This window comes from Sphingomonas sp. CFBP 13714, assembly GCF_014842205.1.
In the GTDB taxonomy this organism is placed as follows: Bacteria; Pseudomonadota; Alphaproteobacteria; order Sphingomonadales; family Sphingomonadaceae; genus Sphingomonas; species Sphingomonas aerolata.
The window spans coordinates 618593-676263 of the sequence record NZ_JACYVG010000002.1 but is presented as its reverse complement, the minus strand read 5'-3'; the positions used below and the strand labels follow the sequence as shown (position 1 = coordinate 676263).

Sequence of the window (57671 nt, the reverse complement as noted above, 5' to 3'; positions counted from 1 at the left end):
CACCCGGTGCTCGAAAACACCGGCGGGGCCCGCGAGATGATGTGCGAAATGCCGCCCGTCCGGCGGCCAGGATTACGGGACCCTGATTGAATGGCCTTCTACTCGCGTTTCTTCAAGTTCATGTCGCACGACATGGCGATCGACCTCGGCACCGCGAACACGGTTGTCTATGTCCGTGGCCGCGGCATCGTCCTGAACGAGCCGTCGGTGGTCGCGGTCGAGACGATCAACGGCATCAAGCGCGTCAAGGCGGTCGGTGACGACGCGAAGCTGATGATGGGCAAGACCCCGGGCAATATCGAGGCGATCCGCCCGCTGCGCGACGGCGTGATCGCGGACATCGACGTCGCCGAGCAGATGATCAAATATTTCATCCAGAAGGTGCACGGCCCGCGCCGCTTCGCCCGCTGGCCCGAAATCGTGATCTGCGTGCCGTCGGGGTCGACCAAGGTCGAGCGCCGCGCGATCCGCGACGCCGCGTCGAACGCGGGCGCGAGCACGGTCTGGCTGATCGAGGAGCCGATGGCGGCCGCGATCGGCGCCGACATGCCCGTGACCGAGCCGATCGGCAGCATGGTCGTCGACATCGGCGGCGGCACGACCGAGGTCGCGGTGCTGTCCTTGCGCGGGCTGGCCTATACGACGTCGGTCCGCGTCGGCGGCGACAAGATGGACGAGGCGATCGTCAGCTATGTCCGCCGCAACCACAATCTGCTGATCGGCGAAGCGACCGCCGAGCGGATCAAGCAGGAGGTCGGCATCGCCAAGCCGCCGGTCGACGGCATCGGCACGATCATCCACATCAAGGGTCGCGACCTGGTCAACGGCGTGCCCAAGGAAATCCAGATCAACCAGGGCCAGATCGCCGAGGCGCTGAGCGAGCCCGTCGCGACGATCGTCGAGGGCGTTCGCGTCGCGCTGGAGAACACCGCGCCCGAGCTGGCCGCGGACATCGTCGACCAGGGCATCGTCCTGACCGGCGGCGGCGCGCTGCTGCAGGGGCTGGACGAGGTGCTGCGCGACGAGACCGGGCTGCCGGTGACGGTCGCCGAGGACCCGCTGACCTGCGTCGCGCTGGGCACCGGTCGCGCGCTCGAGGACCCGCTGTTCCGCGGCGTGCTGATGAGCGGCTGAGAAGCGTGTAGGTGGGAAACGGGTCAGTGGAAATCGCATCGACCGAGTCGCGGGGATAGGGCCCCGGACCCGGCGATGCCCGAGAACGAGGGGACAGGCGCATGGCGCCAGCCCGCGACCGCCGGACGGGGTTTTCCCGACGGCGTCAATATGGGGTGTTCGTAGGCTATGTGCTCGCCATCGCCGGTGCGGTGGTGGGCGCAGCGTTGCTCGTCGTCTCGACCTTCAACCCGCCCGCCTTTGCCGGCGCACGGATGGGTGTGGCGGGACTCACCGCGCCGGTGTCGTCGGGTCTCGCCTGGGTCGTGGGCGGGGTCGCCGCGGTGCCCGAGGCAATCGGGACCTATTTCTTCGTCCGCCAGGAAAATGTCGCGCTGCGCCGCGAGCGCGACCAGACGCGCGCTTTGCTGATGCGCGCACGGACGATCGCCTATGACAATCGCCGGCTGCGATCGCTGCTGAAGGTCCGCGACCGGATCGCCGAACCGGTCGTCACCGCGCGACTGGTCAGTTCGAGCGCGTCGAGCGGGCGCCGTTTCGCCTTGCTCAACGCGGGCCGCTGGAGCGGGGTGCGGCCGGGCATGGCGGTCCGCGGCCCCGACGGGCTGGTCGGGCGCGTCGTCGAGACCGGCCCGAATGCGGCGCGGGTGATGCTGCTGACCGACGGCGACAGCATCGTGCCGATCCGCCGGACGCGCGACGGGCTGCCCGCGATCGCGGTCGGGCGCGGCGATGGCATGCTCGACGTCCGGTCGGTCAACGCGACCAACGTCAAGTTCAACGCGGGCGACCTGTTCGTCACGTCGGGCGTGGGCGGGCTGTATTCGCCCGGCATCCCGGTCGCGCGGGTGATGACCGCGGGGGCGGATTCGGTGATGGCGCGGACCTTCGCCAATCCCGACACCTTCGATTTCGCGGTGGTCGAGCCCGGCTTCATGCCGGTGCCGCCGCCGCGCCCCCTTGCGCCCTCCGACAATAGCGCCAAGTGACTGCCAAACCACCCTATCCCGTCTTCTCCCAAATGATCGACCAGCCGTGACCACCCGCAACAGCGTCGACTATAAGCCGTTCGAACCGAAGGTCGCAGGCGGCCGGGCGCGGGCGATCCCGTGGCTGACCGTCATGGCGGGATCGCTGATGACGATCGTGCCGCTGATCGCGACGATCCCGATCCTGCCGCCGTTCGGGTTCGTCATGCTGCTCGCATGGCGGCTGCTCGCCCGTTACGCGCTGCGCCCCTGGGCGGCGGCACCGCTCGGGCTGTTCGACGACCTGCTCAGCGGACAGCCGCTGGGTAGCGCGGTGCTGCTCTGGTCGCTGGCGTTCGTGGCGATCGACATGATCGAGCAGCGGCTGGTCTACCGCGATTTCTGGCAGGACTGGCTGATCGCGAGCGGCGGAATCGCGTGCTGCGTGATCGGCGGGCGATTTCTGGGCGTACGGGTCGGCACGCATGTCGACACCGTGCTATTGGCGCAGATCGTGATCACCATGATGCTCTTCCCGCTGGCGGCACGGATCGTCGCGACGATCGAACGACGCAGGGTTCAGGAATGAGGCGGGTTTCCGAATGAGACGGCCGCCGCGTGTCGTGACCGAGATGTCGCAAGCCTATAGTTTCTCGCGCCGTGCCTGGATGCTGGGCGCGGTGCAAGGTGGCGTCGGGCTGATGCTGGCCGGGCGGATGGCCTGGCTGTCGATCGCGCAGAACGAACGCTACACGATGCTGTCCGAGAGCAACCGCGTGAACATGACGCTGTTGCCGCCGCGGCGCGGGTGGATCGTCGACCGCCACGGCGTGCCGATCGCGAACAACCGCACCGATTTCCGCGTCGACATCATCCCCGACCGGCTGCGCGACAAGGAGCGCGTGCTGCCGCTGCTCGGCCGCATCCTCCAGCTGCCGCCCGAGGAGATCGAACGGATCGCGATCGACCTCGATCATGCCGCGGGGTTCCAGCCGGTCCAGGTCGCGGAGAATCTCGACTGGGAGCGGTTCGCCGCGGTCAGCGTGCGGCTGCCCGAGCTGCCCGGCGTCGCGCCGACGCGCGGCTTTGCGCGCAACTATCCCGCGGGGGCCGCGGTCGCGCATCTGACCGGCTATGTCGGCGTGCCGAATGCCGAACAGTATAAGAAGACGCGCGACCCGTTGCTCGTCACCCCCGGCTTCAAGCTCGGCAAGGACGGGCTCGAGAAGATGCTCGAACCCGCGCTGCGCGGCGAGGCGGGCGCGAAGCGGGTCGAGGTCACCGCGCGCGGCAAGCTGGTCGCCGAGCTAGCAACCAAACCCGACGTGCCGGGCAAGACCGCGCGGCTGACGATCGACGCGGGGCTGCAGGAATATGCCGCGCGCCGGCTGGGCACCAATTCGGGGTCGGTGGTCGTCATCGACTGTCGCACCGGCGAGATGCTCGCGATGGTGTCGATGCCCGCCTACGACCCCAACAGCTTTTCGGACGGGATCAGCCATCTCGAATGGCAGATGCTGAGCGACGACGATCACGTGCCGCTGATGAACAAGGTCACGCAGGGGCTGTATCCGCCGGGCTCGACGGTCAAGCCGATGAACGGGCTCGCGCTGCTGCATGCCGGCGTCCCGGCCGACGCGCGGGTCAATTGTTCGGGCGCGATGCGGCTGGGGACGAGCGTGTTCCATTGCCACAAGCGCGGCGGGCACGGGCCGCTCGACCTCAAGAACGCGATCATGCAGAGCTGCGACATCTATTTCTACGAGATGGCGCGACGGGTCGGCTATGCCGCGATCGCGCCGATCGCGCGGACGCTGGGCATGGGGCAGAAGTTCGACCTGCCCTTTTCGACGCAGCGGTTCGGGACGATGCCCGACCCCGACTGGAAGCTACACAAGTACAAGCGACCCTGGACGGTCGCGGATTCGCTCAACGCGTCGATCGGCCAGGGCTATGTGCTCGCCAACCCATTGCAGCTGGCGGTGATGGCGGCGCGGATCGCGTCGGGCCGCGACCTGCAGCCGAGCATTCTCGCCAGCCAGGTCCACCGCGACGCGCCCGCGCTGGCGATCGATTCGGAAAATCTGGCGCGGGTGCGCGAGGCAATGTTCGGTGTGATCAACCAGGGCGGCACCGGCGGCGCGGCCAAGCTGCTGATCCCGGGCGTCGCGATCGCGGGCAAGACCGGCACCGCGCAGGTCCGCCGCATCACCATGGCGGAGCGGCGCTCGGGCGTGCTCAAGAACGGCCAGCTGCCGTTCAAGCTGCGCGACCATGCGCTCTTCATCGGCTTCGCGCCCGCGGACAACCCGCGCTACGCGCTCGCCGTGGTGCTCGAGCATAATGGCCACACGGTGCGCAACCTCGACACGCCGATGATCGGGCGCGACATCATGACCTACATGCTCGACCGCGAGCGCGCGCTGAAGTCGCTTGCCGAGGTCGAACCGACCTGGGGCGGCGACATTAAGACGCGGATGGCGGCGACCGCGGCGAGCTATCGCGCGGCGCAAAGCGCCCCGCCCGCCGCAATCGCGACCAAGACCGACGCGACCGTGCCGAGCGACGCCCCGGCGGTCGAGAACGCCACCGACGTCGCCAACCGGACCCAGGCGGATCTTGCGGGCGGCGGCGGCGGGGTCGCGGAAGACGGAACCACGGAGCGCGGCCAATGACATCGCGGATCATCCCCGAACAGCTTGCCACCCTGCCCTGGCGGACCTTGCTGCTGGTCACGGCGATCGGGACCTTCGGGCTGGTCGTGCTCTATTCGGCGGCGGGCGGCTCGCTGCGCCCCTGGACGCTGCCGCAGGGCATCCGCTTCTTCATCCTCCTGGCAGGGTCGGTCGTGCTCTCGCGCATCCCCGAGCGCGTCTGGAAGGCGGCGGCGTGGCCGACCTATGGTGCGCTCGTCCTCGCGCTGGTGCTCGTCGAGCTGCTCGGCGCGGTGCGCGGGGGCAGCCAGCGCTGGCTCGACCTCGGCTTCATCCGGCTGCAGCCGTCCGAATTGATGAAGCCGGCGATCGTGCTCGCCTGTGCGCGCTTCTACGACATGCTGCCGCCCAACGAGACGCGGCGGTTCGCGGCCGTCTGGCCCGCCGCGGTGCTGATCGGCATCCCCGCGGCGATCGTGATGAAACAGCCCGATCTGGGCACCGCGCTGATGATCTGCGCGGGCGGCGCGACGGTGATGTTCCTGGCGGGCATTCCGCTGAGGCTGTTCGTCGGCGGCGCGGTGGCCGCGTCGGTCGCGATCCCGCTCGCGATCAACTTCGCGCTGCACGACTATCAGCGCAACCGCATCCTGATCTTCCTCGATCCCGAAAGCGATCCGCTGGGCACCGGCTATCACATCAGCCAGTCGAAGATCGCGATCGGATCGGGCGGGCTGTGGGGCAAGGGGTTCCTCAACGGCACGCAGAGCCATCTCGACTATCTCCCCGAGGGGCATACCGATTTCGTCTTCGCGACGATGGCGGAGGAATGGGGGCTGGTCGGCGGCTGCCTGCTGATCCTCGCCTTCCTGCTGGTGATCCGCTGGGGGATCGAGGTCGGCCAGCGCGCGCAGTCGCGGTTCGCGCGGCTGGCCGCTGCGGGGCTCGCCACGACGATCTTCTTCTATGTCGCGATCAACCTGATGATGGTGATGGGCCTCGCCCCCGTGGTGGGCATCCCGCTGCCGCTGTTCAGCTATGGCGGGTCGTCGCAGATGACCGTGCTGCTGTGCCTGGGGATATTGATGTCGATCGACCGGGAAAATCGCAAGACGACCCGCTGGTAAGCAGAAAAAGACAGCAATTTGGACGAAAGGGGGTTGCGGCCCCCGATGAGTCTGCTAACAGCGCGCCTCCAGCAGCGGGGCGCCACACCAGGGCGCCACTCAAAACCGCCCCGGAATGGACGCATAGCTCAGTTGGTAGAGCAGCTGACTCTTAATCAGCGGGTCCTTGGTTCGAGCCCAAGTGCGTCCACCATTCTCCACCGCAGAAAACGAACGTTTTCCACTGCGGCGGAGTCATGTCTGTTCGACATGGTCTGATCTGTCTTCCGACAGTTTCTCTCCCAACTGAATGATGTGCGCCTGCCGTGCGACCGCGATCTTTCGCGCCTTGTTCGCGATTGGCTCGCTGCAGGATCGCATGACGTTGAGCATCGCGTGACCGGAGATCGGCCGCACGGCCGGGTTGGCCGTCTCGGACTGTATAAGGGGGCCTGCTCGCCTAGCTGCGCCCCTGCCCGCGCGATCGCGCGGCACCCGGTGCCTGTGGCATTCTCGAAGCCGAATACGTCCCAGACGCGCCGGCAGCGGTCGGCAGGACTCGCTCATTGGGTCGCAGTCCCTGCCCGTCCCAGCTGGGGCGGCATCATGACGAGCAGGGAACCCTTGCGGGGAGGCGAGGCCTCATCTGCCGGGTGAGGCTTTGTGGTTAAGAAATGGTTAACGCCGTGGATCGTGGCGTCGTTTGTACGAATAACGAGGCTGGTCGAAGGCCACGGCACCTCGGCACGGATCGACTTCGGTGACGTCCCGACCATGACGGGACAAATGATGTGGAGCGATAGGCTCCTGCGCAACGCTCATCGGGCACGCCTTGCGGGTGGTCGCAAGCATGCGTGCATGTTCGGCAACCGCGATGGCCGAACCGCTTGTACGGCTCACCGTCGCTGACCTTGCCGATCTCTCAGATATGCGCCCGACGTCTGTCGCCAGTGAAAGCCGAGCTCGACTTTGACTTAGATATAGGCCGGCGTCGTACCATGGCCCTGGTATTTCTCGCCTTTCACGCTGCTGCGATTGAACATGCCGAGATCTCGGTTGCCCGCCTTCACACTGCTCGGCATCCGCTGGCAGTAACCACGATCCTGGTTTGCTGATCCAGCACCATGTGGTGTCGAGGCCTTGTCGCGCATCGTGATCTCCTATTAACCCTATTGTTTAACTCTTTTCACAATCGCGTTAATTGCGACGTAACTGAGTTCGTGAGAGTCCAAGAATTGAGCGGCGCATTGGTTCCGACCCAAAATTCCGGTAAATTTTGCGAGCAACCAAAGTACCATAGTGCCCTTGGTGCCGTGATACCCAGGGCCGAGGACGTGGTGAGCCGGGCAAGGCCGAAAGGTCGCAACGACCGCCTGTTCGGGCAGGCCGAGCATGCCGCGATCGACCCGGGGACAAATTTTCGCGTGATCGTGCTGGTCGACGCGGCCGCGTTCCAGGCACGAAAGTCGCGGTGGATTCCGTCGGCCGAGGCGCTAGGCTGCGCCTGATCACAGGGAGACGTGCCGTGATACGGACCTTGGCCGCTATTGGTCTTGCGATGGCGGTTCCAGCGACAGCGCAGCACACGCGCTCACTGGGGACCGGCACGTCGCCACCCGCGTCAATCAATCAACTGGCCTGGCTGGCTGGCAGCTGGGTCGGCACGGGAATGGGCTCCGACGTGACGGAAACCTACTCCGCGCCGCTGGGAGGCCGGATCACGGGCCATTTCGCGATGGCCGACGGCAAGGGCGGCGTATCGTTTACCGAACTCGTGGATTACGTCCCGCTCCGGGGATCGCTGGCCTATCGGGTTCGTCACTTCAGCCCGGACATGACGGGCTGGGAAGATGGGACGGGCAAGCCCGTGATCTTCCCGCTGGTGGCGGTAGAGAAAGATCGATGGTTTTTCGACGGCATGACGATCGAACGCACGAGCCCGAGCGCGCTAACTATGTGGGTAAGGATCACCGAAAAGGGCACGACGAACGAGGTTCCCTTCAGACTGGTCCGGACGCGCTCGTTGGTTCGATAGGTTAGCGGGATTGGTGGTGAGGTGTCCGCGACGTCGATTTCGACAGATGTCTGTGTTGGGGCTGGAAGCGGAATGGCCGGAGTTGGTGGAAAGCGGACCTTCCGCTTTGGGGGCAGCACCCCAGGATACCGGCCACTGAGCCAGCATCCCACATGCATCAATCTTTTGCATCGGCGGAACCCTCGGTTTTCCGCCGCCCTTTGGGCGATGCAAAACTTGTGAGTTTTGCATCGCAACCGGCAAGCTGACATTTAGGTTTTCGCAATTGGTGCCTGTCAAAAAGGCGCGATGTTTGAATCCAAAGTGCTTCCGCTGAGTGATGTCTGTCCTCCCATGGCTGTGCTGGTGTCAGGCCAGGGCTGGTCGCTTATCCAATCCGACGGCATTCTTGGTTATAATACGCAGGCATTTATCGAAAAAGACGGTGTCGTAATCAGTTATATCAACAGCAGGGGGGAGCAGGATTATGGCGTTAGGCTTAGTCGCGCCGTCCATCCAGTTTTGAGCGGCGAACTAAATTACCGCCCGGGTCTAATTGAGGTTCTCGCTGCTATCGGAATCCAGCCTAGTCCTAGCGACGTTGTATTTGAGGCTGCTAAAAATCTGTCATCTATTAAAGACTATTTATCCGATCCGTCAATTTGGAAAGCGAACGTAAAATTAGAAACAGAAAAGCTATTAGATCGGCACAAAACTTGGAGCGATGGTCCAGAGTTCACGCGTGATCTAGCAGAGTCACTAGCAAGCCGTCATCCGTGGCTTACAGCGGGCAAGGCACCGGACTTAACCGATCTACTAAATACCGAGCAATTTCTCTCTTATAAACCACGACGTTCCCATCTCGGAATAGTGATTGGAGCTATTGGCGTCGGTATGGTTGTAGCTCACTACTGGATGTAACAGCGAGGAGCCGGCGGGCGGGTGTCGGCTGCTACGCGCTGGCAGGCGAGCTGATCCCACCTCATTCGTGATCCAAAACTTTTGATTTTTGCATCATGTCATCGCCGGGTTTGGCATCATCGGCATGAACAGATGGCCGCTTTTTAGACTGCGAGTTGCCTACCGGATCGTCCGACTTTGGGCGGAAGCGGACGAGCAGGCAGGCATGATCCATCTCTGGATTCGGCTGACCATATTACGGCCTGCTGGTGCATCGGTAAGCTCCGTCGCGGCATAGGCTGCTTGCCGATCGCGAGTTGCTGTGAACTGTGATCGGCCGCGGCGGAGGGTGTCTCCGCCATGAGAGGGCAACGGCTCGCGATCAGTCGCGACGTCGGCGTGTCAATTTTCTCAGCTGGGCTTGATTGAGTTCCCTTGTCCGCTTGCGATCGGCGATCAACGCCCGCCGAAGCGCTGCACCGTGCAGAGGCTGTGCAATCCACCTTGACGACCGCGCGCGCGCACGCCGCACCTTGCGTTTCGCGGGTGAAAGCCTCCGTGCCTTTTTGGGCATTGACGCTCGAGCCTGACTCGACGCGGCATTGGCCTTCTGCGCCACCGGAATGATGCCACCTTCAACTGGAACTGCGGTCGAGATGGCGGCTGGCTGCGGCCTGACAGGCGGTGCGATGGGGGCATTTGGGGTTTGGGCAACGGGAGCCTTGACCAGAGCCGGGCGGGGATCTGCCTGGCGGGTGTAATAGGCTGCGCCAACCGTGCTCATGATCCCAAGAACGACCGCGGCGATCGCCGAATATCGTGCCGTACGGATGCTTCTTTGGTTACGGGCCGTGAGGACCGACAAACGTTTGTCGATGTCCTGACGCTGGTTCGCGAGCGCCCAGAGCGCCGCGTTGCTCCCGATCCTTGCGCCGTAGTGCGAACCCGGAATCGTGCTCGCGGCGACCAGATATTCCCGATCGGCCGGCTCGATGGCCGGCGGTTGCCGGGGAGGATCGTCGGGGAGTGCTTCCGCAGACCGGGTTGCCGTTGAGGGAGATTCGCTGCTTGCCATGGAAAAGCTACGTATCAGATTGAATTAGGTTTTATGCAGCCAATCGGTCCCGACATAGCACACCGACGCCAATACTCCCCGGATGGAACGCCGGGCCGTGCTTCAGGCCGCGATCGATCCTCGAGGCGCGGGGCCATTCGGTCGCGACGCCTGAGGCTTGGGCGCGGTGGCCGCCATATACCCGACCAGCATCCACAAGGGGGCGGCGACCTTCATCGAGAAGATCGCGGTGCCGCCGATCATCATGTTGGCGAAGAGATAGACCGCGGTCGCCCAGGCGCAGCGCTTCGAGGCGGTGTCCGTCGCGCGCTGGCCAAGCGAGAAGAACAGCCAGATCGCGATCAGCCCGAAGATCGAGCTGGAGGCGGTGACATAGCCGAAGCCGGTGTCCATCAGATGCCGCGCCTTCATCGCATTCGCACCGAATATGGTCGGAATGTCGAGCTTGCGCAGCGCCTCGGTGGTGATGCCCAGCCGGCCGATCAGATCGTCGGTATGCTCAACATTGTCACCGACGACGAGAAACGCCAGCAGGACCAGCACCGGTGCGATCAGGAGGGTGAACCACCGCGACAGATGGGGAAATATGAAATATCCCATCATCGTCACCACCGCCAGCGCCGACGACGTCCGCGTGTTGTTCGAGAGCAGGATCAGCAGGATCGTCGCCACCATCGTCGTCCGGATGGCGACGCTCAGCCGCCCCCATGTGGCGACGAGGAACACGCAGAGGATACCGGCGAAGTTCGCGTTCGAAACCTGCTCCAGGAACACCGACGAGGTCCGCGCGCCCGAAAAGACGCCAAAGGAAAAGCGCGATTCGAACCCCGCCGCGTTGTTGAACAGGCCGGTCTCTTTGAACTCGCTCACCTCCATGCCGCGCGTCGCCGCAACGCTCTAGAAGATGGATGACCTCGCGACGCGTCAAAGCATGCATTCCCAGGTTCGGAATTCGTATCTAAACCATAGGTACCGTGACTGATAGATATGTCGCCCGCTTTAACACCGAAGATACAATCCTATGCCGTAAGCTTATCGTCAAAAGGTCTTGTCAATTTTTATTCGGCATGCGTGCAGAACATACCGAAGGGATGCATGTTGCATATTCCAGTAATATCCGCCTTGACTACACCACGGACAATTGCATCATATTGCACTGCGTGCTGAGGAAGGTGCTGCTGGATCGGGCACAGATTGTTATGATCATCCCAGAGCCACACTGATCACCCTGGCAAGATTTTTGCGATACGGCGGGTCACCATTCTTGCTTCCCAAGTCAAATCCTTTGACTGAGCTGTTTGGTGCACAATTTTCGGTATCATCGCCATTTCCCGTTGGTAGGCAGCACCCGCCCGAACCAACTAAGACATTGCCGCCGCCGGCTTGATCGCAACCGTCGCTGACGGCTTACTCAGACAACCAATGAACGACCATAACAGTGCTGCAGTTTTTATCGAGAATGTCGCGGTTCCGCCCACGGTTAGCCAGGCAAGGATATAAATCGCGAGACTCCACGAAGCCCTTCGCTGCTCGTCGGTTTCATGCCTTGGATAATACACCAAAAACAGAAGGTAGGCAAAACCGCCAAACAATCCGATTGAGGCCATGATAAAAGCATAACCACTATCAAACGTTTTCTCTACTACGAGCGGATTTCCTGCAAACAGGTCTGTCAACTTAACGTTGTCGAGAAGGCGATACGTGACACCTAGCCGGCCAGTTATATCGTCTCCAACAGCATTCTGAAGGTAAGAGGATAATGCGAATATTGTACCTACAATTACGAACGGTATTGCAAATATAAAATTACGATTAAGCCACGGAAATACAAAATATCCGATTGGCATAACCAGGCACATCAACGCGCCCATTCTCGCATTATTACTGGTAATAATGAGAATAATAGTCGCAATCTGCAAAGCCTTTTCCGCAAACGTCAGGCGACCCCACAAACCATTCAAAAATGCCATGCAAACGATAGCGTATGAGTTGATTGAAACCTGCTCAAGAAATATTGACGAGGTGCGGCGTCCAGAGAAAATCCCCAGACTGAAACGCCCCTCGAAAACGATAGTCCCTACACTAAGGCCGGATTCGTCAAATTCGCTTCTCGCGGTCCCCCGCGTCAGCTCGTAATAGAGCGCTGGCGAGAAAAACGATGCATAGCTTTCCACGGATGCAATTTCCCATATCAAAACAACAAGGGTCATTGCAGATGCAATAAAAAAGGCCTTTCGAATGAAATTCATATCCATTCTCTGACCCAGCATGCCAAAGACAGCTATCAGCGCGAAGTTTCTAATACTACCAATGTATATCTTATTAAAACATATCGATGCAACTAAAGCAAGCGCGACAATAAACCAAAGCAGGGCGAGTGGCATAACGTCACGACTAGAAACACCAGTCGAAAGCGAAAGTGCCAAACAACTGAACGTTATCAAAACCTCAACCGCTGCTACACTGGAGTAGCCTAACGGCACACCTCGCGCGACCAATGTTGCTAAAACCGCATTGTATAAGACAGCTACCAGAATCAGCGCCACGGCGACATAATTGCCCTTGACGCTAAGCGGCATAGATTCGGCTGCAACCGTGCTGCCAACCGACACGTTTGATTGGACGCGCCCTGCCCTCACCATGGGTCGCACTCGACGGAAAGCCTTTTACCCTTCGACTTTTCCTGTCCACGGTTACAGGTTTCCGATCCGATCGGCGCGCGATCGTCCGCAGCATTCTTATCAGAGAGTTTTCCGGGCCATAGGAACACCTTTCTGACCATTTCTCGGAATAGCATACCGGTCTCCAGCTGAGCCTAAAACACGCAAAGCGCTGTCCCCACCCCCTATGCCCTCCCCGTCTGCAGATCAACGACGCGACCCGATGGTCGCCAGAATACCCTCTCCTGACCAAGATGGTGAATGAGGCGAAAAGCCTCCGGCCTGGCGATCGCGTGTTGGCTGATAAAACGCTGGCATCGCCATGGGCCGCACCTCTTTGATCGTATCGAGCTGCCGCGATGCGCAGCCACTCAAGGTGGCTGCAGATTATCTCATGAATTTTAACCAACCTGGACATCACGCGCGCCTTCATCGCAACAGATGCCACAACAAAGGCCACGGCTTTCCGCTTGGGTCACAGTCGCTCATCATCGAGGTATTCCGCGCGGGTCCTGCCACGCGAGAACACTGTCGGCATGGTTAACTTTAAAGCCTAAGTCATCGCCCTCCCCGTATGAGCATCTCTGACCTTAAATTCCGCGCCAACGTCTTGTTGCGGAAGAAAAATTTAACACAAATTGGCTATTTGAAGGATCGCACTGTGCTTCACATCGAGAGCACGGCATTCCATCCAAACCTCGTAGGTGAAGTAAGATGATTCTTCCTCGCGTCATCGCCGCTGCCACGGCCCTGCTGTCCTTCGCCACGGCTGCCGAGGCCGCGCCGCGGTTCGGCGTCAATCTCGCGGGATGTTCGTTCGTCGCGAACGGCGCCCTGTGCCCGACCGTGGCCGACGTCGCCTGGTACGTCGACAAGGCCGGGTTTCGCAGCATCCGCCTGCCGTTCAACGGCAGCCAGATGAATGACCCCGTCGTCCTCCAGCGGGTGATCGACGTGGTCAAGGCGGCCAACGCCCGCAACGTGCCCGTGATCCTCGACCGCCATGACTATAAATGGCCGACGCCGGCCGAGCAGATCGCATTCTGGCTGCCGATCCTGAGCAAGCTCGACAATTCCGAAATGGTCATGATCGACCTGATGAACGAGCCGCGCTTCTTCACCGATCCCGTGGTGACGAACGACTGGATGCAATGGGTTCGCGATACCAACCAGATCGTCGCGGGCATTCGCAAGGCGGGGTTCAAGCACCGCATCCTCGTCGAATGGCCACAATGGTCCGCGTCATTCCGGTTCGACAAGAACGAACCGGCCAGCCGGGACTGCGAAAGTGCTGCGTGCGCGATCGATCGCTCGGGCGGCCTCATCGATCCGCTGAACCGCATCATCCTGTCGCCGCATCGCTATTTCGACACCGGCTCCAGCGGTACCAATGCGGAGTGCGTCAGCGAACCGGCGGGCGACGGCGGACTGAAGATCTTCGCCGCCGCTGCCCGGAAGCGGGGATATCGGGCGATCCTGGGCGAATATGCACTGGGAAGCTCCAAGGGGCTGCCCGCATCCTGCACCGCGATCGCGGCGAACGTCGTCAAGTCGATCAAGACCGACAGTGACGTCTGGCTCGATGCGATGGCCTGGGGCGGCGGTCGCGCGTGGACGGAATCCTATTTCTTCAAGATCGAACCGACCAAGGGCACGCGGGAATCGGTGCCGGTGGCGGCCTACACGAAGATGATCGCGGGACAGTAAGCCGCGGGGGCCCCTCCCTCGCAGACGCGGCGTGAAGGGCCGTATTCCGGCTCTTCACGCCCCTACCGGCCGACCTGCATCAGGATGGCGTCGGAGGGGAGCAGCTTGTCGAGGAAGGGCAGCAGCGCGGCGCCGATGACCGGTGCGTCGGCGGCGAGCGCGCCGCGGATGATCGTGGTCATCGGGGGCTGTACGGTGACCGCCAACGCGCCAGCGAGGCGCGCGATCAGGCGGTCGAGCAGCGCGGTGTCGAGCCGGCCGCCGATGACGATGGCGTCGGGATCGATCAGGCAGGTGATATTGATTAGCGGTGCGATCAGCGCCTTGGCGGCGAGATCGACCCAGCGTTCGAGCACGCGGTCGGTCTGCGGATCGGCGGGCCGGATGTCCTTCTGGCTTTCGACATCGAGGCCGGCGTCCTTCAGCATCTGCAGCAGCGCCGAGATCGAGACGATGTCCTGCACGACCGCGGCCGGCGCCGGGTTGGTCGCGTCGGGCAGCAATCCCAGTTCGGCGCTGCGCTTGTTCGCGCCCTCGACGAAATGGCGGTCGATCATCAACCCGCCGCCGAGCCCGGAATTGATCAGGATATAGAAGAAGCTCGCCAGCGGTGACCCCGCCCCCGCCTGCGCCTCGCCGATCGCCGCCGCCGCCGCGTCGTTCTCGATCACGGTCGGCCAGGGCATGACCGGGGCGAGCAGCGCGGGGATCGAGAGGCCCGCCCAGCGATCATAGTCCGACGGCCGCCCGGGCAGCGTGATGACCCCCAGATCATTGGGTACCGCGACCCCGACGCCGATCACGCGGTCGCGTCCGACCCCGGCCTCCGCGAGCAGCGATTCGAGGTTGTGCGCGACGAACGCGACGACGTCCTCGGGCATCGCAAAGGCGATATCCTGCGCGATCCGGCTGCGCACCTGACCCGCAAGATCGAGCGCGACCAGCGTCAGGTGATCGCGATCGATGTTGAGGCCGATCGCGACGCAGCCCAGCGGCTCGATCGTCAGCTGGATCGCGGGCTGGCCGCGCGGCCCCTGAAGGCGGCCGACCTCCTTCACCAGACCCGCGTCGATCAGCCGGCGCGTGATGTTGGCGATCGTCGGCGCGGTCAGCCCGGTCGTCCGGCTCAGCTCGACACGGCTGGTCTCCGGGCTGAGCCGGATGGCCTGCAGAACCACGCGCTGATTATAGTCGCTCGCACGCGCCAGGTTCGTGCCCGACAACGACACTGCGAGGCGCGCACCGCGCGCTTCCCGTATCGGTTTGTCCATCGTGATATGCCCCTCCGACGTATTCTTACACGTCCGGCGAAAGAAAAGTCGATGGGCCCGGCCGGGCTCATCGATCCGCCCGGGCCCTATCACGCGCCACCCCGCTGGAACCGCATGGAAAACCGACCGCGTGAAAGAAAATTAAATTTCTTAATCTGCTTGCGCCCCGGTACGTCGACCCCTAGCCTCGACCCCAGCACATCAGGTCGCGCCGCCGCTCAATGGTGCGACAGTATCTTTCCGGCAATCCCGACGAGGACGCCGGCCACGGACGTGTATTGGAGAGGCGCATTGGCAGCATCACGAGGCTACGCCTGCAAGGGCACCGGGCGATTGGTGGAGCGTGTACGGAGCAATGTTCTTCCCGGACTTGCGTGTGCGAATATGTCGGCCGCATGATCGGGGTGTCATCTTCTGCACTACTTCGCCGCGACATGCTGAAGGCCGGCGCTGCGGCGCTGTGCACGGCAGCGGCGACGCCCGCGTTCGGGGTCGCGGCGGCGGCGCCCGTTGCTGGCGGCGCCCGGCCGCCGCGCGATCAACGTCGCTTCGTCAGCCCGGCGGTCGAGCAGGAGATCGTGCGGGTGAAGGCGAGGATCGCGGATCCTGCGCTGCGCCATCTGTTCGAGACCTGTTATCCCAACACGCTCGACACGACGGTCCGGTTGGGGATCGTCGACGGCAAGCCGGACGGGTTCGTCATCACCGGCGATATCGAGGCGATGTGGCTGCGCGACAGCTCGGCGCAGATGCAGACCTATGTCCATCTCTGCCGCCGCGACCCGGCGCTGCGCCGCCTGTTCCACGGCGTCATCCAGCGCCAGGCGCGGTGCATCCTGATCGATTCCTACGCCAATGCCTTCATGGCGGATCCGCAGGCCAAGTCGAACCTGGGCGCGATCGACGACCTGACCGAGATGCGCGCGGGCGTTGCCGAACGCAAATGGGAGCTTGATTCGCTCTGCTATCCGATGCGGCTCGCCTATGGCTACTGGAGCGAGACGCGCGATACCGCGCCGTTCGACGCGCTCTGGGCCAAGGCGATGGCGCGGGCGGTGGCGACGATGCGCGAGCAGCAGCGCAAGACCGATGACGGCCCGTACCGGTTCGAGCGCGTCAATCGCCACGCGACCGAAACGCTGATGCTGAAAGGCGTCGGTGCGCCGACGCGCAAGGTCGGGCTGATCCATTCGATGTTCCGCCCGTCGGACGATGCCTGCACGCTACCCTTCCTGATCCCGTCGAATCTGTTCGCGGTGTCGGCGCTGCGCATGCTCGCCAAGGTTCATGTCGAGGCGCGGCACGACAGCGCGGCGGCGGCCGAGTGCATTGCGCTCGCCGACGAGGTCGACGCGGCGCTGCGCAAGCATGGCCGGATGGCAGATCGCGCGGGCGGCACAGGCGCTACAGGCACGGGCGGGGACGTCTGGGCGTTCGAGGTGGACGGGTTCGGCAATGCGATCTTCATGGACGATGCGAACGTGCCGAGCCTGTCGGCGCTGCCGCTGCTCGGCGCCGCGTCGCGCACCGATCCGCTGTATCGTCGGACCCGGGCGGCCGCCTGGAGTGCGCGCAACCCGTATTTCTTCACCGGAAGCGCGGCGGACGGGATCGGCGGCCCGCACAAGGGGCTGGGCATGATCTGGCCGATGTCGATCATCGTCCGCGCGATGACCAGCGACGACGATGCGGAAATCCGGCAATGCCTGCGCTGGCTCAAGACCACCGACGCGGGCACCGGCTTCATCCACGAATCGTTCGACAAGGATGACCCCAAACGCTTTTCGCGGCCTTGGTTCGCCTGGGCGAACGGGCTGTTCGGCGACCTGATCCTCGATCTCGAGCGGCGCCGCCCCGCCCTGCTGCGCGAGACCTTCTGATTCCGCCGACCGTCCTACCTTTAGGAGACCACCGCGTGATCCGCGCCACCCGTCGCGAGCTGCTTGCCGGCTCGACCCTTGCCGCGTTCGGCACGGCCCTTCCCCTTGCCGCACACGCGCAGTCGCCGGCAGTGACCAGGCCCGACCTGTTCATCGGCACGGGCGGGCATGGGCACACCTTCCCCGGCGCGACCCTGCCGTTCGGGATGGTCCAGCTTTCGCCGGATACCAACAATCATGGCTGGGATGCCTGTTCGGGCTATCACCAGTCCGACCGTTCGATCATGGGCTTCTCGCACACGCATTTGTCGGGGACCGGGATCGGCGACATGCTCGACGTGCTGCTGGTGCCGACGCGCAAGCCGTTGAAGCTCGTCGCGGGGCCGCGCGAGACGCCGTCCGACGGCTATCGCCAGCGCTATACCGACGAACATGCTGAGCCGGGCTATTACCGCGTCAAGCTCGAGTCGGGGGTGCTCGCGGAGCTGACCGCGACCGAGCGGACCGGGCTGCATCGCTACACCTTTGCCAAGGGTCCGGGGCATATCCTGATCGACCTGACGCACTGCAAGCAGGAAACCGCGGAGGAGGCGATCCGGATCGAGGACGCGTCGCTGGCGATCAGCGAGGACGGCCTGCTGACGGGCAGCCGCCAGGTCTTCCGCTGGGCGGAGGGGCGCCGCATCCATTTCGCGATGCAGCTGTCGCGCAAGCCCGACCGCGTGCAATTCTATGGCGACGGCGACACGCCGGTCGCGGGCGGCGGGCGCGGCGTGACCGGGCACCGGCTGAAGGTCGCGCTGTTCTTCGACGATGCGGGCGCGGCACCGATCCTGGTCAAGACCGGCATCTCGGCGGTCGACGTCGCAGGCGCGCGGGGCGCGCTGGCCGAGGCACCGGGCTGGACGTTCGACGCGACCTGCGCCGCCGTGCGGCGGATCTGGGCGAAGGAACTGGACATGGTCCGGGTTGCGGGCGGGACGCCGGCGCAGCGGACGATCATGGCGAGCGCGCTCTACCACACGCTCATGGGCCCGACCTTGTTCAGCGACCGCGACGGTCGCTATGTCGGGCTAGACCAGCAGGTCCACACCCTGCCCGCGACCGAACGCGCGTACAGCGCCTATTCGCTCTGGGACACGTATCGCGCGCTGCATCCGTTGTTGACGCTGGTCCGTCCCGACATGGCGGAGCGCTTCGTCCACGATCTCATCCGCCAGACGCAGCAGAGCCCCTATGGCCCGCCGACCTGGCCGTTGCAGGGGTTCGAGACCGGGTGCATGAACGGCTGGCATTCGGTCGCGGTGCTCGCCGAGGCGCATGCCAAGGGGATCAAGGCCGATTATGCGGCGGCCTGGCCCAATATCCGCCGGCGTGCCTTCGACCCGCAATACAAGGACAGCCTCGCGACGCTCGGCCGCGATCATTACATGCGGCTCGGCTATATTCCCGCGGACAAGATCAAGGAGTCGGTCAGCCGGACGCAGGAATATGCGTATGACGACCATGCGATGGCGCTGCTCGCCGACGCGATCGGCAAGACCGACGATGCGGCGCTGCTCCGCAAGCGCAGCGGCAACTGGCGCAATGTGATCGATCCGAAGATCGGCTTTGCCCGGCCGCGCTTCGCCGACGGCAGCTGGTGGGCGGCCTATGATCCGATCCAGCTCGGCCACATGCCGCAGCCGCGGTGGCGGGATTATACCGAGGCGAATGGCTGGCAGGCGACCTTCCTGAACCAGCACGACATTTACGGGCTGATCGCGCATTTCGGCGGCGATGCGGCGTATGACGCGAAGATCGATTCCTTCTTCAACGCACCCTCGACGCTGCCCGCCAACGCACCACCCGACATTGCCGGGCTGGTCGGGCAATATGCGCATGGCAACGAGCCCGGGCATCATGTGGCGTATCTCTATGCCTATGTCGGGACGCCGTGGAAAACCCAGGCGATGGTCCGCCGCTTATGCACCGAGATGTACAAGGACGATCCCGACGGCGTGATCGGCAATGACGATTGCGGCCAGATGAGCGCGTGGTTCATCCTGTCGTCGCTCGGCTTCTATCCGGTCGATCCGACAACGGGGATCTATGTCTTCGGGTCGCCGCTGTTCGACAGCGGCGAGATGCGCGTCGGCGCGGGCAAGACGCTCCGGGTGCGCGCGATCGGCAATGCGCCCGACCGGCCCTATGTCCAGTCAGTGCGCTGGAACGGCAAGCCCTGGACCCGGAACTGGATCGCGCATGCCGACCTGATCCAGGGCGGCGAGCTGGAATTCACGATGGGCGCGAAGCCGTCGCGCTTCGGCACGCGCGCCGAGGACCGTCCGCCCTCGGCGCCGCGCTGACGCCCGCTGTCGAAGTCGGGATCAGAAGAAGGTCTCGACCACCTCGACGCAGGTGAAATCGTCATCGACCACCAGCACCCGCCGCCATTTGTCGAAGGTGAGGCAGGGGTGCGAGATGTCGAAGGCGATGACGTCGCCGACCGCGATGTCATCGCCGGGGGTGATCGCCAGATAGGCGTGCTGGTCCATCAGCCCAGTCACCGCCCAGTGCGCGGGGGCGTCGACCGGGCGGCGGTCGCGCGCCTTGCGGAACAGCGTCGCGGGCCGGGGAAGCCCGGCATCGAAGGCGACGTCGCGCTTGCCCATCGCGATGACCGCGCGCGCCGGATCGGGGATCGACTGCACCACCGCCCATATGCGGAGCGCGGGCAGCAGCGCGTCGCCAAAGCTCGGCGCGACCGGATTGCGTTTCAGGATCTGTTCCTGCGCGATGCGGTACAGGCCGTCGTCATGGCTGATGTAGCAGCCGGGGCGCAGCACGACCTGGACGTCGCCGGCCTTTGCCAGCGCGGCGGTTTCCTCTGCGACCACGTCGTACCAGGCCGAGCCCGCCCCCGACAGGATCGCGGGCGTCCGCGCGATCCGCCCCGTCGCGAGCAGATCGCGCGTGATCGTCACCGCACGACGGATGAACCGCCGGACCTCCGCCTCGTCGCTCAGCACGCCTTCGTAGAATTCGACCCCGGCGAGATGGAGATGCTCCGGCCAGTGCGCGACCGCGTCGAGCACCCCGGCGAGCGCGGCGGCATCGCGGACGCCGGTGCGGAAGCCCGACTGGTCGGCTTCGGGGGCGAGTTCGACGAGCAGGTCGAGCGACACGTCGGCAGCGCGGCACGCCTCCCCGAGCAGCGCCACCCCGGCGGCGGAATCGACGATGCAGATCAGCCGCAGCGCAGGATCGGCGAGCAGATCGACGATCGCGGCGATATTGGCGTCGCCGACGATCTGGTTCGCGATCAGGATGGTGTCGATGCCATGCGCCGCCGCGACCTGCGCCTGCTGGCTGGTGGCGACCGTGATGCCCCACGCGCCGGCATCGATCTGGCGCTTGAAGAGCGCGGGCGCCATCGTCGTCTTGCCATGCGGGGCGAGCGACACGCCATAGGCATCGATGAACGCGCGCATCCAGTCGAGATTATGCTGCATCCGCCGCGCATCGAGCACCGCCGCCGGAAACATGACGTCCCCCGCGAGCAGGTTCCAGCGCGCGGCCGCATCCCGACCGATACCCTTGTGCAGCTTCACACCGACGTCGCTCACGGCAGACCTCCCAGATAAAGAAAATTGTTTACATTATTTCGACCCGCGGTGACAGTGTCGATCCAGCCCGGCCACGACAGACGCGTGGCACTGACCTCTGGAACCTCTGGGAGGTGAAATGATGGCGACAGTCATTGCCGGTGTCGACGTATATGACGGCAGCGGCGGCGCGGCCTTCCGCGCCGACGTCGAGATAGGCGACGGGATCATCGCGCGGGTCGCGGCAGCCGCCGCGTCGCCGCCGCCGGGCGCGATCGACGGGCGGGGCCTGGCGCTCGCACCCGGGTTCATCGACGCGCATACGCACGACGATCTGGTCGTGATCGCGGCGCCCGCGATGACCGCGAAGGTGACGCAGGGCGTGACGACGGTGGTGGTCGGCAATTGCGGGATCAGCGCAGGCAGTGATCTCAGCGCGCATGCCCCCCTGCCCGACCCGCTGGTGCTGCTCGGCGGCGCGGACGAATTCCGCTATTCCGATTTCGCGGCCTATGCGCAGGCGGTCGACGCCGCGGTCCCGGCCACCAATGTCGTCGCGCTGATCGGCCATACCGCGCTGCGCGCGCGACACATGGACGGGTTCGACCGCGATGCGAGCGACGACGAACGCACGGCGATGCGCCGCGACCTGGAGGACGGGCTGGCGGCGGGCGCGTTCGGGCTGTCGACCGGGCTCGCCTATGCCAATGCCAACGCCGCCTCGACCGCGGAGGTGATGGCGATCGCCGAGGCGTTGCGCGGTACCGGCGCGCTCTATTGCACGCATCTGCGCAGCGAGGCGGCGGCGATCGTCCCCGCGCTGGATGAGGCGTTCGCGATCGGCCGCCACGCCGCCGCGCGCGTGATCGTGTCGCACCTCAAATGCGCGGGCGCCCCGCAATATGGTCGCAGCGGCGAAATCCTCGCAATGCTCGAGGACGCCGATGCGCACCAGCCGGTCGGGTGCGACTGCTACCCCTATACGGCAAGCTCCTCGACGCTCGATCTGAAGCAGGTCGTGCCGGAGACGCCGATCCGGATCACCTGGTCGGACGCCGAGCCCGCCCAGGCGGGACGGATGCTCGCGGACATCGCCGCCGAATGGAACGTCGACCTGCGCGCCGCCGCAACGCGGCTGCAACTGGCGGGTGCGGTGTATCACTGCATGACCGACAGCGATGTCGACCGGATCCTCGCGCATCCGCTGACGATGGTCGGGTCGGACGGCCTGCCCTGCGATCCGCGGCCGCATCCGCGGCTATGGGGCAGCTTCCCGCGCGTGCTCGGCCATTATGCGCGCGACCGCGGCCTGTTCCCGCTGGCGACCGCGATCCGCAAGATGACCGGGCTTCCCGCCGATCGCTTCGGCCTGCACGACCGCGGCTATGTCCGCGAAGGGCTCGCCGCGGATCTCGTATTGTTCGATCCCGCGCGGATCGCCGACCGTGCGACCTATGACGAGCCGACGACCGCGGCCGATGGCGTGGTCGGTGTCTGGGTCAACGGCGTCGCGACGCTCGCGCTCGGCCGACCGACCGGCGCCCGCGCGGGCCGCCTGCTGCGCCGCGCAAACCCTATTACCCAGTGAAGGAATGATCTGATGACGGACGGACTCAAGCGTTATGGCGTCGAAGGCGGCAGCGGCACCGGTGGCCAGCATCTGCCGTTCGCGCGCGCGGTCGGCGCGGATGGCTGGCTGTTCGTATCGGGCCAGGTGCCGATGGTCGATGGCGAGGTGATCGACGGCGGCATCATCCCACAGACGCATCAGGCGATCCGCAACGTGCTGAAGATCCTAGAAGAAGCCGGATACGGCCCCGAGCATGTCGTACGCTGTGGCGTATGGCTGGACGACGCGCGCGACTTCATGTCGTTCAACCGCGTGTTCCAGGAATATTTCGGCGCGCATCCCCCCGCGCGTGCCTGCGTCGTGTCGCAGATGGTCGTCGACTGCAAGGTCGAGGTCGACTGCGTCGCCTGGAAGAAACCGTAAATGCAGCCGGGCGGCATGCTGCTGACCGAGGCGGCGATCGCCGTCGCCGCGCTCATCGTGCTGATCGTGCGGGTGCGGCTGAGCCCGTTCATCGCGCTGACGCTGGTGTCGCTCGCGCTCGCGCTGGTCGTCGGCATCCCGCTCGGATCGATCGTCAAGAGCTTCGAGGCGGGCGTCGGTGGCGCGCTCGGGCATATCGCGCTGGTCGTCGGGCTCGGCACGATCCTCGGCAAGATGATGGTCGAAAGCCGCGGCGCGGAACGGATCGCGGACAGTGTGATCGGCTTTTTCGGCCCTGCGCGCGCCGACTGGGCGATGATGACGGTCGCGCTGATCGTCGGCCTGCCGGTGTTCTTCGAGGTCGGCTTCGTCCTGCTGGTGCCGATCGTCTTCACGCTGGCGCGACGGCTCGGGCAGCATCCGATGCGGATGGGGCTGCCGATGGCGGCGGGGCTGTCGGTGGTGCATGCGATGGTCCCGCCGCACCCCGCAGCGTTGCTGGCGACGCAGGCGTATAATGCGGATGTCGGGCTGACCGTGCTGTTCGCGCTGATCGTCGGCATCCCGACCGCCGCGATCGCCGGACCGCTTTATGGCCGGCTGGTGATCCGGCATCTCGCACCGCAGCCGATCGCCCCCGCAGCGGTCGTCGAGGCCGAGGACACGCGGAGCCTGCCCGGCTTCGGCATCACGCTTGCGACATTGCTGCTGCCCGTCGTGCTGATGCTCGCCGGCAGCCTCGCGACGATGATCGCGCTGCCCGGATCGCGGCTCGACGGCATCCTGCGCTTCGTCGGCACGCCGGTCGTCGCGCTGCTCGCCGCGGTGCTCGTCAGCTACTGGACGCTGGGGCTCGCGCGCGGGATGAACCTCGGGACGATCCAGAAGTTCACCAACGACTGCCTCGCGCCGACCGCGATGATCACGCTGGTGGTCGGCGTGGGCGCAGGATTCGGCCGCGTCCTGATCGACAGCGGCGTATCCGACGCGATCGTCGCCGCGGCGACCAGCGTCCACATGCCGATCGTGCTGCTCGCCTGGCTGATCGCGGCACTGATGCGCGTGGCGACCGGGTCGGCGACGGTGTCGATGGCCACCGCCGCGGGCATCATCGCGCCGCTGGCGGCGGCCAATCCCGGGATCCGGCCCGAACTGCTGGTGCTCGCGACCGGCGCCGGATCGGTGATTCTCAGCCACGTCAACGATGGCGGCTTCTGGCTGGTGAAGGAGTATTTCGGGCTGAGCGTCGCCGACACGATCCGTAGCTGGACCGTGTGCGAAACGCTGATCTCGGTGGTCGGGCTGGGGCTGACGCTGCTGCTGTCGCTGGTCGTCTAGCCTATTTGCCCCCGATCGTCGTCGCGGGGCTGTTCCACCCGCGCAGCCGCACCGAGGCGACGCCGCGGTCGCCGGGATAGGCGACGGTGACGTCACGCGTCTCTCCGGGCAGCAGCGAGACATAGTTGTCGCTGAAATAGGCCGGCAGGATCTGTACACCCCTGCCGTCGAACAGCGTCAGCTTGGTCTGCAACGCGGGTGTCGTGCCCGGATTGGACAGCGTGACGCGGAGCGATCGCTCGCCCGCCGCCGCCGTTCCTGCCGCCACATCAGCCCGAAGCGTGGCCTGCGGCATCGCGGACAGCGCGCGCAGATCCGCGGGGTTCGCCGCTTGCCAGTAGAAATTCTCCGACACGCGGCTCCCGTCGGCGGCGGACGCGTCGAGCCGGACCAGCACCGGCCCCTTCGCGAGAGCGGCATCGAGCGCCAGCGGGAAGAGCGCGACGGTGGCGTTGGCGGGCAGGTCGACGGTCTGCGCGTGGGTCGCGACGGTCGCGCCGGTCAGATCGGTGACCCGCGCGGTGGCCTTCACCCCGGTCAGCGGCTGGCGCGTGGTGTTGACCATCACCACCTGACGGCCCGGCTGGTTCATCTGGATATGAACCGGCTCCGCCCCCTTCTTGGTGCCGTAGAACGCGGCGTGCGTGTCATAGTCCGACGAGTAGATCTGGAAATCGCTCGAGGGCCAGGCGGGGTGCGTCATCCACAGCATCCGGGCGCTGTTGGTGGTCCACAGCCCGGCATTGAACCCTTCGAAGATCGCGCGGTGCGATTCGTAGTTGAGCATCTGCGCCTTGCGCTCGAAATCCGCGAGATCCCGGGCCGGACCGAATTCGGTGTCCATCGCGCGCACGAAGCTCGCCATCGACACGCCGCGTTCTTGGTGCCAATCGTGATAGACCCAGGTGTCGCTGATCGGCCAGCGATCCTCGACGGGGACGGTGCGCTGCCACGATTCCAGCGTCGGAAAGCTTGCCGTGCCGACCTCGATCGCGAAGCCGTGCGGATAGCCGGTGAAATAATCCTCCGGCGGGTGCCATTCATAGGGCCCCGATCCGCCCAGATTGATGACGCGCGAATTGCCCTTGTAGAGCCGGGTGCCGTCCTCCCGCCAGACCATGTCCTGCAAGGCGGTCTGCAGGATCGGCTGCGGCACGCCTTCGTTACGGCCGAACCAGAGGATGATCGACGGGTGGGTGCGATAGCGCCGCACCACGTCACGCGCATTGGCGACGAACAGCGGCACGTCCTGCGCCTCCGCGTCATTGTCCTGCGTCGATTCCCAGAAGTCGTTGAGCACCATCAGCCCGTGGCGGTCGGCGAGCGCGTAGAATGCCTCTTCGGTGCTCTGCCCCATCCAGTTGCGGATGATGTTCATCCCCGCCTCGCGGTGGAGCCGGAAATAGGGGGTCAGCCGGTCGGTGCCGACCCGCTTCATCATGTCGTCCATGCCCCAGTTGCCGCCGCGCGCGGCGATGCGGACGCCGTTGACGCGCAGCACCATCTGGGGCGACAGCGGATCGTCGGGCAATGCAGTGACCGCAGGCGATGTCTCCGCCCCCGGCATCAGCGAATTCGCCCAGCCGCCGCGGACCTTGCGCAACGCCGGGTGGCGTTCGTCGATCACCGGCGTGCCGAGATCATGCGCGAGCGCGGTATCGACCAGCACACGCCGCAGCGCCCCCGCGGTGTCGAGCGACGACAGTTCATACGTCACGCTGCGCATGCCGAAATCGAGACTGCGGCGGTCGGACACGACCCGGTCGCTCGCCACCGTCAGATCGAGCCGGTGCAGCGCCGGGTCGCCATAGCCGTTGGGCCACCAGAGTTTCGGCTTCTGCACCGCGAGCTGCGGGAAGCTGCTAGGGGTAAAGCGCACGACCTGGCTGGCACCGGCCGTAAGCGTCACACGCTGTTCAACCGCGACATCGTCGAACGCCGCGCGCACGGTCGCCGAGGCCGGCGCGGTGCCGTGGTTCGTCACCGGGACCTCGATCGAGACCTCTGCGACCGCATTGTCGGGCCGCGGGAGGCGGGTCGAGACCGCCGGATCGCCGATCGTCATGAACCCGGTCGCGGCGAGATCTACACCCTGCCACAGCCCGGTGTTGCGATCGCGCACGCCGGGGATCCAGTCCCACCCCTCACTTGCGCCGAAGGTGGGACCGTCGCTCATCAACGCGCCGCCATTGTCGCCGCGCCCGCCGGCGAGCGACTGTTCGTGCGCGATGCCGGGATGCGGCGGCGGCGCGACGAGCACCGCGATGCTGTTGCGCTGCCCGGGCCGGAGCCGGTCGGTCACGTCGAACCGCCCGCGGATAAAGGCGCCCTTCACGTCGCCGACCGCGGTGCCGTTGACCCACACCTGCGCCGCATAGTTGACGCCGTCGAACGTCAGCGTCAGCCGCCTGGCGGGGGTCGCGGGCAGTGTGAATTCGCTGCGATACCACCAGGATTGCCGCGACAGGCTTTCGGGGATCGCCATGTTGTTCAGGCCGATCGTCGGATCGGGATAGACGCCGCGATCGACGAGCGTCGTCAGCACCGTGCCCGGCACGGTCGCGGCATGCCACGAGCGGGCATCGAACCCCGGCTGCGAGATCGCGGCCCCGTTCGCCGCCACGGTCGGCGCCGCGACGAGACGCCAGGCATTGACGGCATAATGCCCCTCGCGCGTCGGCGCGAGCGCGGGGGCGGTCGATACGGGGCTTGCGACGGGCTTCGAGAAGGGCGCCTTGCCGGTCGGGAGTTCCCAGGCCGGTTGCGGGGCGGTCAGGCCATATTGCGTCTTGACCTGCAGCGGCCAGGAGGGGCTGGCATCCTCGAACCGGATCAGCGCCGCGTCGGGCTGACGCCGGGCGAGCGACGCGATCGCGGGTGCGCCGAGCAGCACGGGATCGAGCGCGAACGCAGCGATCCGCCCTGCAAACCCGGCCTGACCAGGCAGGCGCGGTCCGAGCGCGACGACGCCGGTGGCCGGCGGCATCGCCTCGGCAGCGGCGGTGCCGACGAGCCGCCCGTCGACAAAGAAGCGCACCCGGCCCGCATCCGCGGTCGCGGTCAGCAGGTGCCAGGACTCGCGAGTGATCGCCGCAGTGGCGCGGAGCGTCGTCGAGCCCATCTGGAAAACGGGCTTGCCATCGTCGAGTGCGAACACCCGTGCGGCCGCGCCGGCGGGGTTGCCGATCGCCGCGACCGGCACGCGTCCCTTGGGCAGCAGCGTCGGGTTGATCCATGCGCGCATCGTCCATTGCGGCATCGGCGGCAGTGCCTCGTCGGCGGCATAGCCCTGTACCGGGCGTTCGAGACCGTCGGAGCCGGCGAGGAACACCGCGTTATACGGCCCGATCGCCGCCCGCTTCGGGTGCGCGATCCGCGACGACGGCCAGTCGACCTGCTGTGCCGCCGCCTGCGCCGGCCCCTGCATGGCGGCGACGCCCGCGCACAGCGACGCCGTATAGATCCTGATGGCACTCATCTCGCAGGCTCCCCTTGGGTGTCGTTCGCGTTATTTCGGCAGCACGGTCCGCGTCCCGGTGATCGTCACGTCCGTCCAGATCCCCGCCGCGTCCCCGGGCTGCCCGCCGCCGACGAACAGCCGGTAGCGACCCGGCACGACGGCATGCGTGCCGTCATGCTCGACCATGCTGAGGCTGCGCGGGTCGATGGCGAAGTCGACGGTGCGGACTTCGCCGGCGCGCAGCGGGATCCGGCGGAACCCGACGAGCTGGCGTTGCAGCACGGGAATCGTCCGCCCCTGTTCCTGCGGGTCGACGGGTGCGAGATAGGCCTGGACCACCTCGTCCCCGGCGAGCTTGCCGGTGTTGGTCACGGTGACGCTGACCGCCAGCGGCTGTCCCGCGGTCACCGTCGCGATCGGTGCCGTCTTGGGAGCATAGGCGAAGCGCGTGTAGCTGAGGCCGTGGCCGAACGGGTAGAGCGGCGTACCGCTGAAGAAACGGTAGGTCCGGTTCTTCATGCTGTAATCGATATAGGCCGGCAGATCGCGCGTCGTGGCATAGACCGTCACCGGCAGACGCCCGCCCGGATTGATATCGCCCGCCAGCATCCGCGCGATAGCGGTCCCGCCGGACTGGCCCGGATACCAGGCGGCGACGACCGCATCGGCATGGTCCCTGCTCCACGGATCGGCGATCGCGGAGCCGGTCAGCTGCACGACCACGATCGGCTTGCCGGCGGTGGCGAGCGTTTCCAGAAGCGCGCGCTGCGGCTCGGGCAGTTCGATCGCGGTGCGGTCGCCGCCGAGGAAGCCCGGCACGTCGAGCCGCAGCGCCTCGCCCTCGAGCGTCGGTGACAGGCCGGTGAACACCACGACCACATCCGCTGCGCCGGTGGCGGCGAGCGCTTCGCCGCGCTGCGCGTCGATCGGCGCGACCCAGCGCAGGCCGATCCCGCCATCCTCGCTTGCGTGCACATAGTCGATGCGGAGGTCGTGCGGTTTGGCGTCGGTGACGGTGACCTCCGCCTCGACTGCGGTATCGCTGCCGTCGTCGGTGATCAGCGGCTTGCCGTCGAGCCACAGCTTCACCGGATCATGGCCTTCGCAGTCGAAGCAGCGGGGGACGTCGAGCCGCAGCCGGTAGCGGCCGGGGCCCGGCGGCGTCAGTTGCCCGGTCCAGCGGACACCGTAGCCTTTGCCCGACAGTCCTGGAACGGGCGGCGCGCGATCCCAGTCGAAGTCGATCGTGCGGTCCTGCCGGGTCGCGACCCGCCGGGTCATCGCGCCGTCGCTGAAATACTCGCCTGTCAGCCCCGGCCTGCCATTCGCGGACAGGGCGGTTTCGGGGACGGGCAAGGCGACGCCCGCCGCCAGCCCGCTGCCCTGCGCATAGGTGACGCGATCGGCGCCGAAACGCGCGCGAATGCCCTGCAACGGCGTGACCGGCGCGCTGGCGGTGCCGTGGTAATTCGCCTCGAGCACGTCGAGCGAGTCGGCATTGGGCCCGATCACCGCGATCCGGGTCCCGGGCTTGAGCGGCAGCCGGTCCTTGTTGGTGAGCAGCACCAGCGACTTTTCCGCCGCGGTCTGCGCGAGCGTGCGGTGCGCGGGCGTGTCGACCTGCGACGGCGCGATGCGCGTCCAGGGGCTGCGCTGGCCAAAGGCGATGCCGAGCGCCGCGCGCGACGCGAGGACACGACGCAACGACGTGTCGATCGCGGCTTCGGGTACCAGACCCTTGCGGACCGCGGCGGGCAGCGCGTCATAGCTCGGCCCGCAATCGAGATCGGTGCCCGCCTGCAACGCCGCCGCGGCCGCCGAGGGCAGATCGGGGCGGTAATAATGGAAGACGGAGATATAGCCGACCGCATCGCAGTCCGACACGACCATGCCGCCAAACCCCCAGTCGCCGCGCGCGCGATCGGTCAGCAACGCGGACGACGCGCAGGCGGGTACGCCGTGAAGCGAGTTATAGGCGCACATGATCGACTGCGCGCGGCCTTCGGTCACCGCCATGCGGAAGGCCGGCGTATAGGTCCCGGCCATGTCGCGCGGGGAGATATCCGCGTCGAAGCTGTTGCGCCCCGCCTCCGGCCCCGAATGCGCCGCGAAATGCTTCGGCGTCGCGATCGCCCTGGGATGCGCGGCATCGGGCCCCTGGATGCCGCGAACAAACGCGACGCCCAGCTTGCCCGTCAGATAGGGATCCTCGCCATAGGTCTCCTGCCCCCGCCCCCAGCGCGGATCGCGGAAGATGTTCAGGTTGGGCGACCAGATGTGCAGCCCCGCGAAACGCCGCCGGTCGCGCGTCGAGCGCACGCCGTTGTATTTCGCCCGCGCCTCGGTCGAGACGACCGTGCCGACCTGATCGAGCAGCGCGGTATCCCAGCTCGCCGCCAGACCGATCGCCTGCGGAAAGACGGTCGCGATCCCGTTGCGCGCGAGGCCGTGCAGCCCCTCGCTCCAGTAATCGTACGCAGGCAGATCCAGCCGGGGCAGCGCCGGCGCGCTGCTGCCGAGCTGCGCGGCCTTCTCCTCAAGCGTCATCGCCGCGATCGCCGTCTCGACGGCGGGTGGCATCGCTTGAAGATCAGGCGCCTGGACATCGGCGGCCATCAGCAGGAACGGCAGCATCGGCTTTCCCCAGTTAATCGGATCCGATGACCGCCCCGGTCATGCCCAACGGCATACCGGGCCGGGGTCATCAGAAGTTCGCGCGCATGCCGACCCGGAACGCGCGTCCGACGACGTCGTAGAGACCGGGGTTGGTGATATCGCTGGGGACGGTGGCGGCGTCCTTGTTGAACATGTTGTCCACCTTGACATAGCCCTGCACCGCGTCGGTGAATTTGTACGAGGCGCTGATGTCGACGTAGAAGGCGCTATCGAGGTGATTGCGATCGATCGTCGGGTGATCGATCGTCGAGACCGGGCAGTTGGTCTGGCAGACGATATATTCGTTGCTGATCACGCCCGCGCTGATCCACCGCTCCTGCAGCGTCATGCTGAAGAGATCGGTCGTCCAGTCCTGGACCGCGAGGACCTTCCAGCTCGGCGTCGCACCCTGCCCCAGATTCACGCCCGCGCCCTGGATGGGGATCGTGTTGGGCAGACCGCGATCCGAGACGAAGTTCTTCACATGCGTCGCCAGACCGCGCAGCGACGCCTGGCCGGGCAGGCCGATGCCCGACAACGGAACCTGGTAGCTCGCCTCGATGTCGAAGCCGTCGGTGAAGATCGACGCGAAGTTGAACGGCTGGACGGTGACCGAGGCGTTGTTCGGATCGCTGATGTCGAAGCTGTTGCAGGTGAAGGTCACGCCGGCGAAGCAGAGGTTGATCTGGGTCTGCGCATCGAGCGCCGCGATCGCGCTCTTGATCTTGATGCGGTAGTAATCGACCGAGATGTTCAGCCGCGGCGCCCAGGACGGACGCGACAGGATCACGCCGAATTCGGTATTGCGCGCGACTTCGGGGCGCAGCGCGGTGTTCCCCGTGGTCGTCTGCAGCACGGTGAGCGTGCGCCCCGGATTGAACGGATCGGTCGTGCCGGTGCGATTGCTCGTGACCGGCGCGGCGAAGAGCTCGCTCAGATTGGGCGCGCGGATATCGCGCGAGGTCACGCCGCGGAAGCGGATGCCGTCGACCGGCGTGTCCCAGGTCGCGCCAACCTTCCACGTATAGACCGTCCCCGACGTGCTGTAGTTGGTCGCGCGCCCGGCGGCATTGAGGTTTGCCTTGCCGACCCCGTCCGAGTTGAACAGCGGGGCATTCACCTCAAGGAAGGATTCATAGACGCTATAGGCGCCGCGGCCGTCGCGGTAATTGCCCGCATACCAGTTGCCGCCCTGCGGGTTCAGCAGCGGGTCGCTGGGATATTGCGCGTCGTAGGCACCGCTGGTCACGACGCCATTGCCGTAGGGATCGGCGTTCACCTGATAGAATTCATGTCGATATTCGCTGCCGAACGCGACCGACAGCGCGCCGGCGGGCAGCTGCAGCGGCTCGCCGCTGACCGAGAAGCTCGCGACGTCCTGGGTCTGGCGCGTATGCTGGTACGGTCCATTGCCCGGAAGGATATAGGCGAGCGCCGCGGCGCTGGGCGTCTGGCCGCCGATGATGTTGAGCGGGACGCAGCCGCTGGCGACCGCGGCGGGATTGGCGCAGGTGATGCTGCCATCGGGCGCGCGGACCGCCTGGATCGCGGCATTGTAGCGCGGCATCAGCGGGATATCGCGGACGGTGATGTCGGTGATGCCCGTGCCGTGCTGATAATAGGCATCATAGCGCCAGTCGCCGCCAAACGCCTGGATCTTGCCCTTCGCGCCGGCGACGAAGCGATATTGCTCGCGCTCGGTACGGACGCTGATCGAGTTGGGGAAGATCGCGTTGTCGACGCCGTAGCGGAACTGGGTGATCCCGTTCGCCGCGCAGGCATCCTGGACCGAGGTAGGGACATAGGGGTTGGCGCACTGGAGCGTCAGGTTGCCGAACTGCGCGGATCCGACATTGGGGATGTTGCCCGTCGTCACCCGGGCGACGTTGACGGTGGTGTAGAGTTCATTGTCGGGATCGATGTCGAAGCCGATCCGGCCATAGCCGCTGAGCCGCGTGATCGTCGACTTGAGCGAATTGGCGTTGGTCACGTTACCCGACCGGTCGCCGCCTTCGCAGACGCCGTTGTAGCAGCCGAGCACGTTGCCGTTCGCATCCTTCAGCGGCACGCCGTTCGAGCCATATTCGAACTGACGCGGATTGCCGTTCACGTCGAACGCGGTGCCCTGGAGCGGACCGGCGGTGATCAGGCCGTAGAGCGCGGTATTGTTCGCCTGGGTAAAGCTGCGATCGAGATATTGCGGTCCGCCGTCATTGGTGATGCCGCGGTTGATCAGGTTGCGCGAGACCAGCCAGTTGCGCCCGCCCGGGCCGCTGCCGTCGGGGTTCGATCCGACGCCGAAGCCGGCCGATCCGATCCCGTCCTCGTGGCTGTATTCGCCGCTGCCGATGAGATGCAGCCGGTCGTTGAACAGCGATTTTCCGACCGCGGCCTGGACCGTGTAGTTGCCGTCATCGCCGTAGGTGCTGATGCCCGACTGGAGATTGGCCTTGAAGCCGGTGAAGCGGGTGTTGGTCACGAAATTCACCACGCCGCCGACCGCGTCGGAGCCGTAGGAAGCGGAGGCACCGCCGGTCACGACGTCGACCCGTTCGATCAGCAATTGCGGGAACAGGCTGACATCGGCGACGCCGGTGACGTTCGCGCCGACGACCCGCTGGCCATCGATCAGGGTGAGCGTGCGGATCGGCTGAAGGCCGCGGAGACTGAGCGCGCTCAGCCCCTGCACACCGGTCGAGGTGCCGTTGGCGCCGACGGTGGCGCCCGTACTGCCCTGGAGCGAGGGCAATTGCGCGACGGTCGTGAAGACGTTGGGCTGCGCGTTCTTGGCGATCGACTCGGCGCTTAGCACCTGGGTCGGGGTCGGTGCGGTGAAGCCCGACGAAATGATCCGCGAGCCGGTGACGACGATGTCGGACTGCGGGGTGGCGGGCGCGGGAGCCGCTTCGGTTGCGGGCGCGGCGTCCGGTGTCGGGGCCGCCTGCGCCGCGGGGGTCTGGCTCTCGGCGGGCACCGGCTTCGTCGCGTCCTGCAGCACGTCCTGCGCGAACGCCGGTGTCGCCAGCATCGTCGATGCCGCCAGAACCGAGCGCAGCACTGCAAAATTGATCACTTGGCGCATCACATACTCCCCACAGAAACCGGGGCGCTTGCTGGCCCAATGTCGTTTCGGGGGTCGGCTTAAGTCGATCAATCTCCCTGCGCAACATAAGTTTCTTAAAATGTCTTTTTATATTTATATCCGTCTTTTGAGGCTTTTTTGGTAACATATTGGTACCGTTCCCCCGATGGTTTCCGGGAATTAACCTTATTTGTGAGCGGCTTGCAGCATGTCGTCGATACATAACATGGATCAGATATGTTCAGTCCGCTGCGGCGCGCGATTGGCCTTTCAAGGGCGCTGGGCGCGCCTCGAAGGTTTGGAAAATCGGGTGGCACGCTAACGATCAACCGATGTGCCAGACGTGACAGTATCGGGAGGGTGAACCCCATCCTCATCCATGCGAATGCATCTTCCGCCAAGCGCACCCAAAAAGACCAACAACAGACATAAACAATACCAGATCGACTCATCTGGATAAAAAGATTATAAAAATATCAATGTCGCTGAGCGTTTCGCAATGTCGCCCGTCATATTAGCGTAATAACAGGGGGGCGAGATCATGGTTGGGCATTCTTTCGGATCGATGTTGGTGCGGACCAGCGTCGTCGCAATCGCCGCGGTGGCAGCGACGCCGCTCGCTGCACAGTCGGCGATGGTCCGCGTCGACGTCGCGCCGCAGCCGCTGGCCCAGGCACTGCAGACGCTGGCGCAGCAGGCCCGGGTCCAGGTCGTGTTCGATCAGGCGCGGGTCGGCACGCGCCGGTCGACCGCGCTGGCCGGGTCGATGACCGCCGCCGACGCGTTTCAGCGCCTGTTGCGCGACACCGGCCTTGCGGTCTCGCAGACCACGCAGGGCGTGTTCGTGGTGGCGGCGCAGGATAGCGCAGCCCCCGCCCCGCCCACCGGGTCGGCCCCCGTCACGCTCGACCCCACGTCCGAAACGCCAGCGCCGGCACCGGCGGACATCATGGTCACCGGCACGCGCATCACCCGGCCCAATCTGAAGTCGGCGAGCCCGATCACCAGCATCGGCGCCGCGGAGATCAAGGCGCAGGGCGCGGTCAATCTCGAGGAGGTGACGAACCGGCTGGGTCAGGTGCAGCCCGATGCGCAGCAGAATTATCAGCAGAGCAACGGCCAACAGCGCGGCGTCAAGCTGCGCGGGCTGGATTTCAACCGCACGCTGTCGCTGATCGACGGCCAGCGGATCGCCGGGACCGAATCCGTCGACACCAACCTGATCCCGGTCTCACTGGTCGAGCGCATCGACCTGCTGACCGGCGGCGCATCCTCGGTCTATGGCTCCGACGCGATCGCGGGCGTCGTGAACTATGTGATCCGACGCGATTTCGAAGGGCTGCAGCTGTCGGGCAATTACAGCTTCTACAATCACGACAACCGCGCCAACGCCTCGACACCCGTCGCCCAGCGCTACGGGATCGCCACGCCGACGGGGATGACCAACGATGGCGGCCGCGCGGATCTGAGCGCGACCTACGGTCACAACTTCCTCGACGACCGGCTGAATGTCTCGGTCTACGGCACCTACCGGACCGCGGACGGCATCTTCTTCCGTGACCGCGACGCGTCGGGCTGTCAGCTGCGCCGCGACACGGGCAACCCGCTCAGGGTCAACAACCTGATCTGCGGCGTGACCGCGGCGTCGCCCAACGGGACGCTGACGGCGAACGGCGTGAATTATTCGAACGTCACCGGCAGCCCCGGCGTCTTCGCGCCCGCATCGACGATTCCGGGCTATGCGAACCAGGCGGACCGCCTCGCGGCGCGTGGTTATGAGCGCTTCAACGGCGGCGGCTTCATCAACTTCAAGGCGTCGCCCGCGGCCGAGTTTTCGGCGGGCGTGATGTACCTTCGCGATACATCGGAGAACCTGCTCTACGGCCCCTATGTCCAGGGCAGCTACCGGGTGAACTGCGACAACCCGCTGATGTCCGCATCGCAGGCGCAGACGATCTGCGGCGCGAATGCCGGGACCGGCGCGTCGGCGCCGCTCGGTGTCCAATACGGCTTTCCGGGGCTGGCCGGCGACCGCGACAAGGAAAGCTTCAGGAACACGCAGACGCGCATCAACGCGTCGGTCCGCGGCGAGATCGCCGAGGGCTGGCGGTATGACGTCGGCGGCGTCTACAGCACGAGCCGGCAATTATGGGAGCCCGGCGGCAACCCGGTCGCCGCAAAGGTCAGCCGCGCGCTCGACGTTGTCAACGTGAACGGCGTGCCGACGTGCCGGTCGGTGGTCAACGGCACCGACCCCGCCTGCGTACCGCTCAACGTGTTCACCGCCAACAATCCCGGCAGCGCCGCGCTCAGCGACTATCTATTCGACGAGGGGCTCGGCGTGCAGGACCTGCGCGCGAAATTCTATGACGTGACCGCCAATCTGACGGCGGACTTCACCCGCTACGGCATCCGGTCGCCATTCGCCGAACAGGGCCTGGCGGTGGCGGTCGGCGGGGAATATCGCCGGCAGGAGGAGCGGACGACGCGCAACACCCGCTTCATCGAAGTCTATGGCGGCGTGCCCGACAGCCTGACCATGCAGGACGTCGTCGAGGGCAATGCCGAAGCCCAGCTGCCGCTGGTGCAGAACGTGCCGTTCTTCAAACTGCTGCAGGTCAATGGCGGCTATCGCCTGTCGAAATACAGCACCAATCCCCAGACCTTCAACACGTGGAAGATCGAGGCGGTCTATTCGCCGAGCGAGGACGTCACGTTCCGCGTCGGCCGGAACCGCGCCGCACGGGCGCCCGGCCTGAGGGAGGCCGATCAGGTCGTCGGCTATCAGAATGCAACGATCGTCGACCCCTGTGCCAGCGTCAACGGCGTCGCACCAAGGGCCAGCATCGAGGCGTGTCGCCTGACCGGATTGCCCGACGCGCAATATGGCAATGGTCTGGCCGCGGGTATTCCGGGCAGCCTGCGCTGCGTCGACGATGTCTGCCGCCAGCGCAACAACGGCACCCCGATCGATCCCGAGGACGCACAGACGCTGACCTATGGCCTGGTGCTGACGCCCCGGTTCCTGCCGCGGTTCAGCTTTTCGGTCGACCGGTACAAGATCCGCGTCGACAACGTGATCAGCTATCTGGGTGCGAGCTTTGCAGTCGATGGCTGCGTGATCACCGGCGACCCCTATTATTGCAGCCGGCTGGTGCGCGATCCGACGACCTATCAGCTGAACGGCACGGGCACGACGGCGGGCTATATCCAGGGCGGCAATCTGAACGCGTACCGGCTCTATGCGAGCGGCTATGACTTCCAGGCGCAATATTCGGCGCGGCTGGGCGGGACGGCGGGCAAGCTCGACTTCCTGATGAACGGCACGCTGACAACCGACCAGGGCGGCCAGGCCGCACCCGATCAGCCGCGGACCAATTGCGTCGGCTATTTCGGCGGATCCTGCCCGCAGCCGACACCGCGCTGGATCCACAATGTCCGCACCACCTATTCGAGCGACGACGGGATCTTCAGCGCGTCGGTCGCGTGGCGCTATATCGATGGCACGACCGCGGGTCAGAATGGCGGCCCGAATTCGACGCCGGCGACCGAGGTCTCCGACTTCACGCGGATCCCCGCCTATCATTATTTCGATCTGTCGCTGGGCGTGAACATCGCCAAGCGGATGACGCTGACCGCGGCGGTCAACAACATCTTCGACCGCCAGCAGCCGATCCTGACGAACACCTATGATTACGCCTTGTCGCGCGGGAACACGATTCCCCAGCGTTACGACACGCTGGGACGCCAGATCTCGATTTCGGCAACGACGCGCTTTTGATGCACGTGGTCCAAGGGGCGATCCGCCGGCGTCGGATGAGCCTTGTCATCGCGCCGTGCGTTACGGCCGCGCTGGTTACGGTCGGTCAGCCCGCAGTTGCCGGCCCCTCCCCGCTGCTGCCGCTGCCCGCGCATGCGACAACCGGTACGGGCAGCGTCCGCATCGACGACGGTGCGCGGATCGTCGTCCCTGCCGGCGACACGGGCGCTGCCAGTGCGGCGCGGCGCGCGGTCGAGATCGTCGCCCGGACGCGCGGCATCACGCTGAACGTGGCCGACCGCGGACCAGGGGCGATCAGTTTCGTGCGGCTGCCCGCGACAAATGGGGGGAGCAGCGAGCGATACCGGCTCGACGTGACGCCCGCGGGGATCCGCATCGCCGCGGCCACCGATACCGGGCTGTTCTATGGCGCGATGACGCTGGCGCAGATGCTGTCCCCCGACGCGCGGTTCGGGACGGGCGTCGCGGTCCCCGTCGTGGCGATCGACGATGCCCCGCGCTTCGCGTGGCGCGGGGTGATGCTGGACGTCGCGCGCCACATGCAGCCGATCGCATCGATCGAGCGGGTCATCGACATGATGGCGCAGCACAAGCTGAACCGCCTGCAGCTGCATCTGACCGATGACCAGGGCTGGCGGATCGAGATCAAGCGTCATCCCGAGCTGACGCGGATCAGCGCCTGGCGTGCCTCGTCCACGCCCAACGAGGGTGCGCCGGCGGACCGCTATGGCGGCTTCTACACGCAGGACCAGCTGCGCGCGCTGGTCGCCTATGCCGCGGCGCGCGCCGTGACGATCGTGCCGGAGATCGACCTGCCCGGCCACGCACAGGCAGCGGTCGCCGCCTATCCGCAGATCGGCGTGACGGGGGACCGGCCGCCGGTGTCGGGCGACTGGGGCATCAACCCCTATCTGTTCAACGTCGACGATCGCAGCATCGCGTTCGTCAAGCAGGTGCTCGACGAGGTCATGGCGATCTTCCCGTCGACCTATATCCATATCGGCGGCGACGAGGCGCTGAAGGAGCAGTGGCAGGCATCGGCCGCGGTCCAGGCGAAGATGCGCACGCTCGGCATCGCCGATGAAAAGGGCCTGCAGAGCTGGTTCGTCAGTCAGCTCGGCGCGCACCTCGCCAAGCGCGGGCGCCGCCTGATCGGCTGGGACGAGATCCTCGAGGGTGGGCTGCCACCGACCGCGTCGGTGATGTCATGGCGCGGCGAGGCGGGCGCGATCGAAGCGGCGAACATGGGGCACGACGTCGTGCTGTCGCCCGGCCCGGTCCTGTATCTCGACAATCTGCAAAGCGGGCGCGACGACGAGCCGCCGGGACGCATGGCGGTACAGACGCTCGCCGACGTCTATGCCTATGACCCCCTGCCCGCCGGGATTGCCGCAGCAAAGGCGCATCACGTGCTGGGGCCGCAGGCCAATCTGTGGGCCGAATATATGGTCACCCCCGCGCAGCGCGAACATGCGCTGTTTCCGCGCATGGCGGCGCTGGCGGAGATGGCCTGGTCGCCGCGCGCCGCGCGCGACTGGCCGGGCTTCCTCGTGCGGCTCGATCCCCAGCTCAACCGCTATCAGCGGCAGGGGATCGCCGCCGCGGACAGCGCCTTCGCGGTCGACTACACCGTGGTCGGCGGGGTCGGTCCGGCGGTGCGCGGCAAGACGGTCACGATCGGCATGGCGAACCAGGCCGGCTATGGCACGATCCGGTACACGACCGATGGCGCGGCGCCGTCATCGACCTCGCGCGCCTATGCACGACCGCTGAGCGTGGCGCCGGACACGGTGGTCCGCGCAGTGACGTTCGCACCCGACGGCCGCGCGCTCGCCGCCGTGCGCAGCTTCGATACCGCACCCGCCGCGCTGTTGACGCGGGCGAGTGCAAGCCTCGAAACCTGTGCCGGCGCGGGGATCCGGCTGCGCCTGCCGCTGACGCCGGATGCGACGGGCGGCGGGCCGGCGTACAGCATGAACATCTATGACGGCTGCTGGCTGTACCGCGCCGCGCCGCTCGGACAGGTCCGGGGCATCACGGTCTCGCTCGGCCGGCTGCCGCGCAACTTCGCGCTGCGCCAGCCGCAGCGCCAGATGGTCGCGTGGCGCTACAACCCGACATATTTCGGGACGCTGATGGTGCATGCGCGGACCTGCGACGGGCCCGCGCTGGCGATGGTGCCGCTGCCCGATCCGGCGACCACGCCGAACCGGTTCACGCTGACCGCGCCGCTGGCGGGCGGCACGACCGACACGGACCTGTGCCTGATCGTCGCGCCGCCGGTCGGTGGACCGCTCTACGGCGTCGACACGGTACGCTTTACGCTGAAGGACAATCGATGACCGATCCCCTGCGCCCATCGCGGCGCGACGCAATCGCCTTCACGGCCGGAACGCTTGGCGCAGCGATGGCCTTTCCTGGGAGTACGTTCGCGGCGACCACCGGTGCGGCGCTCGTGCCCTTCGGTGCCACGCCGTCGAAGCGGCAACTGGCGTGGCACCGGCTGGAACAGACCGCGTTCGTCCACTTCACGATCAATACCTTCACCGACCGCGAATGGGGCTATGGCGACGAGGATCCCGCGATCTTCGACCCCAAGCAGTTCGATGCCGACCAGATCGTGGCCGCGGCAAAGGCGGCGAACCTGCGCGGCCTGATCGTCACCGCCAAGCACCACGACGGCTTCTGCCTGTGGCCGAGCAAGTTCACGAAACACAGCATCGCGAGCAGCCCCTACAAGAACGGCAAGGGCGATATCGTCGGCGAACTGGCCGCCGCATGCCGGCGGCAGGGGCTGAAGTTCGGGATCTACCTGTCGCCCTGGGATCGCAACCATCCGGACTATGGCCGGCCCGAATACATCACCTTCTTCCGCAACCAGCTGCGCGAGCTGCTGACGCAATACGGGCCGATCTACGAGGTGTTCTTCGACGGCGCGAACGGCGGCGACGGCTATTATGGCGGCGCGCGCGAAGTGCGGAAGATCGACGCGGTCCCCTATTATGACTGGCCGTCGATCATCGCCTTCGTCCACGCGCTGCAGCCGATGGCCTGCACCTTCGATCCGGTCGGCGCGGACCTGCGCTGGGTCGGCAACGAGGAGGGCGAGGCCGGCGACCCGTGCTGGGCGACGATGGACGACAAGGGCTTCACCGAGGAAAAGGGCAATGCCGGCGTTCGCGGCGGTGCGATCTGGTGGCCGGCCGAGGCGGATGTCTCGACCCGCTATGGCTGGTTCTGGCACGCCTATGAGGACGGGCAGAGCCGCAGCCCCGCCAATCTGATGAAAATCTATTTCGAGACGGTCGGGCGCAGCGCCGGGCTGTTGCTCAACCTGGCCCCGGATACGCGTGGCCTGGTGACCGACGAGGATGTCGCGAACCTGACCGCGTTCGGCACGGCGATGCGCGCGATGTACGCCACCGACCTGAGCAAGGGTGCGATCGCCTCCGCGAGCAGCGTGCGCGCCGGGCATGACGCGGCGCTGGTGCTCGACGGCAATCCCGAGAGCTTCTGGGTCAGCGCCGATCGGGCGCCGGTCCCGACGCTGACGCTCGACCTGAAACAGCCAAGGCTGTTCGATGTCGTCAGGCTGGCGGAGCATCTCCCGCTCGGGTTGCGCGTCGACCGGTTCGCGATCGACGCTCAGGGCCCGACCGGCTGGACCGAAATCGCCAGCAAGCAGGGCATCGGATCGCAGCGGCTGATCAGACTCGACGCGCCGATCACCGCGCGGCGGGTCAGGCTGCGGATCACCGCAGCCGCCGCGGCGCCGGCGATCACCGAATTCGGCGTGTATCTCGCGCCCGTGCTGCTCGATCCGCCGCACATCGTCCGCGACCGCGAGGGCGTGGTCACGCTGACCAGCGATTCCCCCGGGCTGGCGATCGCCTACACCACCGACGGCAGCGCGCCGACGATCGCATCGCCGCGCTACACGGTGCCGTTCGCGATGCGCGATGCGGGGATCGTCCAGGCGATCAGCATCCACGCGGCCAAGGGTGCGGTCAGCAGCGTGGGGCGTCGCAACTTCGACATCCGCAAGAGCGACTGGAAGATCCTGCGGGCGAGCGCGCCGCTGGCCGAGCTGCTGATCGACGAGAAGAACCGCACCGACTGGGTCGCGCCGCTGACCGGTGCGGACGGCAAGCCCTGTTCGGTGACGATCGATCTCGGACGCAGCGTCGCGCTGCGCGGGTTCGTGCTGAAGCCCGGCTGGCACGCGCCGCAGGGGGCCGGCGACCCCGCCGCCTGGCGCGTACGCATCGGCGACGACCCGGGGCTGGCCGACGCGCCGCAGGAGGAAGGCGAATTCTCGAACATCGCTGCCAACCAGGCGCCGCAGCGCCTCGCCTTCGCGCGGCCGCACCGTGGCCGCTACATCGAGATCGCCTTCACCCGGACCGCCAAGGGCGAGACGCGGCTGGCCATCGCAGAGCTCGGGGTGCTGACGCAGTAGACCGGTCGCGGCGCGGCGTGTGATGGCGAGTAACCAAAAGCTAAGTCTTTGTTGTTTAACATAGCGCAATGTTCATATCGCTTACTGCGCGGATCGTCGCGATCGGCCTCATCGTGGTCCTGGCACTGGGGTCGCTAGCCGGGCTGCTCGCCGACGCCTCGTACCAGGCCAGCCAGAGCTTCCAATGGGCCGCCCATTCCGCGCAGGTCATCGAGACGACCGAGGCGGCGCTGAACGATCTGCGCGAGGCCGAATCGGGCCAGCGTGGGTTCGTCATCACGCGGGATCCGGCCTATGCGCGGTCCTTCGCCAAACGCCTGGACAGCGCCGCCCAGACCATCGCGCGGGTTGCGGGCCAGACCCGCGACAACCCGCGCCAGCATGCCCGTGCGCGGGAAATGGCATTGCTGATGAAGGAGCGGTCCGCCTTTCTGCGCCAGCCGCTCGACCTTGCCCGCCGGGGCAATTTCGCGGGAGCGGTCACGATCATCGCCAGCGGCCGTGGTCGCGACCTGATGGATGCGATCAGCGTGCGCGGGGAGGCCTTTCTCGAAGAGGAACGCGCGTTGCAGACCACGCGGCAGGATGCGGCGGCGCAGCGCCTGCGCCGCGGCAAGCGGCTTGCCATCTTCGGCGCGATCGCCGTCGCGCTGATCGTCATCGGCGGCTTTACCTTGCTGGTGCAAGGTATCCGCCGCCCGCTGGAAACCATGTTGCGCGCGATGACCGCGCTGGGCAGCGGGGACGAGCAGACGCGGATCGATACCGCGATGGGATCGCGCGAATTCAACCGCCTCGCGATCGGCTATAATGCGATGGCCGACCGGCTGGAGGGCGCGGTTTCCGATCGGGGCACGAGCGAGCGCCAGCTGCAGGTCGTCAACGCCGAGCTCGAGCGCAATACCAAGACGCTGCGCGAACGCGGCGACGTGATCGAGCTGCTCGGCGGCATGGCGCATCGCATGCAGGCCGCGCGCACCGACGACGAGCTGGCCCAGATCATCCGGGTGTTCGTACCGCAGGTCCTGCCCGATATTCCCGGCGCGCTGTACGCGCACAACAACTCGCGCAATTGCCTGGTCCCGGTCGCCAGCTGGGGAGACATCGTCGTGCCGGACGACGGCTTCGCGCCGGAGCGATGCTGGGCACTGCGCCGTGGCCAGAGCCATTCGGTCGTGGATCCGCGCCGCGACATCGTCTGCGCGCATGTCGCCGAGGGCGAGGTCTATCACTGCGAACCGCTGCTCGCGGGCGGCGAGGTCATCGGCGTGCTCTATCTGCGCGGCCGGATCGAGGCCGAGAACCGCTTCCGGATGAACGTGCTGACCGAGAACATCGCGTCGGCGCTGGTGAACCACCGCCTGCAGCGGTCGCTGCGCGAACAGACGATCCGCGATCCGCTGACCAGCCTGTTCAACCGCCGCTACATGGAGGAGGCGCTCAAGCTGGAGATCGCCCGCGCCTCGCGGTCGGGCAATCCGCTCAGCCTGGTCATGTGCGACGTCGATCACTTCAAGCGGTTCAACGACGAGTTCGGTCACGACGCGGGGGACGCGGTGCTCCAGCAGGTCGCGGCCGAGATGCGCAGCCGGTTCCGCGACGGCGATGTCGTCTGTCGATTCGGCGGCGAGGAGTTCACCATCATCGCGCCGGGCACGACCGCCGAGGCGCTGGCCAAGCGAGTCGATATCGTCCGGCAGGCGATCGCCGAGATCGCCGTCCGCCACGGCAACCGCGCGCTGGGATCGACCAGCATGTCGTTCGGCATCGCGACCTGGACGGACATCATGGACCGGGAGGGCGCGACGCTGATCCAGGCGGCGGACATGGCGCTGTATCAATCCAAGCGCGACGGCCGCAACCGCGCGACGATCAGCGCGCTCGCGGCCTGATCGGGGCGCTCCGGAGATCGATATCCTCCGCCGTACCGGGCGGTGTCAGAAGAGCTTGCGCAGCCCCACCCTGACGGACCGGCCGACCGGATCGATATACGCCGCCTGGAACCGGTTCGGCGTCCGCCCGAGCCGGTCGCGAACCGCGATACGGTCGTTGAGCAGGTTTTCGACCGTCAGCTGCAGCGTCATGTTGCTTGCCCAGGGACGTTTGACGATCTGGTCGACCTTGAGCGAGCTATAGGGCACCAGCCAGGTACGGCCTGAAAAGCGCAGATCCGACGCCGCCAGGTCGCTGCGGATCCGGGTCGGCCCCTGCAGACGGCCGTACACGCCGATGCTCGCAGCCCCGAGCGATCCGCTGAGGTTCAGCTCGGTTTCCCAGCGCGGTCGTCCGCCGGTGCCGGTCAGCGTGTCGCCATCGAGGAGATCGAGTGCCGGCCCCCCGCTCCGCAACGACAGGCGATCGTCGAGCCGCCACGTCGTGGTCATCGACATGTTGAGGTGCGGCCGGGGCCGGGGTGGCGCCGGCGGTGGCACATCCTTCGCGGCGATGCCGACGGGCGGCGTCAGCGGCGCAGGTGCACGCCCGATCGGCGTCGACAGGCTGATCGTCGCCTGCATCTTCGTTTCGCGTTCGCGGGCGATGTTGACCGGCCGCAGGTCGGCGCTGACGAGTTGTCCTGTCGCATCACGCTGGAACGCCCCGGCAAATGCGGTCTGGAAGGCCTGGGTGGCGCTGCCCAGCGTCGCAGTCTGATTGTCGATGCGCGTCTGGAGATAATTGAGCGTGAGCCGCAGATCGCGGGCCTTGATCGGCGACACGGCGACACCCAGCGTGACGAGCCGCCGGCGTTCTGGGTCGAGCGCGGGATTGCCGCCGGCGATCGTCGTGACGAGCACGCTGGTGCCGGTGGTGAAATCGAAAAACGGCGTGTTCGGGGTGGTCACCGTCGGGTTGGTCAGCAGCGCGATTGCCGGCGGGGTCTGCGCGGCATTGACCGAGGCGATCAGCTGGACCGGCCGCACCGGCGACCATGTCAGGCCGTAGTTGGAACTGAGCAGCCGGCCGTAATCGGACACGTCCGAGACGCCGACCATGCCGTTGACCGACAGCTGTCCGAGAAACGCGAGAACGTCCTGATTGGCAGAGGCGATCGGCAGATCCGCGTTGACGCTGGCCCCACCCGTGGTGCGCGTCAGATCGAGCGTCGTGTCGCGCAAGCCCGGCAGGCTGCCCGAACTGCTCGACCGGGCATAATCCCCCGAGAGCGTGATCTGCGCGTCGCCGGCCGGCAACCGGACCAGCGGGCCGTTCGCGACCGCTTTTGTCAGCAATGTGCCGGTAACGGTCCGGCTGCGATCGGCCAGCCGAAGCGCCGCCGCCTCGGGACTTACGCGCACCAACGGATCGCCCCCCGCATCGATCGCGGCCTGCAGATCGTCGATCGGCACGCCGCGTTCGGACCGCGCCACCCCCTGCACCCGGTCATAGCTGGTCGTGACGTTCCACCCCCAGCGCCGGATACTGCCCTGGACCATGCCAGATCCATGCAGCGTCAGGCTGGTGCTCCGCTGCTGGAGCACCGCATCGGGCAGGTAGCGATAGAGCAGGACATCGTCCGCAAAGGGCAGCGCGCCGCGTCCCCCCGGCACACTCAACAGCGCGGGCGCCAGGCCGTTCACGCCGATGTTACGCTGCGCCTCCATCGACAGGTTGAGCGATCCGCTCATCGTCCGCCCGATCGGCGCCGCGAGCGTTCCGTCGACCGAAATCCTGTCGCTGCGCTGCTGGAGAGAGCGATAACGCCCGATATCGGTGACCGCGGGTGCGCCGGCGCCGGCGGCATAGCCCGCCAGAGTGTCGCGCCCCGCCGGGTCGTCCGGCACGGCGGCGATCGTGACTGGGGCCCCGACGAGCGCGTCGAGCGCGGGATCGATACTGGCCCCGCCTATTCCCGTAACGGTGCCGCCAAGCGCATAGAGCGTGTCCGGATCGGGCAGGATCGCGCGTTCGCTCTGCAGGATCGGGTTGAGCCGAAGATGCGACAGCGTCAGCGTCGCGCGGCGCGGCCCGTCGATCCGCGCGGCGGTCACCTCGGCATAGCTTGTCTCGCCCCCGCCTTCGGTCGTGACACCCGTGGCCTGCTGGTAGGTGACCGCGCGAAACCGCTTCTTGGTGATGAAGTTCATCACCCGGACGGTGGCCGGAAACCCGAAGCGTGCGGCCTCGGACTCGGGCAGGACCTCGATCTTCTCCATCGCCTCCTGCGGCAGGCTGTAGAGTTCGTTCATGCTCGACATGCGTCGACCATTGAGCAGATAGACCGGATCGCCGCCGCTCGCCGACGTCGTCAGTGGTTTTAGGCGTTCGAGCAGCGTCTTGAGATCGGTCGCACCCAGCGACTGGATCCCGGCCTGATCGAGGGTCGCGGTCGGATCGATCGCCCCGACCGCGCTGCCCGCGCTCCGCTGGCCCGTGATGACGATGTCGTCGCCCGACGCCGATGCCGGCATGGGGATCGCCTGCGTCGATCCGGCCGCGGGACAGACCACGCCGCCCCCAAGGCAGACGAGCATCGACGGGTACAGGCGGACCGGTGCGTGAACCCTCACGAACGGCGGATCGGGATGGCGGGGGTATCGATCATCGTCACACTCTCACGCAGCGGGCGACATCGAGTGGAGCGGTATTATATGTCGGGAATAGGGCGGCTTGCGAAAGCAGGCAGGGCAGAATGCCTGAAGGCAGCGCGGTCACGCCGCGGAGCGGGTCGGCAGGACGCGATCCGGCGCATCGCCGGCATGGGATGACGCAAGACTATTGCCTATCGTCCGGGCCGGATTACGCTTCGTAACCGGAGCGCGAGACTGCGAGTCGGAGATCGATGGTCGCGCGCTGCTGCAGGTCTATCCGAGGTGATCCGCTATGGCCGTCAGGGACAAGGCTTCGATCGATACCCAGCATGCCGTTATCGTCGTGATCCGGGGCGATCCGGTCCCCGACGCCGCGATCCCGACGATCGAACTGGATCTCGCGAAATTTCAGAGCGGTCGCTGGGCGTTGCAGCTCGACGCGGCATTTGCCCGGCGCGAGGAGCCGGCGGTGATCCTGGCGCAGGGGGTCGCGTGTCTTGCGGTCGCGTGGTGGGCGCAATTGTCGCCGCGCAGCTATCTGCAGGCGATCGAGGGCGCGGTCCTGCTGTCGCCGCTGTCGGTCGGCTTCGGTCAGGAGGCGATCGCGGCGGCGGCGCGTCCCGGGCCCGCCACCCGCCTGCCCTTCCCGTCGGTCGTCGCCTGTGCCCCGGGTCCGTTCATCGACCGGGTGCTGGCGCTGGCCGACCGCTGGGGCAGTCATTTCGTCGAGCGCGGATCGATCGCCGCACCGGCGCCGACGACGCGCAACGCCACCCCGACCGAGGATGAGGCAAGGCTGATCGCGCTGCTCCCGCTGCTCGAGCACCGGGTGCCGGGCGATGCGTTCACGCCCGGCCCCCGCCCCGCGCGGCGCCTCCGCCGACCCGCCTCGATCGACTGAGCGCGCCTGCCGTCGGCGCTGCGCCGCGAGGCCCGCCCCTCCCCACCCTCCCGGTCGGCATCGTCGCCACGCTGACGAGCGCGCCGCAAGCGTGCCTCGTCGAGATCGCGCAGGTCGATCCCGCGGATTGATTGGAGCGACCGCTGGCGCCGGCGCCGTCCGCTAAACCCAGGCTTGATCGGGCCAAAGCCGCTATCGATGGCGGTCCGCGTGTCGGCGTGGCAGAGGGCGCGCTTAATTCATCCGAGGCTTCATGACCGATCTCGCCGTCCTTTACGAACATCCCGCCTGGTTCGTGCCGCTGTTCGCAGCGCTCGACGCGCGCGGCGTCGAGTTCTCGCGCGCCACGCCGGACGGGTTCTGGAACCCCGCGGACCAGACTGCGCCGGCGCGCGTCGTGTTCAACCGGATCGCGATGTCGAGCTTCCTGCGCAGCGACGAGCATCCGATCTTCGACACGATGGCGATGCTCGATCACTGGCGCCGCACCGGCGCGCGCGTGATCAACGGCGCCGACGTGCTCGCGATCGACGCCTCCAAGGCACGGCAATTGTCGCTGATAGCGTCGCTTGGACTCGCGATTCCCGAGACGCGCGTCGTCCACCGCGCCGCCGACGTCGTCGGCGCCGCGCAGACGCTGCGCTTCCCGCTGGTCGTGAAGGCCAATATCGGTGGTTCGGGCGCGGGGATCATTCGCTTCGACAGCCTCGACGAACTCCGCGCCGCGGTCACCGACGATGGCCTGCCGAGCAGCGTCGACGGCGTGTTGCTGGTGCAGGAATATGTCCCCGTCCGGGGTGGCGCGATCACCCGGATCGAGACGCTCGACCGTAAGTTCCTCTATGCGATCGAGGTCGCGGGCGGCGGCGCGTTCGATCTCTGCCCGGCGGATGCGTGCGTCGTCCCCGGCTCGGGGATCAAGATGGCCGCGGTCGAGCCGTCGCAGGTGCTCAAGGATGCCGCCGAGGCGATCGCGCGCGCGGTCGATCTCGATGTCGGCGGGGTCGAGGTGATGATCGACGACCGCGACGGCGTCGCGCGCTTCTATGACATCAACGCGCTGTCGAACTTCGTCGCCAGGCCGCTCGACGTCCTCGACTGGGATCCGCATGACCGGCTCGTCGATTACCTGATCGAACAGATTGGGAAGACTCGTTGATGCGCTATGGATACTGGACTCCGGTTTTCGGCGGCTGGCTTCGCAACGTCCCCGACGAGGGGATGGAGGCGAGTTGGGCCTATACCAAGGCGCTGACGCAGAATGCGGAGCGCTGGGGGTATGATCTGACGCTGATCGCCGAGCTGAATTTGAACGACATCAAGGGCGTCGAACAGCCCGCGCTCGATGCGTGGTCGACCGCGGCGGCGCTGGCGGCGGTGACCGACAGCATTGAGCTGATGGTCGCGGTTCGCCCGAACTTCCACCACCCGGCGCTGTTCGCCAAGGCGGCGGCCAATATCGACCGGATCTCGGGCGGGCGGCTCGCGCTCAACGTCGTGTCGTCCTGGTGGGCGGACGAGGCGAAGCAATATGGCCTGCAGTTCGACCAGCATGACGATCGCTATGCGCGGACCGACGAATGGCTGACCGTGGTCGACGGGTTGTGGACGCAGGACCGGTTCGACTTTGCCGGGCAATTCTACACCACCGAGCAGGCGATCTGTTCGCCCAAGCCCGTCAAGCGCCCTACCGTCTATGCTGGCGGCGAGAGCGAGAAGGCGAAGGCGATGATCGCGGCCAAGTGCGACGCCTATGTCATGCACGGCGACCCGGCCGACGCGATCGCGCCGAAGATCGCTGACATGGCGGCGCGACGCGAAGCCGCGGGCGGCGCACCGATGCAATACGGCATGGCCGCCTATGCGATCGTCCGTGACAGCGAAGCGGAGGCGAAGCGCGAGCTCGAGCGCATCACCAGCGTCACCGAACTGCCCGCGGGCTATGCCAATTTCGACCAGTGGCTGTCGGGCACGCAGCTCGAACGCGAGCTGAAGATCCAGGAATATTCGGTCTCGAACCGCGGGCTGCGCCCCAATCTGGTCGGCACGCCCGAACAGCTGAAGGAGCGTATCGCGGAATATGAGGCCGCCGGGCTCGACCTGCTGCTGCTCCAGATGAGCCCGCAGGCCGAGGAAATGGAGCGGTTCGCGGTGCAGGTCATGGGGTCCGCATGATCCGCCTGCGCGACGTTTCCAAAACCTACCGGGCCAGCGATGCGGCCGCACTCGACGGCGTGTCGCTGGAGATTCCGGCACGCGGCGTGTTCGGGGTGATCGGTCAGTCGGGCGCGGGCAAGTCGACGCTGATCCGGCTGATCAATGCGCTCGAACGGCCGACGTCCGGGCGCGTCGAGGTCGACGGGATCGACGTCGCAGGCCTGTCGGCGGCGGATCTGCGCGCGCTCCGGCGGCGGATCGGCATGATCTTCCAGAATTTCGGGCTGCTCTCCTCGCGCACGGTCGCGGCGAACGTCGCCTTCCCGCTGGTGCTCGCGGGCGTCGCGAAAGCGACGCGCGAGAGCAAGGTTGCCGCCTTGCTCGACCGGGTCGGCCTGTCCGATCACGCCGCCAAATACCCGGCCCAGCTGTCGGGCGGGCAGAAGCAGCGCGTCGGCATCGCCCGCGCGCTCGCCACCGATCCCGACATCCTGCTGTGCGACGAGGCGACGAGCGCGCTCGACCCCGAAACCACGCGCTCGGTGCTGACGCTGCTCCGCGACCTCAACCGCGACCTCGGGCTGACGATCGTCCTGATCACGCACGAGATGGACGTCGTCCGCTACGTCTGCGACCGCGTCGCGGTGCTCGAACGCGGCCAGGTCGTCGAGACCGGCACCGTCACCGACATCTTCGCCAACGCCGCGCATCCGGCGACCCGGCGCATGCTCCAATCCCTCTCTCATCGGGAACGGGACGGCGCCGCGTCTTTTGCGGACGAAGAGCGGGTGCGATGATCATAACCAGCCCCGCCCTGAAGGTCCTGAGATCCACCCCGAGCCCGTCATCCCCGCGCAGGCGGGGATCCAGACCCGCAACCTCGGCGATCCGATCGAAGCGTCTGCCAGTCTGGGTTCCCGCCTCCGCGGGAATGACGGCCAGGATGTGCCGTGTCGCCCGCCTGCCGCTTACTGGCTTGCCGATCTCCCCAACAGGTAACGGCTGATGACCTTCTTCGAAAATGTCGACTGGTCCGATATCGGCCAGGCGTGCCTCGACACGCTCATCATGCTCGGCGGGTCGCTGGTCCTGACGATCCTGTTCGGCCTGCCGCTCGGCGTGCTGCTGTATCTGACCGGCAAGGGGCGGCTGATCGAGAACCGGCTTGCCAATGGCGCGCTCGGGATCGCCGTGAACATCCTGCGATCGGTGCCGTTCATCATCCTGCTGATCGTGATGATCCCGCTGACCGTCCTGCTGGTCGGCACGTCGCTGGGCGTCGCGGGCGCGATCCCGCCGCTCGTCGTCGGGGCCGCGCCCTTCTACGCACGTCTGGTCGAGGGATCGCTGAAGGAGATCGACCGGACGACGATCGAGGCGGTGCAGGCGATGGGTGCGACGACCCGCCAGATCGTCACGCGCGCGCTGATCCCCGAGGCGATGCCTGGGCTGATCTCGGGCGCCACCGTCACCGCGGTCGCGCTCGTCTCGTTCACCGCGATGGCCGGGGTGGTCGGCGCGGGCGGGCTCGGCGATCTCGCGATCCGTTTCGGCTATCAGCGGTTCCAGACCGACGTGATGGTCGTCACCGTCGTCCTGCTGGTCGTCCTCGTCCAGATCATCCAATATGCCGGCGACGCGCTCGCCCGCCACTTTACCCGCCGCTGATCCAACGACTCTAGGAAATGCCATGAACCGCCGCACCCTGCTCGCCTCGCTCTCGCTGCTCGCGCTCGCCGCATGCGGTGGCGCCAAGACGGATGACGGCACGGCGCTGACCGTCGCCGCGACCGCGGTGCCGCATGCCGAGATCCTCGAATCGATCAAGCCCGCGCTCGCCAAGCAGGGCGTCGATCTCAAGATCCGCGTCTTCAACGATTATGTGCAGCCCAACCTCCAGGTCGAGCAGAAGCAGATCGACGTCAGCTATTTCGAGACCAAGCCCTATCTCGACGAGTTCAATGCCTCGCGCGGCACGCATCTGGTTCCCTATGCGGGTGTCCATGTCGAGCCGCTGGGCGCCTATTCGCGCAAGTGGAAGACGATCGCGCAGGTCCCGAACGGCGCGACCGTCGCGATCCCGAACGAGCCGAGCAATGGCGGCCGCGCGCTGCTGCTGCTGCAGAAGGCCGGGCTGATCACGCTGAAGAACCCGACCAATCCGCTGTCGAGCCTGAACGACATCGCGACCAACCCGAAGACCCTCAAGTTCAAGGAGCTTGAGGGCGCCACCCTGCCCCGCACGCTCGGCGAGGTCGATCTGGCGCTGATCAACACCAACTACGCGCTCGACGCGAAGCTCAACCCGGTGCGCGACGCGCTCGCGATCGAGGACAAGAACAGCCCCTATGTCAATTTCGTCGTCGGCCTGCCCGGTGGCGACAAGGATCCGCGCGTCGTCAAGCTGATCGCGGCGCTGCGAAGCCCCGAGACGCGGCGCTTCATCGCGGATCGTTATGCGGGCGCGGTGCTGCCGGCGTTCTGAGCCCCGGTGACGAACGGATCGCTGCACGTCATCCGCCCGGGCGCGTCGACCCGCCCCGAGACGCGGCGGCGATAGGTCGGCGCCGACGCCGCCGTGATCGTGACGTCGTACCAGCCATGGCTGTTGCGGAGCGGCCAGCGGTAGCGCGTGTCGACCAGCTTGGTCGTCAGCACCCCTGCCCCGACGCGTTCGACCTGCGCGACCAGCGCGTGTTCGCGGTGTCCGGCGGGGAGCACTAATGTCAATTCGGTCGGTGTCGTGCGCCAGACGAGCTGCGATGCCAACGCGGCATCGTCACGATGCCCCGCGAAATGCCGGTGGAACCCGTTCGGGCCGAGCACCCAAAGATCATAGTGCCCCTCCGCGTCGAATCCCCATTGCCCGTCGAGCGTGCGCCCGGGCTCGACCGTGAAACGGCGGGGCGGCTGGTCCAGGCCCCGGCGGTCATAGACATGGAAGACCGCGGCCTGCGTGCCGTCGGCGGTGAAGTCCAGCCGGATCGCGTCACCGGTGATCGTCTCGCCGACGCGCAGCGCATAGGGTAGCGGGCGGGACCGGCGGATGCCGGGTTCCTGCCACGGGAGGGACTCACCCAGTGGTGCCTGCGGGCTGACCTGCCGGGGGATCGCCGCGGCGCGTGCGGCATCGGCGCGCGGATCGGGCATCGCGGCGAAGGGCGCGACGTCGGCGGCGGTGAAGTCGAACGCCGAGGTCAGGTCGCCACAGACCGCGCGGCGCCATGGCGCGATATTGGGCTCGTGGACATCGAAGCGCCGTTCGAGGAAGCGGATCACCGAACTGTGGTCGAACACCTGCGAATTGACCCACCCGCCGCGGCTCCACGGCGAGACGACGTACATCGGCACGCGCGGCCCCAGGCCATAGGCGCGGCCACGATAGGCGGGGAGATCGAGCGCCGCGTCGCCCTTGCTCGGATTGAGGTGATAGCTGCCGGTCAGGTCGACCGTCGATCCGCCGAGCAGCGTGCCATCGGCAGCGCGCGACGGCGGCGCGGGCGGCGGGACATGATCGAAAAAGCCGTCATTCTCGTCGAACATGATAAACAGGGCGGTCCGCGCCCAAATTTTCGGATCCGCCGTGAGCGCGTCGAGCAGCTCGGCGGTATAGGCCGCACCCTGTGCCGGGCTCGACGGGCCGGGATGCTCGGATCCCTTCGCGGTCGCGATGACGTACGACACCTGTGGCAGTCGCCCGGCCAGCACGTCGGCGCGCAGCGCGTCGAGCCCGCGCGTCGTCAGCGCCCGGTCGCGCAGGTCCGCGTCGCCAGCCGCATGATGCGCCGCGCGGAAGGCGGCGAACCCGACCAGCGGATTGTCGGTGAAATTGTCCGCCATGTCCTGATAGATGCGCCAGTCGACCCCCTTGGCCTGCAACCGCTCGACGACCGTAATCCAGCGATAGGGGTCGGGATCGCCGCCATCCTCCGGGAAACTGTCATGCGAATTGCCGATCGCCGGACCGCCCAGCGTGCCGCCGGGATCGTTGGTGCCGCTCCACAGGAACAGCCGGTTCGTGTTGGTCCCCGTCTGCACCGAGCAGTGATAGGCGTCGCACAGCGTGAACGCCTCGGCGAGCGCGAACTGGAACGGCAGGTCCTCGCGCCGGTAATGGCCCATCGCCCGCTGGCTCTTCGCCTCGGGCCAGTGCGCCATCCGCCCCTCGTCCCAGCCGCGCTGTGCATCGGGCCAGCTGTGCGGCGTCCCCTCCATCCGCATCAGGTCGAAATTGGTGCGGGTGGCGAGATGGAAGGGCAGCACGGTCCGCGCGCCGCCCGGTGCGGTCCGGTCGCGCTGATACCAGACCGGCGCCGCCGCCCCGCCCGCAGACGGTGCGGGCACGGGGATCGGCAACCGGTCGGCAAAGCCGCGGACGCCGCGCAACGTGCCGAAATAATGATCGAACCCGCGATTTTCCTGCATCAGGATGACGACATGCTCGACATCCATGATCGAGCCCGTCTTCACATCAGGCGCGATCGCCGCGGCGCGCGCGATCGCCGCGGGAAACGCGGACAGCGCGGCACCGGTGGCGCCTGCACCGAGCAGTGTACGACGGGAGACATCGGTCATCGGGGCAACCCACAGGAGGAGCGCATGGTCCGCAAACGCCCGCGGACCATGCCCGGTTCAGATCAGACGTCGAGCGACAGCGGCGACGGCGTGTTCATCCAGGATCGCTAAAGCCGACAGGTTGCACGAGCGTGACATGCGATCGTCGACGATGTCCGTAACAGGTCCTCTGCTGGTCAGCGGCCGAAGCCATCGCGGCCCTGTCCGCGCCGACGTCTGCGCGCGGCATGGACGGCGTCGACCGTGTGGCTGTGCCCGCGGCGTTCCGCCCGGACCATCTGCCCGACGCGTTTGCCGTGGATCATCAGCGGCAACCCGAGCAGCGCGAGCGGGAAGAAGAGGAGCATCAACGGTGATCCGTCGACCGCCATGCACAGCGCACAGGAGACGGCCATCAGCGCGAAGCCGCCCGCTTTCCATTGCAGGTCGCGCCGCGTCATGCTGCCTCACTCCGCACGCGCGTTGCGACGGGATCGGCGATCACGAGCGTGCCCGCGGCCGCCAGCAGCCGCGCGATGCCGCCGTCCTGGTCGTGGCACAGCACGATGTCGGCGGGGAAATCGGCTTCGCGGGCGAGCACCTGCGCCAGACCGCCACCTTCGAAGTCGAGCCCGATCGCGGGATCGTGCAGCCGCGCTGCAGCGGCGCGGGCCCGGCCGATCAGCGCCGGCGCATCGGCGACGCCCTGCCCCTCGATCGCGGTGAAGCCGAGCGCGCGGGCGTAACGCACGGTCTCGATCAGCAGCGTCCCGCATGCACAGTCGGCATCGACGATCCGGACCGCGTGGCGATGCCGTTCGCGCAGATCGGCGAGCGCCGCCGCGATATGTGGCCAGCGCGGATCGCGCGTCGCGCGGCGTGCGCAGGCTCGGGTCATGGTGGCGGGCATGTCCGCCTTCGCTTCAGCCGTGGCGCCGAGTGCCGGGGTCACACGCCCGTGGCCCGCCTTGTTCTGGCCGAGAGGAATGACGCGCCCGCGTGCGCGGGGCTCCGGCGTGGGTTCAGACGACATGTTCGCGTTTTTGCCTGAGTGATCGGGCGTCCAGGCGCCCGCAAACCCGAATTACGAACCGCGGCATAGGGATTCGAGAGCGATTCCCCGAAACCCCATAGTGGCGCCATAGTGGCCGCAACAGCTCGTCGCATTTCACCGCATGCTCGCTGCCGTGGCGCGGACGCGGGGCCGCCAGCGCTCGCTGACCGCGATACCGTCGAACAGGTGATGCCCGAGTAGCACCATGACACTGCCCGCGCTCGCCCCCAGAAAGCCGATCGCGGCGAGCGCGAAGGCCAACGCACCCGAGCCGTGAGGGGAAAGCGCGAGGGCGGACAGGCGCCACACCGCGATGTACGCCATTGCGCAGAGGAGAAGTCCCACCGCGCGCAGACCAAGATCCGCGCGCCGCGAACGATGCCACGCTGCCATGCCACTCTCCTTGTCGTGGCCCTCCAGCTATCGGCCGCGGCATAGCATTTCGAGAGCGATCCCGGCCTTTTGCGTAGCGGCGGCATAGGGTTGGGCAGTTTTCTCACATGCGGCGGCCGCCGCGAACGGCCCCGGAAGGGGGTGTCTGCCCGCGCAGTTTGTGCGTACACCCCCGGCATGAACCGACCCGAAATCCTGATCCCCGCCCCCATGCTGCCGAGCGTCGTCGACGCGCTGGGCGAGCGGTTCGTCGTGCACCGGCTATGGGAGCAGGAAGACCCCGACGCGTTCCTCGCGACGGTGGCGCCGCGCGTCCGCGGGCTTGCGGCGAGTTCGCTCGCGGGGCGGATCGACGCGTCCTGGTACGACCGGCTGCCCGCGCTCGAAATCGTCGCCAATTTCGGCGTGGGCTATGACGGGATCGACGCGGACGCCGCTGCGACGCGCGGGATCGTCGTGACCAATACGCCCGGCGTGCTGGACGAGGAGGTCGCCGATCTGACCATCGGGCTGCTGCTCGCGACGCTGCGCGGGATCCCGCAGGCCGACCGCCACGTCCGCGACGGTGCCTGGGCGGAAAAATCGTTTCCGCTGTCGCCGAGCCTGCGCGGACGGCGGATCGGGATCATGGGGCTCGGCGCGATCGGCAAGGCGGTGGCGCGGCGGCTCGCGGCGTTCGACGTGCCGATCGCCTATCACGGCCGGTCGCGACAGGCCGATGTCGGCTATGAATATTACGACACGCCGGTCGCGCTGGCCGCGGCGTGCGACGTGCTGATCGCGATCGTGCCCGGCGGTCAGGGGACGCAGCATCTGGTCGACGCCGCGGTGCTCGAGGCGCTGGGCGCGCAGGGCGTGTTCATCAACGTCGCGCGCGGCAGCGTCGTCGATCAGGACGCGCTGATCGCGGCGTTGCAGCAGGGCACGATCCTCGCCGCCGGGCTCGACGTCTATGACGACGAGCCCAATGTCCCGGCCAGCCTGCGCGCGCTGCCGAACACGGTGCTGCTGCCGCATATCGGCTCGGCCTCGAAGGCGACGCGCGCGGCGATGGGTGGGCTGGTCGTCGACAATCTGCGCGCGTGGTTCGAGACCGGCCGCGCGCTCACCCCGGTTGCGGAGACGCCCAACCCCGGCTGAGCCCGGTCACCGCCGCACGTCGGCGGGCGCCCCGGTGAAGTCGGCCAGATCGGTCAGCGTCGTCCGGCTGTGATCGCCCGCGGTGCCGTGCTTGAGCGCGGCGAGCGCGAGGCCGCGTCGCGCGGCCGCCTCGCACCCGTCGTCGAGGCAGGAGAGCACGCCCGCGGCGAACGCGTCGCCGGTGCCGATCCGGTCGACGATCTGCGTGACGAGGATCGTCTCGGTCTCGAACGCGTCGTCGCGGCGATCGACGCGCGCGGACAGGGCGTGCGTATCGGCATCGATCACGCGGCGCGCGGTCGAGGCGATGCAGGCGAGCGTCGGAAACCGTGCGAACGCGGCCTCGCACGCGCGACGTCGCGCGTCCGGCGTGTCGCCGGCATGGTCCTCGCCGAGCAGCAGCGAGATATCGCGGTGACTGCCGAACAGCAGGTCCGCACCATCGACGTGATCGACCAGAACGCCTTGCGGATCGGCGCACCAGCGCGCCCACATGCTCGCGCGGAAATTGCCGTCGAACGAGACCCTGACCCCCGCCGCCCGCGCCGCCGCGATCGCATCGAGCGACAGCTGCGCGGCACCCGGACCGATTGCGGGAATGATCCCCGACAGATGCAGCCAGCCGACGCCGTCCAGCATCGCGGGCCAGTCATAGGCGCTCGACGGGGTCGCGGCGAAACTGCTGTCGAGGCGGTCATAGACGATCTGCGCGCCGCGCGACCCGCTCGGCGGCGAGAGGAAATACAGGCCGAGCCGACCGTCCGCGCGCATCACCCGCGAGACGTCGACGCCCGCGGCACGCACCGAGTCGAGCGCCGCATTGCCGATCAGGCCGTGCGGCAGCGTCGTGACGACCGCGGCGGGCACGTCGATCCGCGCGAGCGCGACCGCGACGTTCGCCTCCGCGCCGCCGAAATGCGCGTCGAGCCGAGCGTCCTGGAACAGATGCCCGCGGTCGGGCGCGGCGAGCCGCAACAGCATCTCGCCGAAACACACTATCGTACCGGTCATGCGACGGGCTCTCCGATGGCGCCGCGCAACGCGGCCTCTGTGCCCTGCGCCTGCCACGTTACCACCGCATCGCCCAGCGCCGCGTGGTTGAAATCGGCGGGGAATATCCCGAGTTCGCCGACGAACCGCGCGACGACCTGCCGCGCGTCGCCCGCCGTGTCAGCCCAGATCGTGGCGTAGCGATCGCGCAGCGGATCGTCGGCCATCG

41 protein-coding genes and 1 tRNA gene (1 of these 42 cut by a window edge) are annotated in these 57671 nt (G+C 66.7%); 26 read left to right on the top strand and 16 right to left on the bottom strand.

Annotated features, from left to right (window positions below):
• Nucleotides 1-90 precede the first annotated feature (90 nt).
• The 6 genes from IFT54_RS07555 (at nucleotide 91) to IFT54_RS07530 (ending at nucleotide 6076) form a co-directional block, all read left to right on the top strand.
• Nucleotides 91-1134 (top strand): rod shape-determining protein, encoded by a 1044-nt coding sequence (locus tag IFT54_RS07555; RefSeq protein ID WP_031439534.1) that lies wholly within the window; start codon nucleotides 91-93, stop codon nucleotides 1132-1134.
• A gap of 101 nt (nucleotides 1135-1235) precedes the next feature.
• Entirely contained in the window at nucleotides 1236-2123 is an 888-nt protein-coding gene (gene mreC / locus IFT54_RS07550) for a rod shape-determining protein MreC (protein ID WP_192070108.1), read from the top strand.
• 46 nt (nucleotides 2124-2169) lie between these two features.
• A complete protein-coding gene (gene mreD, locus IFT54_RS07545; protein WP_031440173.1) occupies nucleotides 2170-2691 on the top strand; it encodes a rod shape-determining protein MreD in 522 nt (173 codons plus the stop codon).
• A 13-nt stretch (nucleotides 2692-2704) separates the two neighbouring features.
• Nucleotides 2705-4777 carry a penicillin-binding protein 2 gene (mrdA, locus tag IFT54_RS07540; protein ID WP_192070107.1) on the top strand — a complete coding sequence of 691 codons (2073 nt, stop codon included), beginning with the start codon at nucleotides 2705-2707 and terminating at the stop codon, nucleotides 4775-4777.
• On the top strand, nucleotides 4774-5883 hold the full coding sequence (gene rodA, locus IFT54_RS07535) for a rod shape-determining protein RodA (protein ID WP_031392826.1): 1110 nt from the start codon (nucleotides 4774-4776) through the stop codon (nucleotides 5881-5883). Before mrdA ends, rodA begins: the two co-directional genes overlap by 4 nt.
• A 117-nt stretch (nucleotides 5884-6000) precedes the next feature.
• A tRNA-Lys gene (locus tag IFT54_RS07530) sits at nucleotides 6001-6076 on the top strand.
• 760 nt (nucleotides 6077-6836) lie between these two features.
• Here the strand turns inward: IFT54_RS07530 and IFT54_RS07525 are convergent.
• Entirely contained in the window at nucleotides 6837-7013 is a 177-nt protein-coding gene (locus IFT54_RS07525) for a hypothetical protein (protein WP_156363390.1), read from the bottom strand.
• Between the two features lie 162 nt (nucleotides 7014-7175).
• On the opposite strand from IFT54_RS07525, the gene IFT54_RS07520 reads away from it, so the two are divergent.
• From IFT54_RS07520 to IFT54_RS07510, 3 genes are all read left to right on the top strand, one after another.
• Entirely contained in the window at nucleotides 7176-7370 is a 195-nt protein-coding gene (locus IFT54_RS07520) for a hypothetical protein (protein ID WP_192070106.1), read from the top strand.
• 17 nt (nucleotides 7371-7387) lie between these two features.
• Nucleotides 7388-7897: a DUF6265 family protein gene (locus IFT54_RS07515; RefSeq protein ID WP_192070105.1), complete on the top strand. Its 510-nt coding sequence runs from the start codon at nucleotides 7388-7390 to the stop codon at nucleotides 7895-7897.
• 288 nt (nucleotides 7898-8185) lie between these two features.
• Nucleotides 8186-8797 (top strand): hypothetical protein, encoded by a 612-nt coding sequence (locus IFT54_RS07510; protein ID WP_192070104.1) that lies wholly within the window; start codon nucleotides 8186-8188, stop codon nucleotides 8795-8797.
• A gap of 361 nt (nucleotides 8798-9158) precedes the next feature.
• Here IFT54_RS07510 and IFT54_RS07505 read toward each other — a convergent pair whose 3' ends face one another.
• The 3 genes from IFT54_RS07505 to IFT54_RS07495 form a co-directional block, all read right to left on the bottom strand.
• Nucleotides 9159-9851 carry a hypothetical protein gene (locus IFT54_RS07505; protein WP_192070103.1) on the bottom strand — a complete coding sequence of 231 codons (693 nt, stop codon included), beginning with the start codon at nucleotides 9849-9851 and terminating at the stop codon, nucleotides 9159-9161.
• 102 nt (nucleotides 9852-9953) lie between these two features.
• A complete protein-coding gene (locus IFT54_RS07500) occupies nucleotides 9954-10721 on the bottom strand; it encodes a hypothetical protein (RefSeq protein WP_192070102.1) in 768 nt (255 codons plus the stop codon).
• A 491-nt stretch (nucleotides 10722-11212) separates the two neighbouring features.
• Nucleotides 11213-12463, bottom strand: coding sequence for a hypothetical protein (locus IFT54_RS07495; protein ID WP_192070101.1), 1251 nt, complete (start codon nucleotides 12461-12463; stop codon nucleotides 11213-11215).
• 762 nt (nucleotides 12464-13225) lie between these two features.
• Between IFT54_RS07495 and IFT54_RS07490 the strand changes: the two genes are divergently transcribed.
• A complete protein-coding gene (locus tag IFT54_RS07490) occupies nucleotides 13226-14218 on the top strand; it encodes a glycoside hydrolase family 5 protein (RefSeq protein ID WP_192070100.1) in 993 nt (330 codons plus the stop codon).
• A 62-nt stretch (nucleotides 14219-14280) separates the two neighbouring features.
• Here the strand turns inward: IFT54_RS07490 and IFT54_RS07485 are convergent, their stop codons facing one another.
• Nucleotides 14281-15489: an ROK family transcriptional regulator gene (locus IFT54_RS07485; protein WP_192070099.1), complete on the bottom strand. Its 1209-nt coding sequence runs from the start codon at nucleotides 15487-15489 to the stop codon at nucleotides 14281-14283.
• 434 nt (nucleotides 15490-15923) lie between these two features.
• Between IFT54_RS07485 and IFT54_RS07480 the strand changes: the two genes are divergently transcribed.
• The gene (locus tag IFT54_RS07480; RefSeq protein WP_244648650.1) at nucleotides 15924-17369 is read left to right on the top strand and encodes a glycoside hydrolase family 125 protein; all 1446 of its coding nucleotides are present in this window, start codon (nucleotides 15924-15926) and stop codon (nucleotides 17367-17369) included.
• A 35-nt stretch (nucleotides 17370-17404) separates the two neighbouring features.
• Nucleotides 17405-19717 (top strand): GH92 family glycosyl hydrolase, encoded by a 2313-nt coding sequence (locus IFT54_RS07475; RefSeq protein ID WP_192070098.1) that lies wholly within the window; start codon nucleotides 17405-17407, stop codon nucleotides 19715-19717.
• 21 nt (nucleotides 19718-19738) lie between these two features.
• Here the strand turns inward: IFT54_RS07475 and IFT54_RS07470 are convergent, their stop codons facing one another.
• Nucleotides 19739-20977: an alanine racemase gene (locus tag IFT54_RS07470; protein WP_197984589.1), complete on the bottom strand. Its 1239-nt coding sequence runs from the start codon at nucleotides 20975-20977 to the stop codon at nucleotides 19739-19741.
• A 118-nt stretch (nucleotides 20978-21095) separates the two neighbouring features.
• Between IFT54_RS07470 and IFT54_RS07465 the strand changes: the two genes are divergently transcribed.
• The 3 genes from IFT54_RS07465 to IFT54_RS07455 are packed head-to-tail and all read left to right on the top strand — an operon-like array spanning nucleotide 21096 to nucleotide 24287.
• The gene (locus IFT54_RS07465) at nucleotides 21096-22544 is read left to right on the top strand and encodes an N-acyl-D-amino-acid deacylase family protein (RefSeq protein WP_192070097.1); all 1449 of its coding nucleotides are present in this window, start codon (nucleotides 21096-21098) and stop codon (nucleotides 22542-22544) included.
• A 12-nt stretch (nucleotides 22545-22556) separates the two neighbouring features.
• A complete protein-coding gene (locus IFT54_RS07460; RefSeq protein WP_192070096.1) occupies nucleotides 22557-22949 on the top strand; it encodes a RidA family protein in 393 nt (130 codons plus the stop codon).
• Nucleotides 22950-24287: a GntT/GntP/DsdX family permease gene (locus tag IFT54_RS07455; RefSeq protein WP_037531715.1), complete on the top strand. Its 1338-nt coding sequence runs from the start codon at nucleotides 22950-22952 to the stop codon at nucleotides 24285-24287.
• 1 nt (nucleotide 24288) lies between these two features.
• On the opposite strand, the gene IFT54_RS07450 is transcribed toward IFT54_RS07455, so the two are convergent.
• The 3 genes from IFT54_RS07450 to IFT54_RS07440 form a co-directional block, all read right to left on the bottom strand.
• Nucleotides 24289-27765 (bottom strand): glycosyl hydrolase 2 galactose-binding domain-containing protein, encoded by a 3477-nt coding sequence (locus IFT54_RS07450; protein ID WP_192070095.1) that lies wholly within the window; start codon nucleotides 27763-27765, stop codon nucleotides 24289-24291.
• A 30-nt stretch (nucleotides 27766-27795) separates the two neighbouring features.
• On the bottom strand, nucleotides 27796-30381 hold the full coding sequence (locus IFT54_RS07445; RefSeq protein WP_192070094.1) for a glycoside hydrolase family 3 protein: 2586 nt from the start codon (nucleotides 30379-30381) through the stop codon (nucleotides 27796-27798).
• A gap of 70 nt (nucleotides 30382-30451) precedes the next feature.
• Nucleotides 30452-33484, bottom strand: a complete 3033-nt coding sequence (locus IFT54_RS07440) for a TonB-dependent receptor plug domain-containing protein (RefSeq protein WP_197984588.1) — start codon at nucleotides 33482-33484, stop codon at nucleotides 30452-30454.
• A 541-nt stretch (nucleotides 33485-34025) separates the two neighbouring features.
• On the opposite strand from IFT54_RS07440, the gene IFT54_RS07435 reads away from it, so the two are divergent.
• The 4 genes from IFT54_RS07435 (at nucleotide 34026) to IFT54_RS07420 (ending at nucleotide 43616) form a co-directional block, all read left to right on the top strand.
• A complete protein-coding gene (locus IFT54_RS07435; RefSeq protein WP_192070093.1) occupies nucleotides 34026-37265 on the top strand; it encodes a TonB-dependent receptor in 3240 nt (1079 codons plus the stop codon).
• A 35-nt stretch (nucleotides 37266-37300) separates the two neighbouring features.
• The gene (locus tag IFT54_RS07430; RefSeq protein WP_197984587.1) at nucleotides 37301-39607 is read left to right on the top strand and encodes a beta-N-acetylhexosaminidase; all 2307 of its coding nucleotides are present in this window, start codon (nucleotides 37301-37303) and stop codon (nucleotides 39605-39607) included.
• Complete coding sequence (locus IFT54_RS07425) at nucleotides 39604-41724, top strand: alpha-L-fucosidase (RefSeq protein ID WP_197984586.1); 2121 nt, start codon at nucleotides 39604-39606, stop codon at nucleotides 41722-41724. The genes IFT54_RS07430 and IFT54_RS07425 overlap by 4 nt, the downstream gene beginning before the upstream one ends.
• A 68-nt stretch (nucleotides 41725-41792) precedes the next feature.
• The gene (locus IFT54_RS07420; RefSeq protein ID WP_192070091.1) at nucleotides 41793-43616 is read left to right on the top strand and encodes a diguanylate cyclase; all 1824 of its coding nucleotides are present in this window, start codon (nucleotides 41793-41795) and stop codon (nucleotides 43614-43616) included.
• Between the two features lie 45 nt (nucleotides 43617-43661).
• On the opposite strand, the gene IFT54_RS07415 is transcribed toward IFT54_RS07420, so the two are convergent.
• On the bottom strand, nucleotides 43662-46232 hold the full coding sequence (locus IFT54_RS07415; RefSeq protein ID WP_342354784.1) for a TonB-dependent receptor domain-containing protein: 2571 nt from the start codon (nucleotides 46230-46232) through the stop codon (nucleotides 43662-43664).
• A gap of 313 nt (nucleotides 46233-46545) precedes the next feature.
• Between IFT54_RS07415 and IFT54_RS07410 the strand changes: the two genes are divergently transcribed.
• The 6 genes from IFT54_RS07410 (at nucleotide 46546) to IFT54_RS07385 (ending at nucleotide 51796) form a co-directional block, all read left to right on the top strand.
• On the top strand, nucleotides 46546-47154 hold the full coding sequence (locus IFT54_RS07410; RefSeq protein WP_192070090.1) for an alpha/beta hydrolase: 609 nt from the start codon (nucleotides 46546-46548) through the stop codon (nucleotides 47152-47154).
• Between the two features lie 253 nt (nucleotides 47155-47407).
• Nucleotides 47408-48313, top strand: coding sequence for an ATP-grasp domain-containing protein (locus tag IFT54_RS07405; RefSeq protein ID WP_192070089.1), 906 nt, complete (start codon nucleotides 47408-47410; stop codon nucleotides 48311-48313).
• The gene (locus IFT54_RS07400; RefSeq protein WP_192070088.1) at nucleotides 48313-49329 is read left to right on the top strand and encodes an LLM class flavin-dependent oxidoreductase; all 1017 of its coding nucleotides are present in this window, start codon (nucleotides 48313-48315) and stop codon (nucleotides 49327-49329) included. The genes IFT54_RS07405 and IFT54_RS07400 overlap by 1 nt, the downstream gene beginning before the upstream one ends.
• Entirely contained in the window at nucleotides 49326-50108 is a 783-nt protein-coding gene (locus tag IFT54_RS07395) for a methionine ABC transporter ATP-binding protein (protein ID WP_192070087.1), read from the top strand. Before IFT54_RS07400 ends, IFT54_RS07395 begins: the two co-directional genes overlap by 4 nt.
• 208 nt (nucleotides 50109-50316) lie before the next feature.
• Nucleotides 50317-50979, top strand: a complete 663-nt coding sequence (locus IFT54_RS07390) for a methionine ABC transporter permease (protein WP_056405601.1) — start codon at nucleotides 50317-50319, stop codon at nucleotides 50977-50979.
• A gap of 22 nt (nucleotides 50980-51001) precedes the next feature.
• On the top strand, nucleotides 51002-51796 hold the full coding sequence (locus IFT54_RS07385) for a MetQ/NlpA family ABC transporter substrate-binding protein (protein ID WP_159511013.1): 795 nt from the start codon (nucleotides 51002-51004) through the stop codon (nucleotides 51794-51796).
• Here IFT54_RS07385 and IFT54_RS07380 read toward each other — a convergent pair.
• The 4 genes from IFT54_RS07380 to IFT54_RS07365 all read right to left on the bottom strand — a co-directional run bounded on the left by IFT54_RS07380 (nucleotide 51766) and on the right by IFT54_RS07365 (nucleotide 55312).
• Nucleotides 51766-53886, bottom strand: a complete 2121-nt coding sequence (locus IFT54_RS07380; RefSeq protein ID WP_192070086.1) for a phosphocholine-specific phospholipase C — start codon at nucleotides 53884-53886, stop codon at nucleotides 51766-51768. The genes IFT54_RS07385 and IFT54_RS07380 overlap by 31 nt on opposite strands.
• Nucleotides 53887-54062: 176 nt before the next feature.
• On the bottom strand, nucleotides 54063-54326 hold the full coding sequence (locus tag IFT54_RS07375; protein ID WP_031394926.1) for a hypothetical protein: 264 nt from the start codon (nucleotides 54324-54326) through the stop codon (nucleotides 54063-54065).
• Nucleotides 54323-54898: an SAM-dependent methyltransferase gene (locus tag IFT54_RS07370; protein ID WP_244648648.1), complete on the bottom strand. Its 576-nt coding sequence runs from the start codon at nucleotides 54896-54898 to the stop codon at nucleotides 54323-54325. Before IFT54_RS07370 ends, IFT54_RS07375 begins: the two co-directional genes overlap by 4 nt.
• 135 nt (nucleotides 54899-55033) lie before the next feature.
• Nucleotides 55034-55312: a hypothetical protein gene (locus IFT54_RS07365; RefSeq protein WP_192070085.1), complete on the bottom strand. Its 279-nt coding sequence runs from the start codon at nucleotides 55310-55312 to the stop codon at nucleotides 55034-55036.
• A gap of 177 nt (nucleotides 55313-55489) precedes the next feature.
• Between IFT54_RS07365 and IFT54_RS07360 the strand changes: the two genes are divergently transcribed.
• Nucleotides 55490-56452, top strand: coding sequence for a 2-hydroxyacid dehydrogenase (locus tag IFT54_RS07360; RefSeq protein ID WP_192070084.1), 963 nt, complete (start codon nucleotides 55490-55492; stop codon nucleotides 56450-56452).
• A 6-nt stretch (nucleotides 56453-56458) separates the two neighbouring features.
• Here IFT54_RS07360 and IFT54_RS07355 read toward each other — a convergent pair whose 3' ends face one another.
• Nucleotides 56459-57463 (bottom strand): sugar kinase, encoded by a 1005-nt coding sequence (locus IFT54_RS07355; RefSeq protein WP_192070083.1) that lies wholly within the window; start codon nucleotides 57461-57463, stop codon nucleotides 56459-56461.
• Nucleotides 57460-57671, bottom strand: the final stretch of a protein-coding gene (locus IFT54_RS07350) for a mannitol dehydrogenase family protein (protein WP_342354783.1). The gene runs 1234 nt beyond the window's last position; the window shows 212 of its 1446 coding nt (coding positions 1235-1446); its start codon lies beyond the right edge, outside the window; its stop codon occupies nucleotides 57460-57462. The genes IFT54_RS07355 and IFT54_RS07350 overlap by 4 nt, the downstream gene beginning before the upstream one ends.

What these genes read in the sequence shown, in the direction of transcription:
- IFT54_RS07405 (WP_192070089.1), top strand. Translation starts at nt 47,408, where the DNA reads ATGACCGATCTCGCCGTCCTTTACGAACATCCCGCCTGGTTCGTGCCG.
- IFT54_RS07435 (WP_192070093.1), top strand. Translation starts at nt 34,026, where the DNA reads ATGGTTGGGCATTCTTTCGGATCGATGTTGGTGCGGACCAGCGTCGTC.
- IFT54_RS07380 (WP_192070086.1), bottom strand. Translation starts at nt 53,886, where the DNA reads ATGACCGATGTCTCCCGTCGTACACTGCTCGGTGCAGGCGCCACCGGT.
- IFT54_RS07375 (WP_031394926.1), bottom strand. Translation starts at nt 54,326, where the DNA reads ATGACGCGGCGCGACCTGCAATGGAAAGCGGGCGGCTTCGCGCTGATG.
- IFT54_RS07355 (WP_192070083.1), bottom strand. Translation starts at nt 57,463, where the DNA reads ATGACCGGTACGATAGTGTGTTTCGGCGAGATGCTGTTGCGGCTCGCC.
- IFT54_RS07395 (WP_192070087.1), top strand. Translation starts at nt 49,326, where the DNA reads ATGATCCGCCTGCGCGACGTTTCCAAAACCTACCGGGCCAGCGATGCG.
- IFT54_RS07485 (WP_192070099.1), bottom strand. Translation starts at nt 15,489, where the DNA reads ATGGACAAACCGATACGGGAAGCGCGCGGTGCGCGCCTCGCAGTGTCG.
- IFT54_RS07465 (WP_192070097.1), top strand. Translation starts at nt 21,096, where the DNA reads ATGATGGCGACAGTCATTGCCGGTGTCGACGTATATGACGGCAGCGGC.
- IFT54_RS07460 (WP_192070096.1), top strand. Translation starts at nt 22,557, where the DNA reads ATGACGGACGGACTCAAGCGTTATGGCGTCGAAGGCGGCAGCGGCACC.
- IFT54_RS07505 (WP_192070103.1), bottom strand. Translation starts at nt 9,851, where the DNA reads ATGGCAAGCAGCGAATCTCCCTCAACGGCAACCCGGTCTGCGGAAGCA.
- rodA (WP_031392826.1), top strand. Translation starts at nt 4,774, where the DNA reads ATGACATCGCGGATCATCCCCGAACAGCTTGCCACCCTGCCCTGGCGG.
- IFT54_RS07430 (WP_197984587.1), top strand. Translation starts at nt 37,301, where the DNA reads ATGAGCCTTGTCATCGCGCCGTGCGTTACGGCCGCGCTGGTTACGGTC.
- IFT54_RS07425 (WP_197984586.1), top strand. Translation starts at nt 39,604, where the DNA reads ATGACCGATCCCCTGCGCCCATCGCGGCGCGACGCAATCGCCTTCACG.
- IFT54_RS07450 (WP_192070095.1), bottom strand. Translation starts at nt 27,765, where the DNA reads ATGAGTGCCATCAGGATCTATACGGCGTCGCTGTGCGCGGGCGTCGCC.
- IFT54_RS07510 (WP_192070104.1), top strand. Translation starts at nt 8,186, where the DNA reads ATGTTTGAATCCAAAGTGCTTCCGCTGAGTGATGTCTGTCCTCCCATG.
- IFT54_RS07390 (WP_056405601.1), top strand. Translation starts at nt 50,317, where the DNA reads ATGACCTTCTTCGAAAATGTCGACTGGTCCGATATCGGCCAGGCGTGC.
- IFT54_RS07525 (WP_156363390.1), bottom strand. Translation starts at nt 7,013, where the DNA reads ATGCGCGACAAGGCCTCGACACCACATGGTGCTGGATCAGCAAACCAG.
- IFT54_RS07370 (WP_244648648.1), bottom strand. Translation starts at nt 54,898, where the DNA reads ATGTCGTCTGAACCCACGCCGGAGCCCCGCGCACGCGGGCGCGTCATT.
- mreC (WP_192070108.1), top strand. Translation starts at nt 1,236, where the DNA reads ATGGCGCCAGCCCGCGACCGCCGGACGGGGTTTTCCCGACGGCGTCAA.
- IFT54_RS07400 (WP_192070088.1), top strand. Translation starts at nt 48,313, where the DNA reads ATGCGCTATGGATACTGGACTCCGGTTTTCGGCGGCTGGCTTCGCAAC.
- mrdA (WP_192070107.1), top strand. Translation starts at nt 2,705, where the DNA reads ATGAGACGGCCGCCGCGTGTCGTGACCGAGATGTCGCAAGCCTATAGT.
- IFT54_RS07455 (WP_037531715.1), top strand. Translation starts at nt 22,950, where the DNA reads ATGCAGCCGGGCGGCATGCTGCTGACCGAGGCGGCGATCGCCGTCGCC.
- IFT54_RS07480 (WP_244648650.1), top strand. Translation starts at nt 15,924, where the DNA reads ATGCTGAAGGCCGGCGCTGCGGCGCTGTGCACGGCAGCGGCGACGCCC.
- IFT54_RS07385 (WP_159511013.1), top strand. Translation starts at nt 51,002, where the DNA reads ATGAACCGCCGCACCCTGCTCGCCTCGCTCTCGCTGCTCGCGCTCGCC.
- IFT54_RS07365 (WP_192070085.1), bottom strand. Translation starts at nt 55,312, where the DNA reads ATGGCAGCGTGGCATCGTTCGCGGCGCGCGGATCTTGGTCTGCGCGCG.
- IFT54_RS07445 (WP_192070094.1), bottom strand. Translation starts at nt 30,381, where the DNA reads ATGCTGCCGTTCCTGCTGATGGCCGCCGATGTCCAGGCGCCTGATCTT.
- IFT54_RS07490 (WP_192070100.1), top strand. Translation starts at nt 13,226, where the DNA reads ATGATTCTTCCTCGCGTCATCGCCGCTGCCACGGCCCTGCTGTCCTTC.
- IFT54_RS07420 (WP_192070091.1), top strand. Translation starts at nt 41,793, where the DNA reads ATGTTCATATCGCTTACTGCGCGGATCGTCGCGATCGGCCTCATCGTG.
- IFT54_RS07555 (WP_031439534.1), top strand. Translation starts at nt 91, where the DNA reads ATGGCCTTCTACTCGCGTTTCTTCAAGTTCATGTCGCACGACATGGCG.
- IFT54_RS07360 (WP_192070084.1), top strand. Translation starts at nt 55,490, where the DNA reads ATGAACCGACCCGAAATCCTGATCCCCGCCCCCATGCTGCCGAGCGTC.
- IFT54_RS07440 (WP_197984588.1), bottom strand. Translation starts at nt 33,484, where the DNA reads ATGCGCCAAGTGATCAATTTTGCAGTGCTGCGCTCGGTTCTGGCGGCA.
- IFT54_RS07410 (WP_192070090.1), top strand. Translation starts at nt 46,546, where the DNA reads ATGGCCGTCAGGGACAAGGCTTCGATCGATACCCAGCATGCCGTTATC.